44 protein-coding genes (1 of these 44 running past the window's edge) are annotated in these 57,671 nt (G+C 57.1%); 32 read left to right on the top strand and 12 right to left on the bottom strand.

Going from position 1 to position 57,671, the window contains the following annotated elements:
* From ACQ4N8_RS08680 to ACQ4N8_RS08655, 6 genes are all read left to right on the top strand, one after another.
* Positions 1 to 381 carry the final stretch of a carbohydrate ABC transporter permease gene (locus ACQ4N8_RS08680; RefSeq protein WP_430703951.1) on the top strand. The gene continues 525 nt to the left of window position 1, outside the view, so 381 of the gene's 906 nt are visible here — the last part of the coding sequence; its start codon lies off the left edge, out of view; it ends in the stop codon at positions 379 to 381.
* A gap of 42 nt (positions 382 to 423) precedes the next feature.
* Positions 424 to 2,070: an extracellular solute-binding protein gene (locus tag ACQ4N8_RS08675; protein ID WP_430703950.1), complete on the top strand. Its 1,647-nt coding sequence runs from the start codon at positions 424 to 426 to the stop codon at positions 2,068 to 2,070.
* Between the two features lie 771 nt (positions 2,071 to 2,841).
* The gene (locus ACQ4N8_RS08670; RefSeq protein WP_430703949.1) at positions 2,842 to 4,284 is read left to right on the top strand and encodes an alpha-L-fucosidase; all 1,443 of its coding nucleotides are present in this window, start codon (positions 2,842 to 2,844) and stop codon (positions 4,282 to 4,284) included.
* 254 nt (positions 4,285 to 4,538) lie between these two features.
* A complete protein-coding gene (locus ACQ4N8_RS08665; RefSeq protein ID WP_430703948.1) occupies positions 4,539 to 5,588 on the top strand; it encodes a carbohydrate-binding family 9-like protein in 1,050 nt (349 codons plus the stop codon).
* Positions 5,589 to 8,228 (top strand): transglutaminase domain-containing protein, encoded by a 2,640-nt coding sequence (locus ACQ4N8_RS08660; RefSeq protein ID WP_430703947.1) that lies wholly within the window; start codon positions 5,589 to 5,591, stop codon positions 8,226 to 8,228.
* Positions 8,229 to 8,499: 271 nt separating this feature from the next.
* On the top strand, positions 8,500 to 9,537 hold the full coding sequence (locus tag ACQ4N8_RS08655; RefSeq protein WP_430703946.1) for a glycoside hydrolase family 18 protein: 1,038 nt from the start codon (positions 8,500 to 8,502) through the stop codon (positions 9,535 to 9,537).
* Between the two features lie 341 nt (positions 9,538 to 9,878).
* Here ACQ4N8_RS08655 and ACQ4N8_RS08650 read toward each other — a convergent pair whose 3' ends face one another.
* Entirely contained in the window at positions 9,879 to 10,088 is a 210-nt protein-coding gene (locus tag ACQ4N8_RS08650) for a hypothetical protein (RefSeq protein ID WP_430703945.1), read from the bottom strand.
* Between the two features lie 181 nt (positions 10,089 to 10,269).
* On the opposite strand from ACQ4N8_RS08650, the gene ACQ4N8_RS08645 reads away from it, so the two are divergent.
* Together ACQ4N8_RS08645 and ACQ4N8_RS08640 are read left to right on the top strand one after the other, a co-directional pair.
* Positions 10,270 to 10,614, top strand: coding sequence for a sigma-70 family RNA polymerase sigma factor (locus ACQ4N8_RS08645; protein WP_430703944.1), 345 nt, complete (start codon positions 10,270 to 10,272; stop codon positions 10,612 to 10,614).
* A gap of 5 nt (positions 10,615 to 10,619) precedes the next feature.
* Complete coding sequence (locus tag ACQ4N8_RS08640) at positions 10,620 to 10,784, top strand: hypothetical protein (RefSeq protein ID WP_430703943.1); 165 nt, start codon at positions 10,620 to 10,622, stop codon at positions 10,782 to 10,784.
* A gap of 167 nt (positions 10,785 to 10,951) precedes the next feature.
* Here ACQ4N8_RS08640 and ACQ4N8_RS08635 read toward each other — a convergent pair whose 3' ends face one another.
* From ACQ4N8_RS08635 to ACQ4N8_RS08625, 3 genes are read right to left on the bottom strand one after another with little or no spacing between them, the layout of a single operon-like run.
* Positions 10,952 to 11,542 (bottom strand): DUF4825 domain-containing protein, encoded by a 591-nt coding sequence (locus ACQ4N8_RS08635; protein ID WP_430703942.1) that lies wholly within the window; start codon positions 11,540 to 11,542, stop codon positions 10,952 to 10,954.
* Entirely contained in the window at positions 11,539 to 12,213 is a 675-nt protein-coding gene (locus ACQ4N8_RS08630) for a permease prefix domain 1-containing protein (protein WP_430703941.1), read from the bottom strand. Before ACQ4N8_RS08630 ends, ACQ4N8_RS08635 begins: the two co-directional genes overlap by 4 nt.
* A 2-nt stretch (positions 12,214 to 12,215) precedes the next feature.
* Positions 12,216 to 12,560: a PadR family transcriptional regulator gene (locus ACQ4N8_RS08625; protein ID WP_430703940.1), complete on the bottom strand. Its 345-nt coding sequence runs from the start codon at positions 12,558 to 12,560 to the stop codon at positions 12,216 to 12,218.
* Positions 12,561 to 12,752: 192 nt separating this feature from the next.
* Here ACQ4N8_RS08625 and ACQ4N8_RS08620 point away from each other — a divergent pair, with 192 nt between their 5' ends.
* From ACQ4N8_RS08620 to ACQ4N8_RS08610, 3 genes are all read left to right on the top strand, one after another.
* Complete coding sequence (locus tag ACQ4N8_RS08620) at positions 12,753 to 14,324, top strand: MDR family MFS transporter (protein WP_430703939.1); 1,572 nt, start codon at positions 12,753 to 12,755, stop codon at positions 14,322 to 14,324.
* Between the two features lie 108 nt (positions 14,325 to 14,432).
* Positions 14,433 to 15,422: a helix-turn-helix transcriptional regulator gene (locus tag ACQ4N8_RS08615; protein ID WP_430703938.1), complete on the top strand. Its 990-nt coding sequence runs from the start codon at positions 14,433 to 14,435 to the stop codon at positions 15,420 to 15,422.
* Positions 15,423 to 15,468: 46 nt separating this feature from the next.
* Positions 15,469 to 16,218, top strand: coding sequence for an SDR family NAD(P)-dependent oxidoreductase (locus ACQ4N8_RS08610; RefSeq protein ID WP_430703937.1), 750 nt, complete (start codon positions 15,469 to 15,471; stop codon positions 16,216 to 16,218).
* A gap of 52 nt (positions 16,219 to 16,270) precedes the next feature.
* Here the strand turns inward: ACQ4N8_RS08610 and ACQ4N8_RS08605 are convergent, their stop codons facing one another.
* Positions 16,271 to 16,606, bottom strand: a complete 336-nt coding sequence (locus ACQ4N8_RS08605; protein ID WP_430703936.1) for a type II toxin-antitoxin system PemK/MazF family toxin — start codon at positions 16,604 to 16,606, stop codon at positions 16,271 to 16,273.
* Positions 16,607 to 16,751: 145 nt separating this feature from the next.
* On the opposite strand from ACQ4N8_RS08605, the gene ACQ4N8_RS08600 reads away from it, so the two are divergent.
* From ACQ4N8_RS08600 to ACQ4N8_RS08570, 7 genes are all read left to right on the top strand, one after another.
* Entirely contained in the window at positions 16,752 to 17,777 is a 1,026-nt protein-coding gene (locus ACQ4N8_RS08600) for a LacI family DNA-binding transcriptional regulator (protein ID WP_430703935.1), read from the top strand.
* A 337-nt stretch (positions 17,778 to 18,114) separates the two neighbouring features.
* The gene (locus tag ACQ4N8_RS08595) at positions 18,115 to 19,536 is read left to right on the top strand and encodes an ABC transporter substrate-binding protein (protein ID WP_430703934.1); all 1,422 of its coding nucleotides are present in this window, start codon (positions 18,115 to 18,117) and stop codon (positions 19,534 to 19,536) included.
* Between the two features lie 320 nt (positions 19,537 to 19,856).
* The gene (locus ACQ4N8_RS08590; protein WP_430703933.1) at positions 19,857 to 20,939 is read left to right on the top strand and encodes a carbohydrate ABC transporter permease; all 1,083 of its coding nucleotides are present in this window, start codon (positions 19,857 to 19,859) and stop codon (positions 20,937 to 20,939) included.
* On the top strand, positions 20,939 to 22,048 hold the full coding sequence (locus ACQ4N8_RS08585) for a carbohydrate ABC transporter permease (RefSeq protein WP_430703932.1): 1,110 nt from the start codon (positions 20,939 to 20,941) through the stop codon (positions 22,046 to 22,048). The genes ACQ4N8_RS08590 and ACQ4N8_RS08585 overlap by 1 nt, the downstream gene beginning before the upstream one ends.
* Entirely contained in the window at positions 22,045 to 24,438 is a 2,394-nt protein-coding gene (locus ACQ4N8_RS08580; protein WP_430703931.1) for a glycoside hydrolase family 65 protein, read from the top strand. Before ACQ4N8_RS08585 ends, ACQ4N8_RS08580 begins: the two co-directional genes overlap by 4 nt.
* A gap of 174 nt (positions 24,439 to 24,612) precedes the next feature.
* On the top strand, positions 24,613 to 25,590 hold the full coding sequence (locus tag ACQ4N8_RS08575) for an aldo/keto reductase (RefSeq protein WP_430703930.1): 978 nt from the start codon (positions 24,613 to 24,615) through the stop codon (positions 25,588 to 25,590).
* A gap of 235 nt (positions 25,591 to 25,825) precedes the next feature.
* A complete protein-coding gene (locus ACQ4N8_RS08570) occupies positions 25,826 to 26,020 on the top strand; it encodes a hypothetical protein (RefSeq protein WP_430703929.1) in 195 nt (64 codons plus the stop codon).
* Between the two features lie 264 nt (positions 26,021 to 26,284).
* Here the strand turns inward: ACQ4N8_RS08570 and ACQ4N8_RS08565 are convergent, their stop codons facing one another.
* The 4 genes from ACQ4N8_RS08565 to ACQ4N8_RS08550 form a co-directional block, all read right to left on the bottom strand.
* Entirely contained in the window at positions 26,285 to 27,310 is a 1,026-nt protein-coding gene (locus tag ACQ4N8_RS08565; RefSeq protein WP_430703928.1) for a Gfo/Idh/MocA family protein, read from the bottom strand.
* 18 nt (positions 27,311 to 27,328) lie between these two features.
* The gene (locus tag ACQ4N8_RS08560) at positions 27,329 to 28,459 is read right to left on the bottom strand and encodes a Gfo/Idh/MocA family protein (protein ID WP_430703927.1); all 1,131 of its coding nucleotides are present in this window, start codon (positions 28,457 to 28,459) and stop codon (positions 27,329 to 27,331) included.
* Positions 28,460 to 28,470: 11 nt separating this feature from the next.
* Positions 28,471 to 29,319 (bottom strand): sugar phosphate isomerase/epimerase family protein, encoded by an 849-nt coding sequence (locus ACQ4N8_RS08555; RefSeq protein WP_430703926.1) that lies wholly within the window; start codon positions 29,317 to 29,319, stop codon positions 28,471 to 28,473.
* Positions 29,320 to 29,784: 465 nt separating this feature from the next.
* Positions 29,785 to 30,975 carry a Gfo/Idh/MocA family protein gene (locus ACQ4N8_RS08550; RefSeq protein ID WP_430703925.1) on the bottom strand — a complete coding sequence of 397 codons (1,191 nt, stop codon included), beginning with the start codon at positions 30,973 to 30,975 and terminating at the stop codon, positions 29,785 to 29,787.
* A 289-nt stretch (positions 30,976 to 31,264) separates the two neighbouring features.
* On the opposite strand from ACQ4N8_RS08550, the gene ACQ4N8_RS08545 reads away from it, so the two are divergent.
* The 4 genes from ACQ4N8_RS08545 (at position 31,265) to ACQ4N8_RS08530 (ending at position 37,536) form a co-directional block, all read left to right on the top strand.
* Positions 31,265 to 32,092 (top strand): AraC family transcriptional regulator, encoded by an 828-nt coding sequence (locus tag ACQ4N8_RS08545; RefSeq protein ID WP_430703924.1) that lies wholly within the window; start codon positions 31,265 to 31,267, stop codon positions 32,090 to 32,092.
* A 273-nt stretch (positions 32,093 to 32,365) separates the two neighbouring features.
* Complete coding sequence (locus tag ACQ4N8_RS08540) at positions 32,366 to 35,587, top strand: discoidin domain-containing protein (RefSeq protein ID WP_430703923.1); 3,222 nt, start codon at positions 32,366 to 32,368, stop codon at positions 35,585 to 35,587.
* A 510-nt stretch (positions 35,588 to 36,097) separates the two neighbouring features.
* Positions 36,098 to 36,973, top strand: coding sequence for an AraC family transcriptional regulator (locus ACQ4N8_RS08535; protein WP_430703922.1), 876 nt, complete (start codon positions 36,098 to 36,100; stop codon positions 36,971 to 36,973).
* 83 nt (positions 36,974 to 37,056) lie between these two features.
* Positions 37,057 to 37,536, top strand: coding sequence for a low molecular weight protein-tyrosine-phosphatase (locus tag ACQ4N8_RS08530; protein WP_430703921.1), 480 nt, complete (start codon positions 37,057 to 37,059; stop codon positions 37,534 to 37,536).
* A gap of 330 nt (positions 37,537 to 37,866) precedes the next feature.
* Here ACQ4N8_RS08530 and ACQ4N8_RS08525 read toward each other — a convergent pair whose 3' ends face one another.
* Both ACQ4N8_RS08525 and ACQ4N8_RS08520 read right to left on the bottom strand, forming a co-directional pair.
* A complete protein-coding gene (locus ACQ4N8_RS08525) occupies positions 37,867 to 38,757 on the bottom strand; it encodes a carbohydrate ABC transporter permease (RefSeq protein WP_430703920.1) in 891 nt (296 codons plus the stop codon).
* A 34-nt stretch (positions 38,758 to 38,791) separates the two neighbouring features.
* Positions 38,792 to 39,763, bottom strand: a complete 972-nt coding sequence (locus tag ACQ4N8_RS08520; protein ID WP_430703919.1) for an ABC transporter permease — start codon at positions 39,761 to 39,763, stop codon at positions 38,792 to 38,794.
* Between the two features lie 194 nt (positions 39,764 to 39,957).
* Here ACQ4N8_RS08520 and ACQ4N8_RS08515 point away from each other — a divergent pair, with 194 nt between their 5' ends.
* From ACQ4N8_RS08515 to ACQ4N8_RS08470, 10 genes are all read left to right on the top strand, one after another.
* Positions 39,958 to 41,526: a response regulator gene (locus ACQ4N8_RS08515; RefSeq protein WP_430703918.1), complete on the top strand. Its 1,569-nt coding sequence runs from the start codon at positions 39,958 to 39,960 to the stop codon at positions 41,524 to 41,526.
* A complete protein-coding gene (locus tag ACQ4N8_RS08510; RefSeq protein ID WP_430703917.1) occupies positions 41,504 to 43,309 on the top strand; it encodes a sensor histidine kinase in 1,806 nt (601 codons plus the stop codon). Before ACQ4N8_RS08515 ends, ACQ4N8_RS08510 begins: the two co-directional genes overlap by 23 nt.
* A 136-nt stretch (positions 43,310 to 43,445) precedes the next feature.
* Positions 43,446 to 45,086 carry an ABC transporter substrate-binding protein gene (locus tag ACQ4N8_RS08505; RefSeq protein WP_430703916.1) on the top strand — a complete coding sequence of 547 codons (1,641 nt, stop codon included), beginning with the start codon at positions 43,446 to 43,448 and terminating at the stop codon, positions 45,084 to 45,086.
* Between the two features lie 523 nt (positions 45,087 to 45,609).
* Complete coding sequence (locus tag ACQ4N8_RS08500) at positions 45,610 to 46,506, top strand: ABC transporter permease (RefSeq protein WP_430703915.1); 897 nt, start codon at positions 45,610 to 45,612, stop codon at positions 46,504 to 46,506.
* Between the two features lies 1 nt (position 46,507).
* On the top strand, positions 46,508 to 47,404 hold the full coding sequence (locus tag ACQ4N8_RS08495) for a carbohydrate ABC transporter permease (RefSeq protein WP_430703914.1): 897 nt from the start codon (positions 46,508 to 46,510) through the stop codon (positions 47,402 to 47,404).
* Between the two features lie 74 nt (positions 47,405 to 47,478).
* Positions 47,479 to 49,176 (top strand): hypothetical protein, encoded by a 1,698-nt coding sequence (locus ACQ4N8_RS08490; protein ID WP_430703913.1) that lies wholly within the window; start codon positions 47,479 to 47,481, stop codon positions 49,174 to 49,176.
* Positions 49,177 to 49,346: 170 nt separating this feature from the next.
* Complete coding sequence (locus tag ACQ4N8_RS08485; RefSeq protein WP_430703912.1) at positions 49,347 to 51,188, top strand: cache domain-containing sensor histidine kinase; 1,842 nt, start codon at positions 49,347 to 49,349, stop codon at positions 51,186 to 51,188.
* Between the two features lies 1 nt (position 51,189).
* A complete protein-coding gene (locus ACQ4N8_RS08480) occupies positions 51,190 to 52,776 on the top strand; it encodes a response regulator transcription factor (protein ID WP_430703911.1) in 1,587 nt (528 codons plus the stop codon).
* 117 nt (positions 52,777 to 52,893) lie between these two features.
* Positions 52,894 to 54,981 carry an alpha-galactosidase gene (locus ACQ4N8_RS08475; protein ID WP_430703910.1) on the top strand — a complete coding sequence of 696 codons (2,088 nt, stop codon included), beginning with the start codon at positions 52,894 to 52,896 and terminating at the stop codon, positions 54,979 to 54,981.
* A 17-nt stretch (positions 54,982 to 54,998) separates the two neighbouring features.
* Positions 54,999 to 57,107, top strand: a complete 2,109-nt coding sequence (locus ACQ4N8_RS08470; protein WP_430703909.1) for an alpha-galactosidase — start codon at positions 54,999 to 55,001, stop codon at positions 57,105 to 57,107.
* A gap of 71 nt (positions 57,108 to 57,178) precedes the next feature.
* Here ACQ4N8_RS08470 and ACQ4N8_RS08465 read toward each other — a convergent pair whose 3' ends face one another.
* The gene (locus ACQ4N8_RS08465; protein WP_430703908.1) at positions 57,179 to 57,337 is read right to left on the bottom strand and encodes a hypothetical protein; all 159 of its coding nucleotides are present in this window, start codon (positions 57,335 to 57,337) and stop codon (positions 57,179 to 57,181) included.
* Between the last annotated feature and the right edge of the window lie 334 nt (positions 57,338 to 57,671).

Raw genomic sequence — 57,671 nt, 5'->3', positions numbered from 1 at the left:
GCGGAAATCGACGGATGCAGCAATTTCCGGCTGTTCTTCCGCATCGTGCTGCCTTTGTCGACCTCGATTCTCGCGGTCATGGCCTTGTTCTTCGGGGTCGGTCATTGGAACAACTATTTTTCGGCGATGATTTATTTGAACGACGACGCGAAGTATCCGCTGCAGCTCGTGCTCCGGCAGATTCTCGTCCTGCAGGAAATGTCGTCGCAAACGGGCACGTTCGACGCCGCCACGGCGACGGCCCTGAACAACCGGGCGGAGGTGGCCGCCTTGGTCAAGTATGCGGTCATCATCGTCTCGACGCTGCCGGTCATCATCGTATATCCGTTCTTGCAGCGTTATTTTGTCCAAGGTGTCATGATCGGTTCCGTCAAGGGATGATCTTGCCATACATCAAATCATATTCAAAGGGAGGATTCACTCATGCAGAAGCTGAAAAAACGCGGAGTTCTAGCTTTATGCTTGCTCCTGCTCGCCTCGACGCTGGCGGCCTGCGGTTCGTCCGGCAATTCGGCGGACGGCGATACGACAGGGAATACGGGAGGTTCGGGGAACTCGGGCGCGAACGTTTCCGAGAACGCCGGCGGCGTGAATAAAGAAGGTTTTCCGATCGTGGATGAGCCGCTGACGTTGAAGATGATGGCGCCGGACGCAGGAATGGCGGATTGGAACACGATGCCCGTCGTGCAGGAAATGGAGAAGCTGTCCGGAATCAAGGTCGAATTCCAGACGTCCCCGATCGATAGCTTCAGCACGAAGAAAAACCTGGTTTTCGCCAGCGGCGACCTGCCGGACATGCTGTACGCGGCCGACATTACCTCCGCGGAACAAGTAACCTACGGCAGCCAGGGGTTTCTGATTCCCCTGGAGGATCTGATCGACAACTACGCGCCGAACCTGAAAAAAATCCTCGACGAAAATCCGGACGTGCGGAAGAATATCACGACGACCGACGGACATATTTACGCGTTGCCGTTCGTCGACACCGCGGCCGTTTGGTACCGCGGCCCGATGTGGTATAACGGCAAGTTCCTGAAAGCGCTGAACGCGAGCGAGCCGAAAACGGCGGAGGAGCTGTACGCGTACTTGAAGCGCGTGAAGGAAGAAGATCCGAACGGCAACGGCAAACCGGACGAAATTCCGCTGACCTCCGTCAAGCTGGACGATCTGCGGATGTTCTTCTTCGGGTTCTGGGGCATGTATGACACGGTCATTTACGCCGACAAGGACGGCAAAGTGCACTATTCGCCGCAAGAGGAAGGATACAAAGGGTATCTGACGTTCATGAACCGCCTCTGGAAAGAGGAACTGCTGGACCATGAGACGTTCTCGCAAACCGACGACCAGAAGAAAGCGAAAGGGAAAAACAACCAGGTGGCTTTGTTCAGCGATTATCATCCTTACTTCACGCTCGGCGGAGAACCTAGCATGGAGCATCCGCTGATGACGCCGGTCGCCAGCGAAATTGCCGGCACGCCGGTTTACGGCAAGCACCCGGGGATGTCGGCCAACGGCACCTTCGCGATCACGAAGGGCAATCCGAACCCGGAAGCGACGATGCGTTGGATCGACTACCAATACGGGTATGAAGGCGCCACGTTGTGGACGCAAGGCCCGGAAGGGCTGCTGTGGCAATACAAGGACGAAGCGAACAAGGTGAAGGAATGGCTGCCGGTGCCGGGCGGCAAGGATCGCGAGGAATATCGCGGAACGATTACGCCGAACTACGGCATTCTGACCCCGGGCGTCAACCTGAAGGAAATGACGAACGGCTTGAAAAGCAAATTCGACGAATGGATCGACCGGCAAACCCAAGAGAAGCTGGCGCCGATCGGCAAGCCGCCGTTCCCGAACGCTTTTCTGACGACCGACGAGCAGTCCGAGATTTCCGCGCTGCTGTCCGACCTCGATACGTACGTGACGCAAATGGAAGCGAAGTTCGTGACCGGCCAGGAGCCGCTGTCCAACTGGGACAAATACGCCGGCCAGCTGAAGAAGATGGGCAGCGACCGCATCGCCGAAGTGTACCAGGCCGCTTACGACCGCTGGAATCAGGAGAGCGCCAACTGAACGGCGGATTGATGATAAAAGTGCGTGTTCGAATAGTCGGCTTTTCAGCACTGAGGCTTATTCTTCCGATGTGCGTTAGATCAAAACGCTTGAGGTTTGATGAGGCCGGCAAGACGACCGGCAAATCAGGTGCGGCGGCATGAGTGACGGCATGAATGGTGGCGGTGCAACCACGCGAATAATCATGCGAGTAACCTGTGTGCACCAAGGCGAGTAACCAGGCGGCGTGCAACTGTGTAAAGGGGTAAAACGAGCTAACGGACACCAGCGCCGCTATTTCGGTGAAATCGACCATTTTCAAAATGTAACGGATACCACAGACCTTATTCGGCATTAATGTGCACATTGGCGGTCTTTTTCGGGCAAATAGCGGCTTTACGGTCCGTTAGAAATGGAAACGGCGGCTTTTCAGGCAAATAAGGTCGCTCCGGTTCGCTAGCCATCATGCGGTCGATCCTCGGGCGAGCCCCCCAAAAAATAGGGGCGCTTTATGGCCTTATTTTCCGGATTGGAGTCTGTTCATCAACAATAGGGGAACTTTTTGCTCCTATGTTCCAGTGAAGGATGCGAAATACGGGCTTTTCTCTGAAATTCGGGAGAATAGGGGCACAAATGTCCTCTATTTCAAGCCGAATGGGGGATATCGCCGAAATAGAGCCCATTTTTTCCCTTATGTCGTTGTCCGCATTTTTCGTTAAGCTTCAGGACTCGCTGACTTTTTTGAACAACCGCTATAACTCAAAAATATCGGACCGATAAAGGAGGAACCCCATGAGCGAGAATAAAACCGCTGTACGGGAGACGTCGGCCGAGCCGCAAACCGGGGCGCCCATCGAGGCGCCCTTGGCGGCGGAGCCGGCGGACTGGCAGGGCGTGCACAATTACAGCAGCGAACGAAACTGGGTGAAACCGGACGACTCCGTGCTGCTGGAACGTCTGGAGTGGTTCCAGGATCAGAAGCTCGGCCTGATGATGCATTGGGGGCCCTACTCCCAGCTCGGACTCGTGGAATCCTGGGCGCTCAGCGACGAGGACGGCGATTGGTCCCGGAACGACATCGACTGGACGGATGACATGGAGCGGTTCAAACAAGAATATTTCGATCTGAACCGCACGTTTCATCCGATTCGTTTCCAGCCGGAGCGTTGGGCGGAAGCGGCCGCGGAGGGCGGCTTCAAATATTTGACGTTTACGACGAAGCACCACGACGGTTTTTGCATGTGGGATACGCATACGACCGATTACCGGATTACCGGCAAGGACTGCCCGTTCCATGCGCACCGCTACGCGGATATTTGCCGGGAACTGTTCGACGCCTTCCGCGCCAAGGGGCTGGCGATCTCCGCCTATTTCTCCAAGGCGGATTGGCATACGCCGTATTACTGGGCGCCGGGGATGGAGCGGGGCAGCCGGATGTGGCGGGGGCCTTCGTACGACACGAAACGATATTCCTGGCTATGGGAGCGGTTCGTGCAGTTTACCCATGAGCAAATCATGGAGCTGATGACCCGGTACGGCCGCATCGACGTGCTGTGGCTGGACGCAGGTTGGGTGAACGCCCGCCGCGATCAGGACATCCGGCTCGGCGAGGTGGTGGAGAAGGCACGGCAGATCCAGCCGTGGCTGCTCGCGGCCGACCGTACGGTCGGCGGACCGTACGAGAACCTGATCACGCCGGAGCAAACCGTGCCGGAGGGGCCGCTGACCGTACCGTGGGAAAGCTGCATCACGATGGGGCATTCGTTTTCGTTCAGCTATGGCGACAGCTACAAGTCCGTCCGGGAATTGGTGCATCTGCTTGTCGAAATCGTGGCCAAAGGCGGCAACCTGGCGCTGAACGTAGGCCCGCAGCCGGACGGCCGCCTGCCGAAGGCGGCGCTTGAACGCATGCAAGGGCTGGGGGAGTGGCTGAAGGTGCACGGCGAAGCGATTTACGGGACGAGGATCTGCGAGCCCTATTCGTCGGGGGACGTGCATTTTACCCGCAAGGGAGAGACGAGATACGCTTTGTATTTGATCAAGGAGAACGGCGAGGCGATCGCGGAGGAGGTGCTGTTGCCGCTCCCGGCCGCCGGCATCGGGCGGATCGACCTGATCGGCGGGGCAGAGGGACTGGATTTCCGCCCCGTTCCGGAAGGCGGGGTGGCGGTCCGTATTCCGGATGCTTCGCGGCAAGGGGCGGCGCCGATCGCGCTGGCGTTCCGCATCCGCTGAACTTAGGGGCCGGGGCTAGATATATAAGTTGAACTAAAGAAAAGAAGGGAAAAGGCAAGAGGCTGAAATGATTCTGAAGAAGCGGAGCGTTCGCCTTTGTGAGCGGATTTCTACCTTGTTTGAATTTGCTGAATCAAAGAAATCCGGGAACAACCGCGATCGTAAGAATATTTCACACGGCTTCCCTAATCCGTACAATCAGTAGGTCAACTTATATGGTCTTTGATCAATCCAGGAAGGGAGAGGAACCGACGGTGAATTACAGTGAAGTACCTGAACCGAAGATCCGGTTTGCCCCAAAGGCTTACGTGTGCAAGCGGGCCGCGGGGCCGCTTGCACTAAACGGGAGGCTCGATAAGCCGTTTTGGGACACCGCGGCATGGACCGACGATTTCGTCGATATCGAAGGCGACTTGCGCCCGGGGCCGTCCAAGCGGACCCGGGTTAAAATGCTATGGGACGACGAGTATTTCTACGTCGGCGCCGAAATGGAGGAAGACCGGATTTGGGCGACGTTGACGGAGCGGGACTCGGTTATTTTCTACGACAACGATTTTGAAATTTTCATCGATCCCGACGGCGACAGCCATCTGTATTACGAGTTCGAAATCAATGCGCTGAATACGGTGTGGGATTTGCTGCTCGCCAAGCCTTACCGGGACGGCGGGCCGCCGGTGAACGGCTGGGATATCGCCGGGCTGAAGACCGCGGTGTACATCGACGGGGAATTGAACAATCCCGCCGCGGCGAACCGACTGTGGAGCGTGGAGGCAGCGCTGCCGTGGGCCGCGCTGCGCGAATGCGCGCCGGAAGGGCGGCCGCCGCTCCCGGGCGAGTACTGGCGGGTGAATTTCTCGCGGGTGGAATGGCGCGTCGAAGTGCGGGACGGGCAGTACGTCAAGCAGAACGATCCCGCGACCGGAAAGCCTTATCCCGAAGACAACTGGGTGTGGTCCCCGCAGGGGATCGTCAATATGCACTACCCCGAGCTTTGGGGATACGTCGTGTTTGCGGACGACGAGGGCGACGGATACAGCGGCTCTGCCGGCTTTCCGCTGCCCCAGGACGAAACGATTAAATGGGAGCTGCGCCGTCTCTATTACCGGGAACGCGGCTACTATGCCCGTTTCGGCCGGTTTACGGACGATCCGTCGGAGCTCCTCGGAACGGACGGGGCATGGTTAAGCATCCGGCCCGCCGTGGAAACGACGGGCAAGCTGTTCCAAATTTCCGCGCCGTCCTCCGACGGAAGTGGTATCTTTTATATCAGGGAAGATGGGAAACTGTGGAAGGAGCGATCGTAGATGAGCGTGGGAACTCCGGCGTTTTCGCTGAACGAGCGTGAGCTGCGGGTGATCGAGCGGAAGTTTGAGGAGAAAAAAGAGCTGGGCCGGGGCCGGGACAGGGAGTTGTTCGGCATCTTCGACGGTCCGCTGACGGACGAAGAGACGTGGGCGCTGAAGTTTCTGTATGCGTACATGCCGCTGAGCGATCTGGCCGATTACGGCGGCGCGTTGTTCCTGGCCCATGTCCGCCAGGCGCTGGCGGTCCGGAAGCAGGCGCCTTGGGGCGGGCGGGTGCCGGACCGGCTGTTTTTGCATTTCGTGCTGCCCTACCGCGTGAACACCGAGAACATCGAGGATTTCCGCAATGCGATCTATGCGGAGCTGGGGCCGCGCACAGCCGGGTTGACGATGGAGGAAGCCATTCTCGAAGCCAATTACTGGTGCCATGAAAAAGCGACCTACATCGGCAGCGACTTGCGGACGTTGTCGCCGCTTGGGATGATCCGCAATGCGCGGGGCCGTTGCGGCGAGGAATCGACGCTGGCGGTTGCGGCGCTGCGCAGCATCGGGATTCCCGCGCGCCAGTGCTACACGCCGCGCTGGGCGCACTGCGACGACAACCATGCCTGGGTCGAGGCCTGGGCCGACGGCGCTTGGCATTACATCGGCGCCTGCGAGCCGGAAGCGCGCCTTGACCTGGGCTGGTTCAGCGGCCCGGCGCGGCGGGCGATGCTGGTGCATACCCGCGTGCCGGCGAACTATCCCGGCCCGGAAGAGGTCACCGTGCAGGGCAAACTTCAGGCGGAGCTGAATCTGCTGGGTAATTACGCGCCGACCCGTACGGTCGTGGTCCGGGTGCTCGACCAAAGCGGTGCGCCGGCCGTCGGGGCCGAGGTGCAGTTCCAGCTGTACAACTACGCCGAGTTGTTCCCGCTTGCCGCGATAGTGGCGGACGGTCGGGGCGAAGCCCGTTTCACCACAGGCTACGGCGATCTGGTGATCCGCGCCGTTCGGCGCGGGGGTGGAGGCTGGGGCCAAACGAGCATCCGGGCAGCCGAAAGCGGCCGGGCCGAGATCGTGTTGGAGCCTTCTGCTTTCGATCAGCCGGAGGCGGCCGAGGACTTCGAGATGGTGCCGCCTCCGGAGCTTGAGGGTCCGGCGCTGGAGCCGCTGCCCGCGGAGCAAATGCGCCGGCATGAGGAACGGGTTGCCGAAGGGGCCGCTCTCCGCCGGGCTTACGAGAACACCTTCCTGGACGAAGCCGCCGCGGAGGAACTTGCCGCCGAGCTCAGACTGCCGGCGGAGCGCGTGTGGAAGGTACTGGAGACCGCCCGCGGCAATAGCCGGGAAATCGCCGCCTTCCTGACGGCGCGCGCGCCGGAGCATGGAGATTGGACGCTGGTGCTGCTGGAAAGCCTGCGGGAGAAAGATTTGACCGATACGAAGCGGGCGACGCTGGACGATCATTTGGACGGATCGCTGAAGTGGAAGGATACGTTTGGGGAGGACCTGTTCGTGCCCTATATTTTGTGTCCGCGCGTGTTGTACGAGATGATCGGGCCCTACAAGCAGGCCTTGCAGTCCTGCTTCACCGAAGCGGAGACGGCGATCTATCGGGCGGATCCGGCGGAGCTCGCCAAGCTGCTGAACGAGGAGTGGGACGTTCGCGAGGAGCCGGGGCACCTCCGGGGGAAAGCGGGACCGCTTGGCACTTTCCGGCTGCGGGCCGGCGACCGGGCATCGCTGGCGATCTTGTTCGTCGCGTTGTGCCGCAGCTTCGGCATCCCGGCACGGCTGCATCCCAGCGAACATAAGCCGCAGTATTATGCGGACGGAGCATGGCGGGACGCGCGAATCGGTACGCGGGAAGCGGCGGCGGATTCCCGGAGAACGGGCACACTGCGCCTGCTGCGGGAAAGCGGCAACCGGACGGACGCGCCGTCCGCCTCGTACGGGGAGAACTTCACGATCGCCAGGCTGGAGGACGGCCTTTACCATACGCTGCAGTACCCGCACGGCCAAACGGACGTTTACGACGCGGCGTTCGAACTGGAGCCGGGGGCTTACCGGATCACCTCGGGCGTGCGGCTGAAGGACGGAACGGTGCTTGGCCGCTGGACGTATTGCCGCGTCGGCGAGGGCGCGGAGACGGCGGCGGAGCTGACGTTTCCGGCGCCGTCGCAGCATATCCCGGTCTACGGGGCAGCCGATCCGCAAACGCCGTTCCTGCTGGCGGACGGAGCGGAGGCCGCCCTGGGCGCGCTTTGCTCCGGGGAGCGGGGAACGCTGATCGCTTGGCTGGAGCCGGATCGGGAACCCTCGAAGCATTTGCTGCGCGAAACGGGAGCACTCGCGGAAACGTTCGATGCCCTGGGGATCCCGGTGATCTTTGCGGTCGGCGGCGAGTTGGGGACGGCGGAAGCCGCGGGTAGGACGGGCTTAGGCGCTGCCGGCGGCTTGCCGGCAAACACCGTGTTCGTGCGCGACCCCAGGCACCAAGCGCTCGAGCGCTTTGCCGCGGCGGCCGGAGGTCCGCTCGGCAGCGGCGGCTTTCCGCATTTGTTTGCGTTGGACGGCGCCGGACGCATCCGCTACAAGCAATCGGGCTACAAGCCGGGCAGCGGCAAAGAAGCGCTGCAGGCGTTAAGCGAGCTATAACCGCTTGCTTCCCCCTTGCACCGAATCAACGAGCTGCAAAGATTTGGCGGGGAGGGGGGGACATTTTTTAAAGTGCGAGTTCAAAAAGTCGGGTTTTCAGGACCGAGAAGGTTGGATGAAGCTAGGGACTGAGTAGCGGAGCGTAGGTGAGCCTATGTGAGCAACGGAAGGCCCGGATGAATTCAAGATTCGACGTCGAATCCGCTTCATGAATAGCTTCGTCATGGAAAGACGATTTTTTGAACATCTTCTTGAAGGGAGGAGTTTTAAGGTGAGCCGAAAATACGTGGTGGCGGGCTATATCAGCGACCGGCACCTTCCCGAACTGACGAAGGAAGACTTGATGAAGCTGACGCACTTGAATATCGCTTTCGGGCATGTGAAGCAAGACCGGATCGAGACGGGGCACCTGCAAAATATGAAGCTCTTGGCCGGCCTGAAAAAGGAGCATCCCGGGTTAACGGTCCTGCTGTCGGTCGGCGGCTGGAGCGCCGGCGGCTTCTCGGAAGCCGCCTTCACGGAAGAAGGCCGGCAGGCGATGGCTGAGTCGGCGGTTCGGGCGGTCGGGGAATATGCGATCGACGGAATCGACCTGGACTGGGAATATCCCTGCTATGCGGAGGCGGGAATTGCCGCAGGCCCGGACGATAAGACGAATTTCACGCGGCTGCTGCGGACGATGCGGGAGGCGCTGGACCGCCAAGGCGAACGCGATGGCCGCCGTTACGGCCTGACGATCGCGGCCGGCGCCGATCAATATTACATCGACGGAACGGAGATGGCGGAGGTCCAGCGGTATCTCGATTTCGTCCAGCTGATGACGTACGACATGCGAGGCGGCTTCCAGACGCTAACCGGGCACCATACGAATCTGTACACGGGGACGGGCGATTTGTTCCGGATCAGCGTAGACGCTTCGGTGGGACTGTTCGTCCGCTCCGGGGTGCCGAAGGAGAAAATCGTCATCGGGGCGGCGTTTTACTCGCGGATATGGCGGGACGTGCCGGACGCGAACCGGGGCCTTTACCAGATGGCGCCCGGCGCGGGAGGCTACGGTCCGGACTTTACGGCGCTGACCTCCGAATACATCGGGCAAAACGGGTTCACCCGGTATTGGGACGAGGAGGCCAAGGCGCCCTATCTGTTCGACGGCCGCACGTTTATCTCCTTCGACGACGAAGCATCCATTCATTATAAATGCGAATACATCAAAGAGCGGGGGCTGGCCGGGCTGATGTTCTGGGAATACGGCTGCGACAAAACGCATCGGCTGCTGGATGCGATGCACCAGGGGCTGGCCGAACGTTAGGCATAAACAATATAGCGAAACGACGCCTCAAGGGCCGTCATTCATGAAACCGCAGGTTTGATGACGGCTTAGGGGGCGTCTTTTTTTTGCGGTTGATCCTGCGGAGGGGGAAGGCGAGGTTGAAGTTGAAGCTGAACAAAATTGTAGGCCGGAAGGAAAAAGTTGGATTTCATACAACAAATGAAGGCGTTCATCCGTCTAAAACAGTATGATGCCGCCGTTTCTTTTTGGATGTCAAAAAATGTTCTAAATATGCCGGGCCCCGAATAGGTATAAATAGGGGCGGTATTTGGCCACCCCCTCGGTACAACCTTCGTTTGCATTTTCACAGTTTCCTAGATTTATTTATGAGTAGGGCGCGCGGAGGCTTGCCGTTCTTCGTCCAACATGCCGTCCAACCGCTGCACTTCCTCGGAAAGGGCCTCAAGGGAGGCCTCGATCTTGCCCAATTTATCGCCGACGGTTTGCAGCACGTACTTGATCAAGATGAAGCAAAGCGTAACAGGAAACCCTACATTGGCGACCAACGACACGATATCCGTAACCTGCATGCTTATTACCTCCTATGAATTGTTTTGGGCCCTTCACTATGTGGGGTAACGAAATTGATATTTTTACAACCAATAATTTGAAAAAATGTTATAATCATAATTACCTATATAATTATGGTTGTGAAAACCCCCTTTGAATTTCCCTATACATAGAAGATGAAAATGAAAGGGGGAGGTAGTTTTGAAAGAACAACATACCGTGTACGAGCAATATCGGAAAGAAGTGTACCGGATCGCATGGAGGATTCAGTATAAAGCCAAAAGTGTGAGAAAACGGGAATGTTCATTCAATGGAGTCGAGCCGGCCGTAACCTGCTTCACCTCATCTTCTGATAATAAAATCGTTGTGAGACAACTGATCAACGCGCTTCCTTCCACGACGGGGAAAACGATCATCTACAAGATTTACTTGCAAGACAAAACAGAGAGGGAAGTCGCCCGCGAGTTGAATATGAGTCAGCAAGGGGTGAACAAATGGAAACGAAAGATGATCAAAGAATTGTCCCGAATGATGATGAGTTCCTGAGTTTGTTGCGGAAGGCCAGAGAAAACGATCCCGAGTCGACGTTAAAACTGATCGAGCTGTTTAAAGGCGACATTGTGCATATAAGCAAGTTTATTCATATGTCCGAAGAGGACGCCGTTTCCGACATTATTCTCGAGTTTCTGGAGATGATTAAGGAGCGGGAGGAATAAGAAAAATCCCCTGAGGTCAGGGGATTTTTCTTCTGATTTGCGGCTTCGGCGGGAATAGCTGTAAAAAAATATCCGATCATCCGGTTGTTATTTCCGTTCGCGGATTTCCCTTATAGATGAGCGCGAAAAATGGCTTTATCCACTGAAAGCGATGACGGCCAACAGCGCTAAACCGCCAAAGCCGCCGTTTCATGGAACAGACGCTCGATCGCTTGCCGCACGTACTCCCGGTTCGCGAGCTTGCTTTGCACTTCTTGGTTCCAGACGGAGGAATCTTCGGTTAAATTCGCTAACGCGCCGAATCCATACCATTGCTGCAGCTCTTCCCGGGTAACTTTATAGGCTCTTTGATCATCGTTAAAAATAACCGTCTCCAGATTGCCGATATAAGCGAAGGCTGCGGTGGCGCCGTACAGCATGGCGGAATCGCGGCTGCCGTCGCTTTCCGGCAGGGAAGCCTCCAGGTTGACCTGTACCGTAAAGGTGTCCGGATCGAGCGCAAAGGAGCGAATCGGCCCCAGCGGCAGCGAGCGAAACAATCCGCTTACTTTGGAGGCGTTGCCCATATATTTGGTTTTGAATTTCCCGGTCCGGGCGATGTCATGGGTAAGCGGACTTAGTTGTTCTTGGGCGTACAGCTCTTCACGCTGATCCACTCGCGGAAGAACGACGCCTTCCACCAAAGCGAAGACGAGCAGCCCGGCGATCAGCAATGCGACGATTCCGAGGTTCCGCCTTGCCATCCGTTTGTTCCTCATTCCGTTTCACCTGCCTCGTGCTTGGATATCAGCCGGTAGCCGGCCTGAACGGAGAGCGGAATCAGAATCGTCAGGAAAGGCTTGGCATAGCTGAAGCCCACCACGGCAAGCTGATAGGGGCCGATTATTTTGATCTGATGCCCGAACCAGATATTGCTCCCGAAACGCACGGCCGTCACCGCCAGAACGGAGACAAGGATGAACAAGCCCCAGAGGAGCCAGACCAACCGGGTGCGGCGCCGGGCTTTGTTGAGATTGCAAGGGGCCGTTTCATCCAATGCTCCTTCCCGCCAGGCGGCATTCAGGACAAGGTAGAGAATCCCGAACAGCAGCACCACGGCCAACAGCAAATAACTAAGCATCGAACGTTCCACGAGTCTTAATGGAATGGTAAAAATCCATAGGATTAAGGCGTATAGCAAAATTTTTTGCAGCAGTTCCAGCCGGTAGCGATTGACGTAGATGTCCCGATTCTCGTCGATCAGTCCGTTAATGCTGGTGAGGCTGGACGTGGCGGCCTTGACCGCTTCCTCGTAGCTCATTCCTCCGGCCGCCAAGTCCGCCGCTTTGGCCTCCAGATTGCCGGCGATTTCTTCTTTCATCTCGCGGATTTTCGCCGTTTTGGGGTAACCCGCGAACAAACGGTCCACGTGTTTTTGCAATGCGTTCATGTTCATCCCTCCTGATTCTCGATCAACAGATCGATGAGCTCGCGGGCGGACCTCCACTCCGACAGACTGGCATGGTACACATCGACTCCCGCGGAAGTGATTTTGTAATATTTCCGCCGTCCGCCCTGACTCTCCCCGCCCCAATAGGATTCGATCAGCCGCTGGGTTTCGAGCCGCTTGAGGCTGGTGTAAAGCGACGGTTCCTTTAATTCGTATCGCCCCCGGCTGGTGACGGATATGGATTTCATGATCTCGTACCCGTAGTTGTCTCCCTCCAGCAGCACCCGGAGAATCATCGTATCGATATGGCCACGGATCATATCCCGGCTAATGGCGTTTTCGCTCAATCGCTTCACCTCTTTGAACTACAATGTAAAACATATTACTATGTATGTCAATGTAATATTGTCCTCGGATCTTTTTGCCCAACCGATTCCGTTCCTGCCACATAGTTGTCAACAAGGGTCTTATAAACTGGTCTTAGAAGCGGCTTCGATTGCCGCGAAATAGACTTGATCCAGGGAAGGTAGGGATTTGACGTGAATCCAGGCAAGGCAAGCAACAAAATCGGGGTCGTGATTACGGGACTCCTGCTGGCCATTTTGATGGCCTCGATGGACAATACGATCGTGTCGACGGCAATGGGAACCATCGTCGGCGAAATCGGAGGGCTCGACAAATTCGTATGGGCCACTTCGGCTTATATGGTGGCGGAGATGGCGGGCATGCCGATCTTCGGCAAGTTGTCGGATATGTACGGACGCAAACGGTTCTTCGTGTTCGGGATCATCGTGTTCATGGTCGGGTCCGCCCTGTGCGGGACCGCGGAATCGATCGTCCAGCTCAGTTTGTACCGGGCGGTGCAAGGAATCGGGGCGGGCGCGATGGTGTCGATCGCTTTCACCATCATGTTTGATGTCGTTCCTCCGGAGAACCGGGGCAAAATGACCGGCATGTTCGGCGCCTTATTCGGCTTTGCGAGCATAGCGGCTCCGCTGCTTGGCGGATATATCACGGAACAGCTGCATTGGGCGTGGATTTTCTATATCAATTTGCCGCTCGGGTTGATCGCGTTTTTCCTGGTGGCGTTGTTCTACAAGGAATCCACGGAGCATGCCAAGCAGAAAATCGATTATGGGGGCGCAGCCCTGCTGGTCGGTGCCGTCGTGTGCCTCATGTTTGCGCTCGAGTTGGGCGGCAAGCAGTACGCCTGGAGCTCACCGCAAATTATCGGAATGTTAGCCGGGTTTGCCGTGCTGACGTTGCTGCTGGTCCTCGTGGAAAAACGCGCCGCCGAGCCGATGATTTCCTTCCGCATGTTTCGAAACCGGCTGTACACGACCAGCAATTTGGTCGCGATGCTTAGCGGCGCGGCCTTTATGACGGCCTCTGCGTTTATCCCGATTTACATTCAGGGCGTGTTAGGCGGCTCGGCTTCGAGTTCCGGGCTGGTGCTGCTGCCGATGATGGTCGGCTCGGTGGTAACGGCGACCGTCGGCGGTTTTGCCATCGCCAAACTGCCGTACCGCACCGTGCTCCTTCCGACGCTGCTGCTTTTGATCGTCGGCCTGGCGCTGTTGACCACGCTCAACGCCGAAACGCCCCGGCTGTTCATTACGCTATACATGATTTTGGCCGGTCTTGGCATCGGTTCGACCTTCTCGGTGCTTAGCAGCGCGGCGATCCATCCCTTCTCCGCAGCGCAGCGGGGCGCGGCGACGTCGACGCTGAATTTCAACCGCTCGCTGGGGATGACGCTGGGGATTACCATCTTCGGCATCCTGCAAAGCCATGCGCTGACCAGCCGGCTTACGGAGGCTTTTGCCGCCCATGGAGCGGGGGCGACGGCCGCTTCCGGGATCGATTTCGGCGATCCGTACGTGCTGTTGAATCCGGAGCTGCGCGGGGCGCTGGATGCGGCCGCGTTAGGTACCATCACGGAAGGGTTGGCTTCGTCCATCTCCGGCACCTTTGCCTGGAGTCTGATTCCGGCCGTACTGGCCCTGGTCGCGGCGCTGGTCATGACGAAGGAGAAGCTCGATCCGAATGCCGAGGCGGAAGCGGCGTTGGCGGCTAAAGAGCAGGGCGAAAGCTACGCTCCCTCTCATTGATTTTGATGGTGGCCGGCGGGAAGGGGGATCAAGTTAATTTAGTAGGGAAGGGCGCCGCTATCGTTTATGATGGAAGTAGCGATATACGGATGAGAGGAGGAAGTCGGGATGAAGCTGGAACGCTTGATGGCGATCACGATGATTCTATTAAACCGCCGGCGGGTGCAGGCGCAGGAGCTGGCCGACAAGCTGGAGGTATCCCTGCGGACGATTTATCGCGACCTGGAGTCTTTGAGCCTGGCGGGCATCCCCATCGTCTCGTACACCGGGACCGAAGGCGGCTATGAGATCATGGAAAGCTATCGTCTGGATCGGCAAATGTTGTCGTTCGACGAACTGATGGCGTTGTCCATGGCGCTGCGCGGCCTGCAATCGACGCAGGCCATGGATCCGGCCCAAATCGACCGCTTGCTGGAGAAGGTAGGGACTCTGGTTACGCAAGCGGAACAGGAGCACTTAACGGTCAGCCAACCGATACAGATCGATTTTACCCCGTGGAAAAAAAGCGAAGCCGAGCGCCAGAAGTACGAATCCCTTCATCATGCGGTACAAGGCCATAAACGGGTGCATTTTCATTACTTGAATGCCCAGGGAGAAGACTCGGAGCGCCTGATCGAGCCGATCGGCCTTGCGCTTAGGGGTTATGCCTGGTATTTGTACGGCTACTGCCTGACCCGCGAAGATTACCGGACGTTCAAGTTGTCGCGGATTCGCAGCCTTGAGGTGCTGGAAGATCACTTTACGCGCAGGGAAGCTGCCCCGATTCGTTCCCAAGATCGGGGACAATGGCGGCGGGAGAGTCCTATGATCCGCGTGGTCCTCAAAATTTCCGGCGATGCCAAGGTGTACGCGGCGGATCGTTTTGACGAACACGAAATCGAGAGATTGGCGGACGGGACCTTTCTCGTACGAACAACGATGCCGGACAACAAATGGGTGGGCTTCTTTCTGCAGTTCGGAACGGATCTGCTGATTCTCGAGCCTGCGGACCTGGCGGCGAAGGTAAGGAAAGCGGCGCTGGAAATCGCCGGGCTTTATGACGAGCAGGGTCATCCGCGGCAAGCGCCTGAGTCAGGCGGAGCGAAGCCTGGGCCGTGACCGCGAGCGAAACCGAACGATGCTAAATTGAAGGGAGGCTATATGGATGGATTTAACCGACAAAGTGGCCGTCGTTACCGGAGGATCCCGGGGGATCGGCCGCGCTACGGCAATAATGCTGGCGAAGCGGGGAGCCAAGGTGGTCGTCCATGACATGACCGATGCGGCATGCGCCGAAGAGGTGGCGGCTTATATACGAGAAGAGGGCGGCGAAGCGTTGGCCGTACAAGGCGATATGTGCGACGCGGACGAAATGGGGCGCATCATCGATAATGCAGCAAAGAAGTTTGGGAGCGTCGACATCCTGGTTATGAGCGCAAATCTGCCTTTTGCCCGCAAGCCGTTTGCCGAAATGGCCTGGGCGGAGTTTGCGCAGAAGCTGAACGATGAGATGCGCGCGGCTTTCGTAACGACTCAGGCAGTGATCCCGGGAATGATCAAGCGGCGTTCCGGCCGGCTGATCTATGTGTCCAGCACCCTCGGCAAAGATCCTTCCCCGCATATGATTGCGCTCGGAACCGCCAAAGGGAGCTTGGATACGTTCGCCGCCTATATCGCTCAGGAATTCGGTACTTACGGCATCACGGCAAACGTGGTTGCCCCAGGTCTGGTTCAGGCCGATGAGGCAGCCGAATTGACCGAGCAGGAAATGTCGGTCATCGGCAGCTTTACCCCGCTGGGCCGGGTTGCCGTACCCGAGGACGTCGCGGGAGTCATCTCTTTCCTGGCCGGCGGCGATGCCGGCTTCGTGACGGGAACGTATACGCCGGTGACCGGCGGGTTGGTGATGGAGTAGGGAAAGGACTGAAACCCGCTGATGCTGCTGCATCAGCGGGTTTTTGAGGATATCAAACCCAAATTGATCTCGTGTTGCGCAAGATTTGCTTCATCGTAGAGGAATCCGCTGAAACGTGCTCGATTATTTTGAGTTTGCGTTTGTTCACATCGAGGCTTTTGAGCTGGTCGGTGAGAACAACGCCGCCAATCTGCAACCCTTCGGGCAACGGGACCTCAAAGGCATAGTTCATAGACTGATTCGTAATGGGACACACAAAGGCGAAGCCGGTTATTTCATTGAATTCGGGTTCAGACAAAACGATGGCTGGACGACGACCAGCCTGCTCACTCCCGGCTTGAGGGTCGAAATCCAGCCATACCAAATCACCGCGTGAAGGAACCATCAAATCAATTCGCCTCCTTCTGTACCAAGATCAACTTCTTCATGCCGCGGGGAATCCGGTTTGTAAACGCTTCAAAAAAACTATTGAACTCCCACAATCCTCCTGTTATAATCGCATTGAAAAGCTTTTCAAAAGAGGACTTGAACACATGACCAATACCAAATCTACGATCCGAGACGTCGCGAAAAGGGCGGGCGTATCCATAAGCACGGTATCGCGCGTGATGAACGCGCCGGCTACCGTGGTGGAGAGCAAGCGGCAACGGGTGCTGGAAGCGATTCAGGAGCTCAGGTACCAGCCGAACGCTTTTGCCCGCGGGCTGATCTATAAGAAGTCTTTTACCCTGGGACTGCTGATTCCCGATATCGAAAACATGTATTACGCGGGAATGATTCGAGGCGTGCAGGATGCCTGCATCAAGTTCGGCTACAGTCTGATGATTTGCAACACGGACCGCGACAAGGAACGGCTGCTGTCGTACATCGATACGTTTCACGAGAAGCAGGTGGATGGCATCGTGTTCGCCAGCGACAAAATGTTCCCGGAGTATTACGAGAAGCTGGTCGGCTGCCGGATCCCGTTTGTCATGGTCTCATCCCATTCGGACGATTTCGATATTCCTTGCGTCGAAGTGGACGACGAGGCGGCGGCCTATGACGCGGCCCGTTACCTGATTGAGCTGGGGCACCGGCAGATCGGCATGATCGGCTTCAATCACAACCACTCGATATCCGGCCCGCCGCGGTATGCGGGTTTTGTTCGGGCCATGACGGAATGCGGGCTTACGTCCAATATCGCCAACGTCAAATATGCCAGCCATTATTTTGAACATGCTTATCAGGCAGCGCATGAGCTGTTTACCGAGCACCCCGATTTGACCGCCGTGTTCTGCGTCGCCGACGAATTCGCCATGGGCACGATCTCTTATCTTAAGGACCGGAATATCCTCGTTCCGGGTCAGGTGTCCGTCATTGGCTTCGACAATCACCGCATGGCCGGCATGTACATTCCGAAACTGACTACAATCTCTCAACCCATCTATGATCTAGGCTTCCGTGCCGCGGAGAAGCTGCATGAGCTGCTGACGACCGGCAGCGTGGAAGTACCCAGAGAAATCCTCCGGCATAAACTCATCGTCCGCGAATCTTCGCGGGAAAGAACAACGACCGATTGATTAGGCGGTTGCTCGCGCGGGAAACGGCCGCCGTATTTTCCAATTGCCGCCAAACGATGGACGAACTGCAAATAAAATCTGAAAAGCTTTTCAAAAAAACGGAACATTCCGCTGGGGAAGCTCATAAACATATACCGAAATGTAAACGCATTCATCCTTTCCCGTTGATGGAAGCTGCTTATCGATCTAAGCCAACACCTTAAATTTTGCCATATAAGCAAGATTCGTACGACCGCTGCTGAAAAGCTTTGCAAGGAGGTGATCCGTCCGAAAGCAACGTATCAGCCAGACCTTCAGAAGGCATGATCATTAAAAATATCGAAGGGGATGTAGGTCAATGAAAAGAAGATCCAAACTCGCTTCGCTGCTGCTCGTCAGCTGCCTGTCATTCACGATGCTCCTCAGCGCCTGCGGCGGGGGAAACAATGCCGCCAACAATGAGCCGGCTGCTCCGGCCAATAACGGCGGTACGGCGGAACAGGGCACCGACGAGGGAACCGCAACCAACGAAGGGGCGGCTGCCGGTTCGCCGCTGGAGCTGGCGCTGAAAGGCGAATACAAAGGGACCAAGGTGACGATGTTCGGTCCGTTCGTGGACGCCGACCAGGTCAAATTCGAGAGCAGCATCAAGGATTTCGAGGAAAAAACGGGGATCGACATTCAATACGAGGGCTCCAAGGAGTTCGAAGCGACGATCAACGTCCGCGTGGACGGCGGGAATGCGCCCGACATCGCCGACTTCCCCCAACCGGGCCTGCTCGCCGCAGTAGCCAAGACCGGCAAGGTCATGGACCTCAACGGCATTCTCGATCAGGAAAAAATGAAGGCAAACTACAACCAAAGCTGGCTCGATATGGCGACGATGGACGGCAAAGACGGCAAAATCATGGCCGGCGTATGGAACCGCAGCAACGTAAAAAGCTTGGTTTGGTACCCGAAGAAACAATTCGAAGAGGCCGGCTATGCGATCCCGCAAACCTGGGATGAGCTGATGGCATTGACGGAACAGATCGCCAAAGACGGCGACGCGGCTTGGGGCATCGGCATCGAAAGCGGCGCGGCGACCGGTTGGCCGGCCACGGACTGGGTGGAGGACATCATGCTCCGCACGACCTCGCCGGAGAATTACGATAAATGGGTATCGGGCGAGCTGCCGTTCACTTCCCCGGAAGTGAAGCACGCCATTGAAGTGATGTCGGAAATTTGGATGAACCCGGATTATGTGTACGGGGGAACCAAATCGATCGTAACGACGGCCTTTGGCGACTCGCCGACGCCGATGTTCGATAACCCGCCGAAAATTTGGCTGCACCGCCAAGCCAACTTTATTACGAGCTTCTTCCCGGAAACGGCGAAAATCGACGAAGACTACGACTGGTTCTACCTGCCGCCGATCGATGAGCAATACGGCAAACCGGTGCTCGTCGCAGGCGATATCTACGCGATGTTTAACGACCGTCCCGAAGTTCGGGCCGTGATGGAATTCTTTACGACCGGCGAATCCATCAAAACTTGGGTGCAATCCGGCGGCGTCATCGCGCCGATGAACGACGCGTCGCTCGACTGGTATACCTCGGAAGCCGACCGCCGCATGGCGCAGCTCGTGCAGGACGCTTCCACGCTGCGGTTTGACGGTTCCGACTTGATGCCGGGGAAAGTGGGCGCCGGAACGTTCTGGAAAGGCATGACCGACTATGTGAGCGGAACGGCCACGCTGGACGAGGCGCTTGCGCAAATCCAGGAGGGCTGGAAGAACTAACCCGGTTCGACAGTAAGACGCATCAACATCGTTCAGAGGGGCGCGTGGGCCGAAACCAGGTTCCGGCTAACCGCCCCTCTTGATTATTTAAACGGTGAGGCGAACCTGCTTCGCCTCACGTTGAGTGAAGGTTCAAAAAGTCAGGTTTGGAGCACCGAGAAGATTGGATGAAGCTAGGGACTGAGTAGCGGAGCGTAGACAGATCTACGTGAGTAACGGAAGGCCCGGGTGAATTCAAGATTCGACGTCGAATCCGCCTCTGTGCATAAGCTTCGTGATCGAAAGATGACTTTTTGAACTACCTATAAGGAGGGGTCACGATGAGTACCGAGGCCAAGCGAACCATCAGCCTCAAGGCCGTGCTCTTATCCCTGGCCGTACTGGTTGCCAACATTGCCGGACACGGCCTGATCTTCCGCTTTTTCCGCGACTCGACGCTGAATCCGCTGCTTACGGCGGTATTTGCCGTCCTTTGGGGCGTGGTTGGCGTGTATTTACTTTATTACACCTTTACCTGGGCGGTGGAGCAGTACCCGGATCGGGTACGGAGGAAGGTGCTGCCGTACGTGTTCATCGGACCTGCGGTGGTGCTGCTGGGCTGGCTGCTCGTGCTCCCGGCGGTGCGGACGCTGTATTTGAGTTTTTTTAACGCCTCGTCGGAGAAATTCGTCGGGCTGGCCAATTACGCGGCAATTTTCACCGACAAGCTTATGGCCACGGCGCTGCGGAACAACCTGCTGTGGGTGTTCGTCGGCACGCTGGCCTGCGTCGCGCTGGGCTTGTTGATCGCCATCCTCGCCGACCGCAGCAGCTACGAGAGAATCGCCAAATCGATCATTTTCATGCCGATGGCGATTTCGTTCGTGGCGGCGGGCGTCATCTGGAAATTCGTCTACTATTACCAGCCGGGCGATCAGCAAATCGGCTTGCTGAACGCCGTCGTCACCGCCTTGGGCGGGGAGGCGCAGGCCTGGACCAGCATGCTGCAGCCCTGGAACAACTTTTTTCTCATCCTGATTCTGATCTGGATGCAAACGGGGTTCGCCATGGTCATTTTCTCGGCGGCGATCAAGGGCGTGCCGGACGATATTCTGGAAGCGGCGCGGGTGGACGGGGCCGGGGAGATCAAAATCTTCTTCCGCATCATCATCCCGTTCATCTCCAGCACGATTTTGACGGTGACCACCACGATCATCGTGTTTACGCTGAAAATCTTCGACGTCGTCATGGTCATGACCGGCGGGCAATACGGGACGGAAGTGGTGGCGACCCAGTTCTACCGGCAGTTTTTCATGTACCGCAATTTCGGTTACGGCTCTACGCTGGCGATCGTCCTGTTGATTGCCGTATTGCCGGTGATCATCATTAATTTGCGGCAGTTCCACAAGCAGGGGGGATTCTAATGACCGGTACGCACGCGCATAAGAGAGGCAAACCCCGCAAACGCGGTAAAACGGTCGTCAATATCGTGCTGGGTTTCATTTGTTTGTTATGGCTGATTCCCACGATTGGTTTGTTCATCTCCTCCTTCCGCCCGGCGGCGGATATTCTGCAGACCGGCTGGTGGAACGTGTTCCCCCACCGGGAATGGACGAACGGGGAAACGATGCAGCTGTCCAAGGACATCGATTTGCGCGAGCCGATCGAGGTGGACGGCCAAACGTACAGCGACGACGAGCTGAAAGCCGGGGTTACGGAGGGGGGGCAGCGGCTGATCTGGGAAAACCGCCGGGCCCGTACGCTGAACGTGCAGGAGCAGGGCTGGGAGGTTGCGCCCGACCTGACGCTCGATAACTACAATAACGTGCTGACCGGCAAGGAATACAAGCTGAAGCTGGCGGACGGCAGCGAATCGGTGCAAAAAGGCACGGGCTTGTCCCAGGCGTTCTGGAACACGCTGACGATCGCCGTACCGGCGACGGTCATCCCGGTGCTGATCGCCTCCTTCGCCGCCTATGCGTTTGCCTGGCTGCGGTTCCCGGGACGTAAGACGTTGTTCGTCGTCATCATCGCCATGCTGGTCATTCCGCTGCAGGTGGCGCTGATCCCGGTGCTGAAGGATTATACCGCGCTGGGGCTGAACGGAAGCTACCTGGGCATCTGGCTGGCGCATACCGCCTTCGGCCTGCCGCTCGTCACGTATTTCATGTACAACTTTATCAGCCAGCTGCCGAAGGATTTGTTCGAATCGGCCTTCATCGACGGGGCCAGCCATTTCACGATCTTTTCCCGGCTGATCCTTCCGTTGTCCGTGCCGGCCTTGGCTTCCATCGGGATCTTCCAGTTCCTGTGGGTATGGAACGATTACCTGGTATCGCTGATCTTTATCGGCAACCAGCCAAGCGTGCAGGTCATGTCGATGAAAATCGCCGACCTCGTCGGATCCAGAGGCAACGATTGGCATTTGCTGACGTCGGCGGCTTTCATTTCCATGCTGATGCCGCTGGCGATCTTTTTCCTCCTGCAAAAATATTTCGTCAGAGGGCTGATGGGAGGCTCGGTAAAAGGATGAAGATGCAGCCATACGAGCATCCGGCGGCGCTGTACTCCCACCGCGAGTGGAGTTTGGTGGAGGATGCCTACGACGATAAGGACAATCAACGCAGCGAAAGCCTGTTTTCGCTCGGCAACGGGTACATCGGGATGCGCGGCCAGTTCGAGGAAGGCTACCACGGCGTAGAGGGGACGTCAGTGCGGGGCTGTTACCTGAACGGGTTCTACGATTCCGCGCCGATTCACTACCCCGAAGGGGCATACGGCTACCCGGCGAAGGGCCAGTCGATGCTGAACGTGACTGACGCCGGAATCATCAAGCTGGCCGTCGAAGGCGAGACCTTCCATCTCAACCGGGGCCACGTGCGTTTCTACAAAAGAGTGCTGCATATGCAAAGCGGCCTGCTGCACCGGCTGGTCGAATGGGAATCGCCTGCCGGGCACCGGGTGCTGATCCACATCCGCCGCCTCGTGTCGCTGCCGCACAAGCATTTGGCGGCGATCCATTACGAGGTGACGGCGCTGAACTTCGACGGCATCGTGTCGATGACCTCGGCGATGAACGGGGATATCGCCGAGCAGGCCGACCCGGGCGGCGATCCGCGCCTGGGGGCGCGCCGTCCGGAGCCCAGCCTCCTGTTCGAGGAGGCTGGAAGCGACGGGCGCGGCTGCGTCTGGCTGAAGCAGCGCACGCGGCACAGCCGCTTCGCCCTGCTGACGGCGATGAGCCACCGGTTGGACCTGCCGCCGTCGGCAGCCTATAGCCTGTCGGAGAAACACGACGGGCCGCGGCTTTCGGTGCAGTACGACGTGACGCTGCACCGGGGGGAAACCGCTTCGCTGAGCAAATACGTCAGCTACCACACGTCCCGGGACTACCGGGAAGAGGAGCTGCCCTCGCGAAGCGAAGAGGTGCTGCGCCTGGCCGAAAGCCGCGGCTTCGACCGGCTGGCCAAAGAGCAGCACGCCTGGCTCGATGCGTTCTGGAGCCGCGCCGACGTGGAAATCAAAGGCGATCCCGTGCTGCAGCAGGGGTTGCGCTTCAACGCGTTTGGCCTGCTGCAATCGGCCGGGCGCGACGGGGTGACCAGCATGGCGGCCAAAGGGCTCACCGGCGAAGGGTATGAAGGGCATTATTTCTGGGATACGGAAATGTACGTGCTGCCCTTCTTCACCTTTACGCAGCCGGAGATCGGCCGGGCCTTGCTGGAGTTCCGCTACCGCACGCTGGAACAGGCGCGGCGGCGCGCGAAGGTGATGTCGCAGAAAGGGGCGCTGTACCCTTGGCGTACGATAGGCGGCGAAGAGAACTCCGCCTTCTTCCCGGCCGGGACCGCGCAGGCGCACATCAACGCCGATATCGCTTACGGCATCCGGCAGTACGTCCAGGCGACGGGGGATCTGGATTTCCTTGTGCGGCAAGGCGCGGAAATCCTGTTCGAGACCTCGCGCTTCTGGGCCGATCTGGGCCATTACAATCCGGCCAAAGGCGGCGCGTTTTGCATCGATGCCGTCACCGGTCCGGACGAATATACGGCGATCGTCAACAACAACGCCTATACGAACCTGATGGCCCGGGAGCAGCTGAGGTACGCCTACGAGACGGCTTACCTGCTGCGCGAACGGTATCCGGAGGATTACGCCCGGCTGCGGCGGACGATCGGGCTTTCCGAGGAGGAACCCCGGGAATGGCTGCGGGCGGCGGACAAGATGTATATCCCGTTCGACGAGAAGCTGGGCATTTATGCGCAGGACGATACGTTCCTGTCCAAGCGAAAATGGGATTTCGCCGGCACGCCGCCGGAGAACTACCCGCTGCTGCTTCATTATCATCCGCTCGTTATTTACCGGCATCAGGTGCTGAAGCAGGCCGATCTGGTGATGGCCTTGTTTCTGCTCGGGGAGCAGTTCTCGCCGGAAGAGAAAATCCGCAACTACCGTTATTACGAACCGCTGACCACGCATGATTCCTCGCTCTCGCCGTGCATCCACAGCATCGTCGCCGCCGAGATCGGGGAACTGGACGCCGCCTACGACTATTTCAGCCGGACGGTGCGGATGGATCTCGACGACGTCAACGGCAACGCCAAGGACGGGCTGCATACCGCGGCGATGGCGGGTTCGTGGATGGCGGTCGTGAACGGCTTTGCCGGCATGCGGCTGGAGGGCGGAACGCCGTGCTTCCGGCCGTGCGTACCGCCGCAGTGGGAAAGCCTTCGCTTTAAGGTGACGATTCGCGGGCAATTGCTGGACGTCTTCCTCGACCGGGAGCAAGCCGTGTATACGCTGCTCGAAGGGGAAGGGCTGGAACTCCGGCACAACGGGCAGGCTGTGGCTCTTCGGCCGGGGGAACGGGTGCGGAAGCCGCTTGTCCGTTTGGAGGCCGGAGGAGGAAGTCGAACCTCCTGAATCGCGGGCTCCCGCCCTGGCCCGGACGCTCCAACCCTAGTCCAACGCCATCATGACGGTCCTCTTGACCGGAGGGGACCCGACGTCCAACCGCACGGGGCAATCCTTGCATGCCTGTCCGCCAAGCGTATAATAGGAGCGTAGGATTATTATGGAAGCGACAGGAGGATAACCATGAATTACAGAACGTTGGGCAGAACAGGACTGAGCATTTCCGAAATCGGCTATGGCGCTTGGGGCATCGGCAAATCCGGCTGGATCGGCGCGAGCGACGACGAATCGCTGCGGGCGCTTCGCCGTTCCGTCGAGCTGGGCCTCAACTTCATCGATACGGCGCTGGGTTACGGCGACGGACACAGCGAGAGGCTCGTAGGGCAAGTGGTGCGCGAGCAAGCCGCACTCGGCAAGGACATCTACGTCGCTACCAAAATCCCGCCGAAAAACGGGCAGTGGCCCGCCCGCGCCGGCGTGCCGGCCGACGAGACGTTCACCGCCGAGCATGTCATCGCCTGCACGGAGCGCAGTCTCGGCCATCTCGGCCTCGACGCGATCGATGTTCAGCAATTCCATGTCTGGTCGGACGAATGGGTCGGCCAGGGCTCTTGGCTGGAAGGCGTGCAAAAGCTGAAGGAGCAGGGGAAGATCCGCCATTTCGGCGTTTCCATCAACGACCATCAGCCGGACAATGCCGTCAAGCTGATCGAAACCGGGGTCGTGGATACCGTTCAGGTCATTTATAATATGTTCGATCAAAGCCCGGAGGATCGGCTCCTGCCGGCTTGCCGGAAGCATAACGTCGGCGTGATCGTTCGGGTGGCGCTCGATGAGGGCGGCCTGACCGGCAAAGTGACGCCGGATACGACATTTGACGAAGGCGACTTCCGCAACCATTATTTCCGCGATGACCGCAAGCGGGAAGTGTACGAACGCGTGCAGGCGATCGCTGCCGATTTGAACGTTCCGCTGGAGGAGATGCCGGAGGCGGCGCTGCGTTACGTGCTCAGCAATCCTGCCGTATCCACGGTGATTCCGGGGATGCGCTCGGTCCGCAACGTGGAGCGCAACATGCAGGTGGGCGACGGCCGCGGCCTGAGCGCCGAGCAGGTTGCCAAGCTGAAGGCTCATCGCTGGATCCGCAATTTTTATCAATAACATCGCGGCGTTCCGCCGTGAACAAAAGCGACCCCTTTGCATAAAACAAAGGTGGCCGCTTTTTTTGCGTACGGAAGGGAGAAGGGCGGAAAAAAGAATTAAAGGTGTTTTATACCCTTACGCGTCGGCCTTCGCGGCAGTATGATAGGGAAGGATCAAGCCGGCAAAGCATCCACATTTGGGGGACTTTACCTAATGGGGCTTGATGAACGCCAAACGGAAGGAGGTGAAAGTAGTGATGTATACGAACAATCTGGATATTGCCAAACAGCATATCGAGGACCTGCGCAAAGAGTTGGAGAGGTATAGGCTGGTCGAGCAAATCAGGCGTCGGCAAAAAGAAGCCGCGAAGTCCAAACGGACGGCGGCGCCGGTCATGAAACCCTCGGTCATGGATTCTATCCTCGCCAAGATGAGAAGGCTGCTGTAGGCTGCTGCGACGTCTGGCTTCCCCGAAAAGAAAAAATAGACCGTCCCAAGCAGGCACCGGTCTATCCGCTCCGTTTCTCGTCACTTTGTTCCCTTAGACTCTGCGTCTTTAAGTTTCTACGTCTCTAAGTCTCTACATCTTTATGTCTCAATGTCCAAGTTTCCATCTCATTGTCTCTTTGTTGCTGTCCAAGTCGGGCACGGTTCGTTTTGCTGCGGTTGATGCCGGCTCGGCGCCGGTTGCTCGGGTTTGCCAAGGAGCTTGTTACCGCGATTCCCGCGTCCGGGAGGAACGATACAGCTCCGAAATCAGCCGCAGCGATTTGATACCTTCCGTCCCGTTGATCCAAAAAGGCGACCCGGTCCGGATATGATCGTAAAAATCGGCGATCAACAGCCGATGGCTGGAGCCCCAGTACGATTTGCCGCTGACCTGGCCGGATTCATCAAGGGTGGCCGGAGGCTCGCACAATCGGGTTTCCCGGCCATCGCTGCTCAAATATAAGCATTCGCTGCGTTGATAGAGCGTTCCGCGTTCGAACACGAGCTCCAGCTCGACCGGCGAATTGGTTAAATACGCATTGGTGGCGTAAAACAACGCACGGGCTCCGCCTGCAAACTGAAGGCTCGCATGCGCCGTATCCTCCACTTCGATCGTGTCGCCCAGCGCGTCAGCGGTCACGCTGCCCTGGACGGAGACGATTTCGCCGCCGAACCACTGCAGCAGATCGAGCGTGTGGATGGCCTGGTTGATGAGCACGCCGCCGCCTTCGGTGGCCCAGCGCCCCCGCCAAGGGCTGCTTGTATAATACTCCTCGTCCCGCTGCCAGGTGACGATGCCCTTCAAGCACAGCAATCGGCCCAGCGAACTTCCGTCAATCAGTTCCCGGATTTTTTGGGACGAGGCGTTATAGCGGTTTTGGAACACGACGCCTAGCTGCGCCCGACGATGCTGCGCCGCTTGCAGCAGCGCTTCCGCCGTCTGCAGGTTATGCGCCAGCGGTTTTTCCGTCAGCACGTGTTTGCCGGCCTGAAGCAAGCGCGCGGCCATTTCCGCATGCAGGTGATGGGGCGTACATAGATGCACGACCTGGATATCCTCCCGCTCCAGTAAGGCGAGATAATCGCTCGCCGCTTCGCAGCCGTACGCCGCAGCCGCTTGTTCGGCCTTGGACAGGTCGCTGTCGACGACGACCTTCAGGTTAACTCCCTCCAGCTTTCCGACGGCTCCGGCATGCAGCGGAAAAATCGTCCCGCAGCCGATGATGGCCGCGCCAATGGGTTCTTGCATGGTGGATCCCATCCTGTCCTAATGAGATGTAATGATGTCGATGGCTTGCTGCTGCGCCTTCAGGCATAACTCCGCGGCCTTGAAGGCGTGCTCTTGCGTCATGGCGTTCTCCGTCCGGTGCAGGCAATCGAGAATCAGCTCGCCGAAGTACGGAAACCCGACCTGGCCGCGTACGGCGAAATGCTGTTCACCGTCCTGGTTGACCAGGTAGACATGGTCGCCGTCCGCGTCCCGGGCAATGTCGGTGTATTTTCGCAGCTCGATGTACCCTTCGGTGCCCAAAATAAATGTCCGCCCGTCTCCCCAGGTACCGAGGCCGTCCGGCGTAAACCAGTCGACGCGGAAGTACTGCGTCGCCCCGTTGTCCCCGACCAGCGTCGCATCGCCGTAATCCTCCAGCTCGGGATATTCGGGGTGGTGGTAGTTGGCTGTTTTGCTGTGCGTCACCCGGGCGTCCTTGCAGCCGGCGTAGAACAGGAATTGCTCGATTTGATGGCTGCCGATGTCGCAGAGGATGCCGCCGTATTTCTCCTTTTGGAAAAACCACTCCGGCCGGGAGGAAGCATTCAGCCGATGCGGCCCGAATCCGGTCACCTGGATCACGCGGCCGATCGCTCCTTGCTTGATAAGCTGACCGGCGTACACCGCGGATTCCACGTGCAGGCGTTCGCTGTAGTATACGGCGTATTTCCGTCCGGTTTCGCGCACTTTGCGGCGGGCGGCTTCAAGCTGGTCAAGGCTGGTGAACGGCGTCTTATCGGTAAAATAGTCTTTTCCCGCGTCCATGACCCGCAGGCCGAGCGGGCCGCGCTCCGACGGCACCGCCGCCGCGGCGACGAGACGTACCTCCGGGTCGGCGAGCACCTGCTCGAGGCTGTCCGCCTTGGCCGCCTGCGGGTATTTCTCGGCAAAGGCCTGCATTTTGGCCGGATCGGGGTCATAGACCCATTTCAAGATGGCTCCGGCTTCGATCAGGCCGCCGGTCATGCCGTAAATATGCCCGTGATCGAGGGCCACAGCCGCAAAGACGAACTCGCCCGGCCGGACGACCTCGTTGGGCCGCCCCTTCGGCGCATAATTCATTCCGTCCCGGGTTTGAAAAGCTTCCGGCCGTTGGTTGGTTTGGTTGGTTTCTGCTGGATTGGTCATCATGTCGGCTCCTACATCCTTTCGCGAATGAATTCGGCGAACTGCCGCAGCATCGACTTCGAGTCCCATTGGCCGCTGAAATCCTCGATGCCCAGATAGCCGTCGTACCGGGCGGATTTCAGGTCTGCCAGCAGCCGGCCGAAATCGACGATGCCGCTCCGCAGGGGAGCCCAGGCGCAGCGCCATGCCGCGGTGCCGTCCTCGCGCGTCCCGGCTTGCGTCCAGGCGGCGTTTTTGACATGGACATGCGCCAGATAAGGACCGAGCAGCTGCAATCCCATTTGGAACTGCTCGTAGCCTTCGTGCACCATGTTGCCCGGATCGAACAGCACGCCGATATGGTCGGGGTCGCAGTGGCTGACGAGGCGGTGGGCCAGGCCGGCGCTTGGGGCGATCGTCAGGTGGTGCGTTTCCACGACGCCTTTGACGCCGTATTGTTTGGCCAAACGCTCGGCTTCTTTCAAATAGCGGACGGTTTTGTCGTAAAGCTCGGGGTAAGGCGCCGTACCGTCGTAACCGGCTGCGCCGACGCGGATCATTTTCGCTCCGAGCAGGCGGGCGGCGTGGAATACCCGCTCCGTTTCCTCTACGTCCAGCGCGTTCAGATAGGGGGTTACGCTGGTCACCTCCAGCCCCCCGGCTTCAGTGATTTCCTTGAAGCGCAGCAGCTCGTTATCCGGCAGCGACGGATCGATCGAGCACAAATTGTTGCGCCAGAACGAAGGCGTCTCTCCGGCCGCATCGGCGGGAACCTCCTTATAGCGCCACTCTACGCCATGCAGACCGGCTTCGCGCGCCGCTTGCACCAGCTCCTCCGGGGTCAAATCCGGGGTGGCTACGGTAAACACGGATAATTTCATCGTTATCGCTCCTCCTTTTAATTCCTATATGGGATGGGATGCCTTGTTTGCCCGGCTCAATAAAGGTATAAAAGGCATTGACGTTGCAATAAAACTTTCACGGTCAAGCCGGCAACCGGTTTTGGCGTAAGATCTACACTCAGGTCAACACTCGCTGTCCGGACGCTTTGCACGATTATCCCGTTTGATCAGACCATGGAGCAAAGAAAGGAACAAACTCGGAGGAAGAACATATTTGGCGCAAATCTTATTTTTATCCCTAACCCAACCCTAACCCCTGCTCCTTGCTCCCTTAACAAAGGGGATAATCGTGCAAAGGAGCATACAGAGATAACAAGACACGAGATTTTAATTTTGACTCGTTTTTATGCACATAGAGTATCTTGTAGAGGCAAAAAAGTCCTCTATTTGCTGCGACTTTCGCAGCCGCGACGGGGCTAGGCTTGGCCCGGGCCCCAACCCAGCTCAGTGCGTGCCCGATACGTCGAGTACCTTGCCGCTGCCGCCATTGCCTGCCACCGGGCCGCCCCCGGCATCCTTGCGGAACGCCGAGGCGCTGATCTTCTCCTGCAGCTTGGCGTAGTACAGGTCCTCGTCGAGCGGCAGATCGACCCAATCCTCGGTCCAGGCCGATAAATGCATGGCATTGGACAACATCAGGCCGTGAATGCCTTCCTCGCCCGGAGCCAACAGCGGCTCGCCGTGCAGCAGGCCGTTCGTGAAGTTCTGCAAAATCCCCTTGTGCTGCGGACCGTCGCCGCCGCTAACGGGGATTTCGCATTTCCAGCATTCCGGCTGGCCGAAGCCGCCGGTGTACTCCGCGTTGAAACGCGGCTCCGGCACGCGAAGCCGCCAGAAGGTCAGCTTGCCGTCCTCCACGACGATTTTCCCGTTGTCGCCCGTCAGCTCGAAACGGTTCGTTCCCGGCGCCTCGCCGGTCGTGGTGACGAACAGACCCGTAGCGCCGTTTTCGTATTCGACATACGCGGTCACATCGTCTTCGACCTCGATGTTGCGGTATTTTCCAAAGTGGCAAAAAGCCCGGACGCGCTTCGGCATCATCCCGGTCGTCCACTGCCACAAATCCAACTGGTGCGGGTCCTGATTCAGCAGTACGCCGCCGCCTTCCCCGGCCCAGGTCGCGCGCCAGCCGCCCGAATCGTAATAGCTTTGCGAGCGGTACCAGTTCGTGATGATCCAGTTGGTGCGGCGGATCGTCCCAAGTTCGCCGGAGGTTACGAGCTCGCGCAGCTTGGCGTATAGCGGATTGGTCCGCTGGTTGTACATAATGCCGAACTGCTTGCCGGACTTCGTGGCCGCCCGGTTCATTTCCCGAACGGCTTTGGTATACACGCCGGCCGGTTTCTCGATCAGCACATGGTAACCGCTCTCAAAAGCCTGCACCGCCAGCGTCGGGTGATCGTAATGCGGCGTGGCGATCAGCACGGTATCCATCGCCCGCGACGCGAAAAAAGCGTCCGTATTGTCGAAGGTCTGTACCGTTCCGGGCAACCGCTCTTTGGCCCATTTCAGCCGTTCCGGATTCCAGTCGCACACGGCCGTGAGCTCCGCGCCCTTAATCTCGCCGGTCAAGCCGAGCGCATGCGAAGTACCCATATTGCCGATGCCGATGATGCCATACCGTACTTTGTCCATATTGCTCCCTGCCTTTCTTTTTTAGAGGTAGTTCAAAAAGTCATCTTTGGATCACGAAGTAATTGCGAAGAAGCAGGTCCGACATCGAATCTTGAACTCAGCCGGGCCTAAGCTAAGGAACTATGTAGTCTTAACTCTCTTAGCTTAGCTTGAATCGGGGAGAAAGAGAATGGCTAAGACTAAGAGGCTTTTGCGCAAAATTAAGGTGAAATCGATAAATGGCGATGCTACAATAAAAACAGGATTCGCGGAAATGGAAATGCTTACAATAGAGGGAGATGGGATGAAGATGAGCGAGATGGACCCTCTCGCCGGGCGCCTGCCCGAGAGTCTGACCGCCACGGTCACGCATGCCCAATTGAAAAGCGGGTTTCCCGGTTGGAATCGGACGGAGCAAGCCCCCAGTTTTAACCGGCTGTACTTTATTTCCCAGGGTGAAGGGTCGGTCATCCTGAACGGAGAAACGTATTACCCCCGGCCGGGCCAACTGATGATTATGCCGGCGGGGGCGAGCCAGACGACCTTCACCGCGCCGGAGAACCCGTATACCCGGTATTATTGCCATTTCGACGCGCAGGTGGGGGAATGGCCGCTGTTTCATGCGGGAAGCAAGCTGTACATCAGCGACGCCAGGGACCCGGATTACGTCCGTACCACCTTCGACGAGATGATCGGCCAGTTTCAGACCGGCGGCCCGTTTGCGGGGCTGCGGATGCAAGCTTGCCTGCTCAACCTCCTGGCCTGCTGCCTGGAGGAAGGCGGCTACCGCGATTATTTGAAGGATTACATGCAGTTCACGGAGAGGAACAAGCTGGGCGGCGTATTGAGGCACATCCAGGAGCACCTGTACGAACCGCTGGAAATCGAGGCGTTGGCCGACATCGTCCATCTGCACCCGAATTACTTCATTCCTTACTTCAAAAAAATCATGGGCGTCACTCCGATGCATTACGTGCAGCGCAAACGCATGGAGGAGGCCAAACGGCTGCTGACCTATACGGACGACAGCATCGCCGATATCGCCGATCAGCTCGGCATGCAGTTGGCGCATTTTTCCCGCCAGTTCAAAAGCCATGCCGGCATCTCGCCTACTGCTTATCGGACTTGCACCCGGTAGGTTTCGGGGGCGAATTCTTTTATTTATGAGGTGACTGCCAGCACTCGCTTCGCTTCCAATCAAACCGTCCGCTCTCTGCTTGCCAAGAGAGTTGGCGGTTTTTTTGTGCATTTTTCGATGTAAGGCGTTTTCCTTCATAAATAGTAACAATGCGTTATAGATGGGGAGCGAGCCGGTTTTTAGAATGGGAGATAGAAAAAACATCCAGTTCTGGCATCGGCAATGTGATTCGGCGGTTTTACGGCTTCATCCCCATTTAAAGGAGGCGTTAAGGTGAAGAAACGTTTGCGGACAGGGAGTTTGGCAATCGCGCTGATCCTGATGGTTGCCGGTGCGTTTTCCGGCTCCGTAGGATCCACGCAGGCCGCTTCGGCGGAGGAAGAGGGGGGCGTGTACTCCAACCGGCAGAACGTGGTACAAGCGTCCAACGGGAAGGTTTCGCTGGTTTACGATTTGGCTAAAGGCACCGGCAGCTTGTCTTGGCAGGGGCAAACCGTGGTTCAGGAGTTCAGCACGAACTTTCGGAAGAAAGGCAGCGACGCGGAGCTAAGCTCTCGCGATGCCGTAGAGAGCACGGCGGAGTGGACCAAGCTGAAGCAGGACAAGTACGGCAAAAACGGCCGGAAGCTGACGATCCGCAGCCGGCTGGAAACGGGCGAACGAATCGATCTGGGCTTTTATTTTTATCCGAAGGTTTCCTATGTGTTGACCGAAATGCAGGTGCATCAAGAGGATGGGGTGACCGTCACGGAATTGACGCCGATTTCCGCGCAGCGAGTGGACATCGGGAGGGGCAATGAGAAGAAAGTCTTTACGACGCCGTATTCCAACAACTTCGATTTCGGGGTGGCGCCGGTCGACGATTTCGGCAAAAGCCAGAACGGAGCCGACCGTTTTGCCGGGGAGCAGCTGACCTGGGACGATTTTAACGGGATCAGCCACTGGGTGGCGGCGGTATTCGATAACGAAAGCAATCGCGGATTCGTCGGCGGCGCGGCGACCGTGCAGAACTGGAAAAGCAGTCAAAGGCTCAGTGAAGCGGAATCCGCTAACGGGCCGTTAACCGGGTTCGCCTTATACAATTGGGGCGGAAGCAAAAGCGGGACCATGGTCGCCTCGGACCTGTTTTTCCTCGGGTTTTATGACGATTACCGGCAGGGGCTGGAGGAGTACGGCACCGTATACAACACGGGGGAACCGCATTTGGAATGGGAAGGCGACGTGCCGATGGGCTACAATACCTTCTATTCCCACGACCGTTATGCCACGGCCGAAGCGATGTATGCGATGGTCGATTACATGGCGGAGCATCTGCAGCCGCTCGGGTATGAGTATTTTAACCTGGACGGGGGCTTTCAGCCGGAAAGCGGGTTGCCGTTCGACCAGGCGATCCCCAAATTCATCGATTACGTGCATGCCAAAGGGCTGAAGGCGGGCGGATACTCCACGCCGTTTACGATCTATGAGGAGTGGCTCGATCTGCCGGTCGAGGGCACGAATTTGACGCATCGCGATATATGCTTGAAGGACGAACAGGGCAACCTGATCAAAACGTATCTGAACACCTATGCCCTGGATCTTTCCCATCCGGTTTCGCAGCAGATCGTGAAGCGCAACGTGGACGACTACATCCGCTGGGGTTACGACTATATCAAGCTGGACTTTATCGATATGGGCATGTATGAGGGGCAGCATTACGATCCGACGGTGAACGGGATGGAAAATTACCGGATCGGGATGGGCATCATCCGCAATGCCGTGCTGGCGGCGGACCGCCCGATTTACATCAACGAGTCGATCGCGCCGCTGCTGCCGGCCGCCTTCGCCCATGGCAAAAGAGCCGCTTGCGATACGTCGCTCGGCGTAGCCAGCTACTCCGGGATCGAAAGACAAGCGTTCAACAGCGTTGCCTCATGGTGGACGAACGGGACGATCTACGAATACAACGACCCGGATATGATCATTCCGCAATACGTCATTCAAGGATTCTGGTACAAATTCAGCCAGCAGGACGCCAAGCTGCTGAATACGGCCGTGACGCTCGGCGGCGGTCATTATCTGGTCGGCGACAATCTGCCGTTCATCGACGAAGACCGCATGGCCTGGCTGCACAATGATTCGCTGCTTGGCCTCGTGAAGCAAGGAAATGCGGCGAAGCCGGTCCGGATGACGGATTTCTACCACCATGAGGCGCATTCCCCTTCAGTGACGATGCTTACCGATGATGGGGGCAACCGGGTGGTGGGGTTGTCCAACTGGACGGATCAAACGCAGGAAATCAACGTCAGCCTGGCGGACCTGGAGTTGAAGCCGAACAAGAAATACCGGATGACGGAGCTGTACAGCGGACGGTCGTTAGGTACGGCACAGGGAACGTTGACTTACAAGCTGGAGCCTAAGGGAACGGCCATCATCCGAATCGCCGACGGCAAGGAGGACCCCATCGATCCGCTGCCGGCGAATCTCGCCCTCGGCAAACCGGTTAACGTGTCCTCGACCTGGGCGGATGCCGGATACGAAGCCGACAAACTGACGGATGGCGATATTTCCACGCGCTGGAATGCCGCCGACGGACAGCTTAACGATCAATGGGCGGAAATCGATTTTGGCGCGGAAACGAAGATGAACCGGGTCGTCGTGAAGGAGTTCCGGGACCCGAATTTTAAAGTGGCCAATTATGCGCTGCAGTATTGGGACGGCTCGCAGTACAGGGATATTACGAAAGGGTTCACGTTGGGAGACAACCGGGTACTGAGCTTCCCGGAGATCACCGCGTCCAAGCTGCGGCTCTATATGCATACGAACTATGGCGTGCCGTCGATCTATGAGATGGAGGCCTACTACGTGCCCGGGGAGGGCGGCAGCCGCATCGACCAGGATGACAGCCGGTCCGGTTACGACTATTATTCGGACGTGCGGGCGGTCATCCAGCGGATGCAGACCTTCACCTTGAAGCATTCCGATCTGCCTAAACTGGATGTGTACATTTATGAAAGTTACCGGAACGCCGTCCCGAAAGACGCTTATTACTTCGAGCTGGTCGTTCTGGACGATCAGAGCAACCCGGCGGAGAAGCTGTTTACGGCCGCGCTTCCGGCCTATAACATTCCGGGATCGATATCGCCGTATTCGATTTATCCGAAGCTGCAGGGGCTGGATACTTCCAAAACCTATGGCTTGATCCTTAAATCGCCCGGCTCGGATTACACGGAAGGCACGGACAACAACTATGGGTTTGCCTATAGCGACGCCAACCCTTATCCGAATGGAGAAGCGAAGCTGTCGACGGACGGCGGGCAAACCTGGTTCACGGAAAATAACCGCGATCTGATTTTCACATTGTACACCGCGGCGGATTGGGATCCGGCGGCGGGGAATGTGGAGCAAAGCGAGCCGGGCGTGGAGGCGAATCCGCCAGGAACGCCGGGCGGGGACGGAGAGAGCTTGATCCCGGAGGTAGAGCAGGAGGAGCCGGGAGCGGGCGCGCAACTGTAATCCGACTTGAACGCAACTCACCTCGACTGGAATTGCAACCGAAACAGCAACCGAAACTGCAATCGTTGTCGTAACAGCAAGGCTTGTTCGAGACGCGATAGGGCACACTAGTTTACCGTACAAAATGGGGGGGCCGATGGGCCTTCCCCTTTCTTTTTAACGAACTCAGCAAATCTTATTCCTCTCATCATTGGCCATTTCGTGCGCTAACGAACTGGAGGAGCCTTATTGGCTTGTAACAGGATGGAAGCAGGCTTGGATTCACCTATTAAGGACTTTTCGGTTCGTTAGCTAGCACGAGGGTCGCTTCACTCGTCAATAGCGCCTCTACGGTTCGTTAGCCATGGACAGAGGCCTCGCCAGCTTTCGGCGCTGCCCATGTTCCTTTATACTGGATACACAAACGGCCGGACCATCGGGGAACATGGACAATCCTGCAATCCGGTGCACGGAAAGTCGGAAAGGGCCGGTCGGCTCCTGCTATGCTGAGAACAGAGGGAGGTTATTGCGATGGATTTACTGCAAAACATGAATGGCGCGATGAACTACATCGAGCAGCATTTGGCGGACGACATCGATTATGGGGAAGTGGCGAGAATCGCCGTTTGCTCGGAATATCACTTCAAGCGGATGTTTTCTTTCCTGGCCGGGGTGACGCTGTCGGAATACGTCCGCCGGCGGCGGCTGACCCTGGCCGCTTTCGAACTGCAGGAGTCGGAGGCAAGGGTCATCGATGTTGCGGTGAAATACGGCTACAGCTCCGCGGACGCGTTTGCCCGGGCGTTCCAAAGCCTGCACGGAATTATGCCGTCGGAAGCGAAAAGCCATGGCCCGTCGTTAAAAGCGTATCCGCCCATGACCTTCCAACTCACCATTCAAGGAGGAAACGAAATGAACTACCGCATCGTGGATAAAGAACCGTTTCGGATCGTTGGACTTTATAAGCGGGTCCCGATCATTTTTCATGGCGTGAATCCGCATATCGCGGAAATGTGGCAGAGTTTGAACGAGGAGACGATTCGCCGGTTGAAGGGGTTGTCCAATATGGAGCCGGCGGGGATGATCAGCGCGTCGACGAATTTCTCGGAAGGCCGGATGGAGGAACAGGGAGAACTCGACCATTATATCGGCGTAGCCACAACGCTCGAATGCCTGGATCGCTTTGCCTGCTTGGAGGTTCCCGCCTCGACATGGGCGGTATTCACGGCAGTCGGACCTTTCCCGGAGACGCTGCAAAACGTCTGGGGGCGAATCTACGCCGAGTGGTTCCCGTCGGCAAGCTACGAGTTGGCCGAGGGGCCGGAAATCCTGTGGAACGAAAGTCCGGACACGGCCTTGCCCGATTACAAAAGCGAAATCTGGATTCCGGTCGCGCGGAAAAAATAGCGGCAGGTTGTTCTCCGCCGAAACCTATAGTAGTATCTGCTAAGAGATATTTAGCAGATTTGCTTTGGCAAGGAGGGAGAACGATGGAGAATAAAGTGGGAGTCCTGTTTGTGTGTCTCGGGAACATTTGCCGGTCGCCGATGGCGGAAGCCGTTTTCCGGCATCTGGTGGACGAAGCGGGGTTGAGCCGGCGGTTTCTGATCGATTCCGCGGGCACTGGGAACTGGCATACGGGAAATCCGCCGCATCAAGGCACCTGTCGCATTTTGGACCAATACGGCATTTCCTATGAGGGGCTTCAAGCGAGACAGGTTGCGCAAGAAGACTTTTCCCGGTTCGACTATATCGTCGCGATGGATAACCAAAATGAACGAGATTTGCGCTCGTTAGCCCGGCAGATCGACGCCAGAATCCTGAAGCTGTTGGATTTGGTGCCGGAAGCGAAGGTCAAGGAGGTTCCCGACCCTTATTACACGGGGAACTTCGAAGAGGTTTACGGTTTAGTGCAGGAGGGTTGCCGCGCTTTGCTGGATTTGATTCGGCGGGAAGCACTCGGCGAATAGGGCGTTAGTTGGGGGAGCTCAGCCTATCGGAACAGGCGTCAGCCGGCCGGTTTGGAGCCGGTCCGTATGCGCTATGCCAACTAATGGCAGGCCATATATTCCTGCGGTGTGACCGTTCTTGCAACTTCATCTGTTAAGGGACGGAGGGAGGGGCAGTGAGCGAAAATGTTGTAAATCAAAAATGCAGCATTCATATTGAACGCCAGAAACCTACGTGAAACGCCGGCAATCCGCAAGGCAACAGCCAAACCCGCACAACCCGCCAAACCCGCATTAATATGAAAACCCGTCCGGCTTCCGCCGCGACGGGTTTTCATATTCCAAGCCAATTTAGCTTTTGATCGCGCCCATCATGATCCCTTTGACGAAATACTTCTGCACGAACGGATACACCATGATGATCGGCAGCGTAGCGACCATCGTCACCGCCATGCGGATGCTTTCGCTCGACACGGGAATGCGTTTGGCGCTTTGCGCCAACTGCTGGGCATCCGACATCATCCCCCCAGTCTGGAACTGGTTGAGGATCTTCACCAGCACGGCCTGCAGCGTCTTCAGCTCCGGTTTGTAAGTGTAGATATAGGAATCGTACCAGGAGTTCCAGTGGCCGATGGCAAGGAACAGGCCGATCGTGGCCAGCACCGGCACGCACAGCGGCATGACGATGCGGGCGAAGACTTGCAGGTCGTTGGCGCCGTCGATCTTGGCCGATTCCTCGATTTCGCCGGGCAACTGCTCGATGAAGGTGCGGACGAGGATCATCAGGAACACCCCGATCAATCCCGGGAAGATAAATACCCAAAACGAGTCGATCAAGCCCAGCGATTTGATAATCATGTACGTCGGGATCAGCCCGCCCCCGAAATACATCGTAAATACGAAGAAGAACGAAAAGTATTTCCAGCCCAGCAAATAACGTTTGCTAAGCGTATAGGCCAGCATCGAGATGCAGAAGATGGAGAGCGCCGTGCCGACGATCGTCCGCAGCACGGTGACCTGCAGCGCGCTCCAGATTTCCGGGTTGCGGAAAATCGTGACGTAGCTGGCAAAGGTGAACTCCCTCGGCCAGAAATACAGGTTGCCGCGTATCGAGTCCGTGGCGTCGTTCAGCGAAATGATCAGAATGTTCCAGAACGGATAAAAGGTAACTAGGAAGATGCACGTCAGGAACAGGTACAGCATAGCATCGAACAGATGCTCGGGAATCGTTTTGTTTTTCATGCGGGTTCCTCCATGGGCAGACTAATGAATTAAGCTAGAATAAGGATTGGCCGTTGATTTTTTTCGCCGTGTAGTTGACGATGACGACGATGACAAAAGCCACGACGGAACTGAACATCCCGACGGCGGACGCATAGGAGAACATGCCGTTCTGAATCCCGTAGCGGAAGGAGTAGGTCGACAGCACGTCGGAGTAATCCTTCGTCAGGTCGTTGCCGAGCAGGAAATGCTGGTCGAACCCGGCGTTCAAGATGCCGCCCAGCGCCAGGATCAGCAGAATAACGATCGTCGGTTTGAGATGGGGCAGCGTAATATACCGGATTTGCTTGAACCGGTTAGCCCCGTCGACCTTGGCAGCCTCGTACAATTCCGGGTTGATCGAGGAGATGGCCGCCAAATACATGATCGAGCTGTAGCCCATGTCCTTCCACGTATTCCCCAAAGCGACGATCCACCAGAAGTACTTGCCGTTCTGCAGGAACAGGATGCTTTCGTCGGTGAGGTGGAATAACTTCAAGAGCGCATTCACCGCACCGTCCGAGGACAGCAGCGTGACGATGATGTTCGCCGCGATGACCCAGGAGATGAAATAAGGCAAATAAGAGGACGTTTGTACGATTTTTTTGAAATTGACGTTTTTGATTTCATTGATGGCAATCGCGATCAGGATCGGCATCGGAAACGAGAAGAGGATCGTAATCAAGGTCGACGCCAGCGTGTTGCGCATGATAATCAGAAAGTCGCCGTTGTTGAAAAAGTAGCGGAACCATTCAAAACCGACGAACTCGCTCTGAAACAGGGTTTGCCAGAACCGCCCCAGCGTCGGCTGATAGTTGACGAACGACATATACAATCCGGCCATCGGGGTATAGGCGAACAGGATCGCCCAGATCAGGGCCGGCAGCATCATGAGAAACAAGAACCTCTGCTGTTTGAAAACGGGCCATAGCTTTCTTCGAGAAAGCTTCACCTCGGGTCCTTTGTGCAATTTCAGGTCGGTTTGCATAGTGGCACCTCGCAATTTCTTAGTAGTTCGATTTCTATGATCCAAATTATAAGTCTCCGTAAAAATCGCTGTCGATAAAGCAAAGTATCGAATCATGCTTGAAAATAACTTTCATTCGAAAGGAGGATTTAGCAACCTGTATTGTAAGCGCTATACTTATACTGGGAGCTTGCGAACGAAGGGGGAACTCGGGCATGTACAGTATTTTTCTGGTGGATGACGAAGAGTTGGAGTTGGAGATGATGCGGGACTTCATCCGTTGGGAAGACATGGGGATTTACGTCGCCGGGGTCGGCATCAACGGAAAGGACGCCCAGGAAAAAATACGTGTCATCCAGCCCGATATCGTTCTGACCGACGTGCAAATGCCGTTGATGGACGGACTGGAGCTGGCGAAATGGGTCAGCGAGCAGTACGAATGGATGCAAATCGTGTTCCTGACGGGGCACGATGAGTTTAATTACGTGAAGTCTGCGCTGCACGTCGGCGCAGTCGGTTATTTATTGAAACCGCTGGACCTGGAGGAAATCGCCGGGGTGATGCAGCGGGTGAAACGGAAATGCGAAGAAGTACGCTTGAAGAATAAAACGATCCGGGTGACCAAGGCGAATCTGTTGAAGGAGCTGCTGTATGAGCAGGAGCCTGCCCGGCGGGAATCCCTCTCCGAAAGCCTAAATAAATTGGAGCGGCGTGACGCCGCCGTCTCCTATAAGCTTTCCCTCTGCAGCATAGACTGCGATTGCGGGGAAGAAGCCGGCGGGGGCCAAGGGAACCCGGGAGATGAAGCATCGTCCCGTCTGCTGGACGTGACGGACGACTATTTTCGCGCCATTCGGAAGGAGGTCGTCCTTACCCCGCATAAAGAGGGAGAACTGGCGATCTTCATCGAAGCCGGCCCGTCCGGAATAACCCGGGAGCAGTGGTCCATGCTGCTCCAAACGGTCCGCGGCGTGCTGGGCTTGTCGGTTACGGTCGCAGTCGGGGAAGAAGCGGCCGAGCCGACCGGTATCGCCCGGCTTTACGGACAGGCGCGCCGCATCCGCGACGAGCGATTCTATCTCGGTCCCGGACAGGTGATCGGCGCCGCCGACGTGAAGCCGGGTTACCAATGCGACTCGCTGCCGCCGTTTGCGGAGCAAGCCTGGCTCGAGGCGCTGCAGCAAATGCACGGAGAGGAAGCGGAGCGGGGGATCGGCGAATATTTGGCCAACTTGCGCCAGCTGCGGATCGGAAAGCGGCACGTATTCGAGTGGGCCATCGACCTGCTCGCCCGCCTCGAAGCGCAATTGCACAATCCCGGCTTGCCGACCCAGGCCGAACCGGGCAAACGGGCGCTGCTGTATCAATCCATCTACGATTGCCAGACGCTGCAGGGGGTTGAGGCCGCCATCCGGCGTGCCGGAGAGCATTACATGAACCTCATCAAGGAGCGCTCCGGCGACAAGAACGCTAAGCTGGTGAATCAAGTGTGCCGGATCATCGACCGGACCTATCACGAACCGATCACGATCAACAGCTTGTCCAGCCAGGTGTATTTGTCGCCGAACTATTTGCGGTCGATTTTCCGCGACAAAACCGGCATGACGATTCACGATTACCTGACTCGGATCCGTTTGGAGAAAGCCAAGGAAATGCTCGCAGACCCCGCGCTCAAGGTGCAGGACATCGCGCAAAAGATCGGATACGAAAGCACGTCTTACTTCATTTCCTTATTCCTGAAAAACCAAGGAGTCACGCCCAATGAATATCGAAAAAAGCTATAAATGGCCGAGCGGCCTGTTTCGGGGACTGGCCTATTTCCGGCACCATTGGTTCGCTAACCTGCGGCTGCGGAACAAGTTTTTCCTGATCTTCCTGATCGTGTCCTTCATCCCGTTCTCCGTGCTGATTTATTATTCCTATACGTCCACGAGGGATACGATCACCGAGCAGACGTATTCCTCTTTAAGCGGCACGCTGAACCAGATCAATACGAACCTCGAAAACCGGCTGGGCTATTACAACCAACTGACCAATATTCTCTATATGGACGCGCAGCTGCGGAACTATTTGTCCAACGACTACGAGCAGGCCTATTACTATTTGGATGCGTTCCAGTACATTAACCGCACGATGTCCTCGATGGCGATTTCCAATGCCAACATTCAGGGCATCACCATTTATATCGATAACAAAACGCTGTATTCCGACAAACAGTATATAAAATACACCGAAGAGCTGCCGGAACCGGTCAAACGCCAAGCGCTCGAGGCGGCAGGAAAATCGGTCTACACCTATATCGACGATCCGCAGACCGGGGCGTCCTACGTGACGCTGGCCCGTTCGCTCAGTTATTTCAGCCTCACGCATCCCTACGGGATTCTGACGATCAACATCAATGACGCCGAAATCTATTCGCTGATCGAAAAAGAAAACGTCAATAAAAGCGTCTACATCATCGACGCCGCCGGCCGCGTCATCAGCTCCGGGGATACGGCCATGAAGGCGCACCGGCTGTTTGACGTTTATCCCATTCAAGACAAGCTGGAGCAGGCGGCCGGCAAATTCGACGTGCGGATCGGCGGGCAGGAGCGCTTCTTCACTTACAAAAAGCTGAGCAACGGCTGGACGACCGTGATTACGGTGCCTTATGACGAGCTTCTGGCCAATACGAACCAGGCGACCAAGCGGATCGTCTGGATTTCCGTAGCGGTTATCGCGGTGGCGGCGCTGCTGATTTTCGTTACGGCCAAAGTCATCACGAAACGGATCGAGGTGCTGCTGCAGCAAATCCGCAAAGTGGAGCGAGGCGTCTTCCAGGTCAAGCCGAAGCCGATGGGAAACGATGAAATCGGGCAGCTGTCGTACGCTTTTCAAAAAATGACCTCTCGCATTCAGGAGTTGATCGATGAGGTCTACGTCAAAGAGATCGCCGTGAAGGAATCGGAGCTGACCACGCTGCAGGCGCAAATCAATCCGCATTTTCTGTACAATACGTTGTCCTCGATTTCTTCGCTTGCGGTCAAGGAAGGCAGCATGCAGGTGTACCAAATGGTCAGCCATCTGTCGAAGTATTACCGGATCTCGCTGAACAAGGGGAAAAGGGTCATCCTGCTGGAACAGGAAATCAATTTGGTCAAAAACTACATTTCCATCCAGGGAATCCGCTTCCGCGGCATGCTGCATATGCACTACGATTTGGACGAATCGCTGTTCAATCGTACGGTGATCAAGCTGATCCTGCAGCCGTTCATCGAGAACTGCATTAACCATGCGATCTGGAGCGAGGACGGCATCCATATCATCGTAAAGCTGAAAGCGGAAGGCGAAGAAATCCTGCTTCAGGTGATCGACGACGGGATGGGGATGACGCGGGAGCGCCTCGAGCAAGCTTTCAATAAGGCCAGCAACCAATCCGGCTACGGCATCAAAAACGTCGACGACCGGATCAAGCTGGCTTACGGGGAACGTTACGGCGTGGAGATATTCAGCCGGCTCGGCATCGGCACCGCCGTGACCATCCGCCTTCCCTTAAGCCCTGCCGTACCCGGGCCGATACAGGGATAAACCGCAGCGAAACCGATGAAAGACGTTTTCCACTATGAATAGTAACATTGCGTTATGGATAATCGGCAGAGGGCTTTTTACAATTGAGGTGAGCTTGAGGTCCAAGCGCAATAGCATAAGAGAGGGGTTTACGCACATGAAGAAGAAGTTGCTACTCATGGTTTCCGCAACTCTGGTTTTCACCCTGCTTGCCGGATGCGGTTCCGGCAACGCGCCGGCAGCAAACGGCAATACGCCTGCGGCGAACGGAGGCACGAATGCGGGAGCGCCCGTAGACGATAAGACGCCGATTACCCTGACGTGGTTCGACAAGAATACGGGCGACCCGTTCACGAACCCGGTGGCGAAAGCGATCACGGAGAAAACCGGCGTCACGGTAGAAATTCAGCAGCCGACCGGGAACCCGGCGGAGAAACTGAACCTGATGCTGGCCAGCAACGACTTGCCGGACGTCGTGATGCTTGATCGTGGAAGCGATATCATGAATAAATATATTTCGTCGGGCGCCGTCATTCCGCTGAATGATCTGATCGAGAAGTACGGTCCCAATATTTCCAAAATGTACGGAGACACGCTGAAGAAGACGCGCAGCGCCGACGGGAAAAACTACTACCTGGCCAACTGGTACGGCCTGGAGCAATATCCGGTGTTCGGCTTCCTGATGCGGATGGATCTGATGAAGGAGCTTGGCGTCGGCGACAAGGTCAACAACGGCGAACCGTTTACCGCCGAAGAGTTCGAAAATCTGCTGAAGCAATTCAAGGAGAAATATCCTACCATCGACGGCAAGGAAACGATTCCGATGACGCTGAACGGCGAGAACATGAGCGGCGTAACCGGAACGTTCAAGGGGATGTTCGGCATCATGCCGTTTTACGAAGTGAACGGGGAGCTGCAAAAGGATATTCGCGATCCCCGTTATCTGGACATGATGAAATACATGAACTCGTTGTATCGCCAAGGCTTGCTGGATAAAGAATGGGTCACGATGAAAACAAAGCAATATCAACAGAAGCTGGCCGCCGGCAACATCTTCGCCACGGCGGATGCTTCCTGGAACGCAGGCACCTCCAACGGTTTGCTGAAAGCCGAAGCCAAAGATCCGGCAACCGCGGAGGAAAGACAGTTTTACCAATATAAAGTGCTGGCTCCCGGGGTAGGACCAGACCAAACGTCATACGGCCCGAAGAGCTCGCTCGGCTGGGACGGCGTCGCCATCAGCAAAACGAATAAAGATCCGGTGCGCACGATCAAATTCCTCGATTTTCTGGCCAGCGAGGAAGGGCAATATTTGATGATGTGGGGCGTGGAAGGCGAACACTGGGATATGGTGGACGGCAAACACGTACCGCGTCAGGAAGTGCTGGACGCGTTCAAGAAAAACTGGGATGAAGCCGCCCGGTCGACCGGGATCCGCAAATGGACGTGGGCGATCAAAAACGGTCCGGGCTCGGACGGCACCCCTTATGACCTGATCGGCCGTTATTCCAGCGATCCAACGACCGACCTCGCGATCAAGAACCTCGCCGACACGTCGTTCGACACGGCGCCGTACGATAGCCTGGGACCGGCAGGCGGCACGCCGGAAGCGATCATGGAGACGAAGGTGAACGAAACGATCAACGAGTACTTCCTGAAAATGGCCCTCGCGCCAAGCGAGCAGGACGTCGTAAGCTTGTACGACACGATGATGAAAGAAGTGGAAGCCGCCGGCTTGCCGAAGCTGGAGCAGGTATACAACAAAAACTATCAGGAACGCATGGAATTGTGGAAATAAGGCTGTAGCGCCGAAAGCGCGGGCCGCGGAGGACTATTTAATCCTCCGCCGGCTCGCGTTTTTCCTTACAGGGCGTTGCTGCAGAAGTGGATGTATGAAAAATCGTACAAAGGTGCTAACGGGGCGGCCCAACTGAGGTGGCTGTCTATTGGGTTCATGTCTTGATGCCCCTGCAGGCTGCTTTGTACGATTATCCCTCTCGTTCAGGGAATAGGAAGTGGGGCTAGGATAGGTATTCATCTGTTTCTCTGTTTCTGATCAAACGGGATAATCATGCAAAGTCGTCCGGACTTGCGAGTGTTGATTGATCTGCCGCTCAACCCACCGGTCTGCCAAGCCGTCAAGCACTGATTTCTAGGTTGAGTCAATAATTTTGTACAACAAATTGTGCGTGACCTTAGGTCGCGAGCAAACCGCGCACGCTCCTGCCTATCCACCTTCCAATCAAAACGACAGAAATCCAACCGTTGTTATATGGTTCCGCTTTCATAGCCGCTCTATAATGACACCAAGGGGTGATAGAGTGCTTACAAAAATAACAAAATACCGCTGGCAGTACCTCATGATCTTACCTGCTGTCGTTCTGCTGTTCATGTTCAATTACATTCCGATGATCGGCATTCAGGTCGCGTTCAAAGATTTCCATCTCGGAACGACGATGTGGAACAGTGCGTGGGTGGGAACGGAGAACTTTTCGTTTTTGCAGGACGACCAGTTTTGGCTGGTTGTCAGAAACACGATTTATATCGCTGTCTTGAAGTTCATCTTCGGTTTTCCGGCACCGATTATTTTGGCGCTGTTGATTAACGAGGTGAGACATAACGGGTTCAAAAGGTTCGTGCAATCCGTCAGCTACCTCCCTCACTTTTTCTCATGGATCGTGGTTGCGTATATCCTGCAATCCTTCCTGACCGTCGATGGCGGATTAATCAACCAGCTGATCGTCAAGCTTGGCGGCGGGGACCCGATCTTTTTCCTCGGTTCCACGCATTGGTTCCGCCCTATGATCGTCGTAAGCGGATTGTGGAAGGAAGTCGGGTGGAACACGATCCTGTACCTGGCGGCCATCACCACGATCGATCCGCAGCTGTATGAAGCGGCGAAAGTGGAAGGCGCCGGAAAGTGGGCGCAGATGCGTCATATTACGCTGCCGGGAATGGCGCCTACGATTTCGATCATCCTCATTCTGAGCATGCCAAGCTTGATCGCCGTCGGGATGGATCAGATTTATCCGCTGATGAATCCGGCCAACCAGCCGGTGGCCGACGTGCTCGATACTTATATTTTGCGTAGCGGCCTGCAGCAAGGATACTTCGGAATGGCTACGGCAGTAGGGTTGCTGTCGTCGTTAATCAGCCTCATTCTCGTCGTCTCCACGAATCAATTATCCCGAAAAGTGAATGAGGAGGGGCTTTGGTAGAATGAGCACAATAACGAAAGAACGAATCGGACAGACGATCATTGTGATTCTCTTGCTTCTCCTGTGCGTCTCGGTCATATATCCGTTCATGTATATGCTGTCGATTTCGCTCAATGTGGGCAGCGATGCGGCCAAAGGCGGCGTTTATTTGTGGCCGCGGCAATTTACTTTGGCAAATTACAAGGTCGTGCTCGGCAATGCCGTGATTCGCCACGCTTACCTGATTACGATCGCCCGTACCCTTGTCGGGACGCTGGTCGGCATGACAATCACCTTGCTGGCCGCCTACGGATTGTCCTACAATCGCCTGCCGCTTCGGAGCGCGCTCTTGACCTACGTGTTGATCACGATGCTGTTCAGCGGCGGACTGATTCCGTTTTACATTCAATTGTACCATTTGAATTTGCTGAATTCGTTTTGGGTGTATGTGGTACCGGGGGCTTTTTCGGCCTGGAATATGTTCGTCATGCTGAAGTTTATTCAAGGCATCCCGGGGGCGCTGATCGAATCGGCGGAAATGGACGGAGCGAGTCCGCTGCGGATTTTGCTGATCATTATTCTGCCTCTCTCCAAGCCGATGCTGGCGGCGCTGGCTCTGTTCACCGCGGTGGGGCACTGGAACGACTGGTTTGCCGGGGCCTTTTACGTCACGGACCAAAATTTGATTCCGGTCCAAACCTTTTTGCAGCAGCTGTTGTCGGCACAGAACATGTCGACGGTTCTCGGTTCCAACAATAACATCGAACAACTGGCGCGCGGCAACGCGTTATCCAATGTCACGCTGATGTCGATCAAGATGGCAACCGTCATGGTCAGCGCCATTCCGATCCTTTGCGTTTATCCGTTTCTTCAGAAGTATTTCGTCAAGGGAGTGCTCATCGGCTCCGTGAAGGGGTGAGATGTGAACATTATAAATGATGCAGCAAATTTCAACCGGTTTTGCCAAAATGAAATGGTTAGGGGGAAAAGAATTTGAGTTTACGCCAAGGTATGACGAAAAAGCTTGCGGTTCTGTCGTTAACGATACTGATGGCACTTGTGACGGCTTGCGGAAGCGGTAACAGCGCAAACGGCGGGAACGCGACCCAAAACAATGCAGCCCAAAGCAATGGCGGAAAGAACGCTTCCGCCACCGGCGGTACCGGCTCCTTCAAGCTATGGTTGGGCTGGACGGCAACGATCAACAACGACAGCATGGTGCAAAATTACTGGCGGGAGCACGAACCAAACGTGGATGTCCAGATCGAATCGACTCAAGGCGACGCCATGACGGCGCTGAATTTGAAACTGAATACGGGCGGATTTGACGATGCGGCCATTTTCTATCGCGGCGATATCGTAGACAATGCAATGGTCCGTTCCAATGCCATCCTTCCGCTCGAGCAATATTTCGATATGCCGGATAAATATCCGGGACTTGCCTCCATTCCGAAGGAATATCTGGATGCCATGAAGGATCCGGACGGCCACATCTGGTCCATTCCGAGCTGGTTCGACCAGAATCCGGACGATCCGTGGCCGGGCTGGGCATCGGGCGGATGGTTTGTACGCACCGATGTGCTGGAAAAGGTCGGCATGACCATCGATGATTTGAAAACCATGGACGGTTTGGAACAATATTTAAAGCTGACCTCCGAGCAAAAGGATGCCAACGGCAACAAGTTGATTCCGCTCAGTTTTTCATCCGATGCCAGTGACGAAAGCGTCATTTTAAGCACCTTCGGCGTGACGACCAGTTCGGCCGGCGGCGTCATTCCCGTAGAGAAGAAAGGTGGCGATTACGTCTTTATCTACGATGATCCGCAGTACAAAGCCGCCTATCAGTGGATGAACAAAATGTATCGGGAAGGCCTGCTGGACCATGAGGTCATGACCGACAAGGCGGAACGCTACAAAGAGAAGAACAAGTCCGGACGCGTAGCCATGAACGCCGGCGGCTTCTTCAACATGGACGCCCATATCTGGGAGGTACTGAACGGCCCGACAGAGCCTGCGTGGTATTACGAAACGATTCCCTATCCGCAAGTGGACGGGGTAGATCAACTCGGCTACAACGGGATTATCAACCCGTATCCGCAGTATGATACTTACATCAGCAAAAAGACGAAAAACATCGACGCGATTCTCAAATTTTACGACTATACCCTGCAGCCGAAAGCGGAGCAGCAACAGGTGATCAACGAAGGCCCTGCCGGCGTGTTCTGGGATTGGACGGATCAACCGCTCGGCAAATGGCAATATATCGACAACGATTATCAAACCTTGCATGATTCAGGGGATGCAGCGAAAAAATCCAACACTACTCCCGAACTGTACATGACTTCTTCCTTCAGCAATGGATGGTATCCTTGGTGGAATTATAACGTCACCGAGCCCAAGGGTAGACAGAAAACGATCGATTTTACCGAAAAGATCGCCAAAATGGGTACGATTCGCGTCGCCGAGCCGTATGACCAGGTGAAGGCGAAAGCGGGCGGCGTTTGGGAAAAATATTTGCCGGAGCTGGAAGCGGTCAAGACCGAATACAAAGCGAAGCTGATCATGGCCAAAGACGACAACACGTTCGAATCGGCCTGGAAAGATTTCCAAGCCGCGCTGGAAAAACGCGCTCATTGGAGCGAGTTAAAGACGGAATGGCATGAACAGCTGGACACCGCGCAAGGCAGCTAAACGAAAACGCTAATACCGCTTGAAAAATCAGGTTGCCCCGATCCGTTCCCGGCTCGGGGCTAAGCCTGTTTTCGTTCGCAGGATACTCTCCTCCTCTCGGGTTTTGCGAGGATCCTGCTTCACGGTGCATATGGTACACTTTTTGTACGTGAGGAAGGAGTGCTGCAGCTTTGAGAGTATGGTTGGAAAACAGCGTAATCCGTTTTACCCGGGGGATGAACCTGAATCGGAAAATCTTTATCATGTACGGCCTGATCCTGCTGGTTCCAAGCTTGATCCTTGGCGGCGTAACGATGTATATCGTCGTGCGCAGCTTCCACGAGAACTACGTGACCACCGTCGACGATTCGATCAAGCAAACGGCGATCAACGTGGACTACAGCAAGCAGAGCTACGATTTGCTGGCGATCCGCACGGCGACCGACAGCGAGCTGATTGCCAGGCTCGGGCGGGAATACGCGGACATGGCGCAAATCATCGATACCGTCGATTATTTGGACCGCAATTTTTTGCTGACGAGCAAATATCTGCCCGGTATCGCCGATTTTCGCATTTATCATATCAACGAGGGGCTGGTCGAAGACGGACGGCTGCTGTGGCGGCCGGAACATCGGCTGCTATCCGGTTTGGACGAATGGACCTGGTACGAGAAGACGATGGCCTCCCCCACCCTGCTGCGGTGGAGCAATGCGCCGGATAATCCCGGGCAGATCGTCCTGACCGGCAAAATCCTGAACAGCACGGGCGACCCGCTGGGCATGGTCTACATTTTGCTGGATTATAACGTCGTATTCGGCGATTTGCTGAAATATCCGTTTCAAGGCGGCGGCAGCTTATATATCGTCGATGAATCGAAGCGGATATTGGCGACGTCGGAGAAAGAGAGGATCGGCAGCCGCATCGCGGCCGAAGACTGGCCGGAGGAGGGCGGGGCGGGTGGCGAAGCCGCCGGGCCCTTGAACGCTAAACCGGCCGGGGGAGCCGGCGCCGAAACGGATGCCGTCTACGACCTGACGCAGACCAGGCAACTGGTCATCATCGAGCCGCTCACTTCCGGCTGGTACGTCGTGGCTTTGACGCAAATGAAATACATGGACCCGCAAAGCGTTACGCTGTTGTCGCTGATCGCCGGCACGGCGGTCGCCCTGCTGGCGCTGTCGGTCTTTCTCGTGATGACGATCGTCAACAACATCGTCCGGCGCATCCGCCGGCTCGGCAACCGAATGAACGATTTGTCGCGCGGCGAGTTCGACGTGACGATTCGCAATAAGGTGCAGGATGAACTCGGCGATCTGGAGATCATGTTCAATTTCATGTCGGAGCGGCTTGGCATCCTGGTCGAGGACATCATGAGGACCAGTCTGCTGGAGCGGGAGCAGGCCTTCAAGGCGATGCAGGCCCAGATCAATCCGCATTTCATTTACAATTCGCTGAGCCTGCTGCGCTGGCGGGCGCTCGATGCCCAGGACGACGAGCAAATCCGCATTATCGATGCGTTAACGACGTTCTATCGGCAGACCCTAAACAATCAGGTCAGCGTCATTCCGATCCGCGAGGAGATCGAACACGTCAAGGCCTACCTCGAGGTCCAGCAGCTGCGTTTCCCGGGGCGGGTGAGGATCGAGTGGGAGATCGACGCGGGGACGCTGGATTTCTACACCATCAAGACGCTGCTGCAGCCGGTCGTGGAAAATTGCTATGCCCACGGGGCGATCACGCGCCAACCGGACGCGGTAATCCGCATCGCCGTAGGGCGGTCGGGGGACAGCATACGGATGTCGGTGTTCGACAACGGTCAAGGGATCACGCCGGAGACGCTAACTGCCATAGAAGCGGGAACCTTTCGGGGCAGCGGGAACGGATTCGGGACGGCGAATATCAAGGAGCGGTTAGCGTTGTATTTCGGCGGCGCGGCGGCGTTCAGGCTAGATAGCGAGGCGGGAGAGTGGACGCGGGTCTCCATCGCTCTTCCGGTATGCACCGCGCCGCCGACGATAAGGAGGGGAGGTTAGCATGCTGAAAGTCTTGATCGTGGATGACGAACCTTCCAACATTCAGGGATTGGTACGCTATATCCGGTGGCAGGAGCTCGGTTATGAGCAGCCGGAAACGCGGGAATCGGGCGAGGAAGCCTTGGAGGCGATCGAAGCGGCGGATTTCGATGTGCTGATCTCGGACGTCGCCATGCCCGGCATGAACGGCATCGAGCTGGTTGCGCGGGCCAAGGAGTTGCTTCCCCAGCTCCAGGTGCTGATGATCAGCGGCTATAACGAATTCGAGTTCGTGCAGGATGCCATTCATGTCGGCGCGCAGGGCTACGTGCTGAAGCCGTTGAAGCTGGAGGAAGTCGCGAGCCGGTTGGCAGCGATGCGGGAGACGCTGGTGAAAGCGCGCCGCTTGGCCGAACAGACCGACGCGCTGAAGAAACAAGTGTCCGGCAGCCTGCGCCTCGTCAAGGAGCGGTTCGTCAACGACCTGCTCGCCGGCATCGTTCCGGACGGGGAGCGGCTCGCTTCCTGGAACGGCTTGATGGAGCTGCCCGCCGCCGTTCGCGAGCTGCGGCTGCTGGTTTTCGGCCTCGATCATTTCTTGTCCATGCAGCAAGGCGCGGAGGAAAGGGTGGTCCTCGGGGCGGCTTTTCGCCAAACGGTCGACGTGGCGATGTCCGACATCGGGTCGGTTTGGCTGGCGCAGACGTCCCCCGATGAAATCGTGGCTTTGCAGGTGAATCCCCCGGTCTGGGAAAAAGCGCGGATCGAAAAACAGCTGCCGTTCGTCCAGGACATGATGGGGCGGCAGCACGGCTCGACCGTCACGATCGGCTGCAGCCCGATGGGCGGAGCGTGGGGCGACGTTCCGGAATTGTATAAGGAACTCAAATTCCGGATGGCCCAGGCCCGTTTGATCGAGGATGGGCAAATCGTGCGGGGCGAGACGCCGGATGCCGGGGAGTTCGACGATTTCCGCCTGCGCGAGGAGTTCATCCCGGACGTCATCCGGCGGATGGAGTCGGGGGACGCCGCGGCGGTGCGGGAAGCGATGAACCGGATGTTCGGGCTGCTGACGTCGCAGAAATCTTTTTCCTATGTGCAGGCGTTTGGCATGAGCTTCCTTAGCGAGCTGATCCGGACGCTGCGGCGCGGCGACGAGGCGAATAAGGAGATGAACATCGTGCTGTGGCGGCGGATGCTGGACTGCAGCAATACCGAGCAAACGCTCGAGTTCCTCATGGAATGCGTGGATCGGTACATGACGGTCGAGGTCAAGGAGCAGATCAACCAGCAACGCAACTTGATCCGCAAGGTGGCCGCTTTCATCGCCGACCGGGTGCAGGAGAACTGGACGGTCAAGCAACTCGGCGAACAGTTCAATCTGAACGCCAGCTACCTCAGCGTGCTGTTCAAGAAGGAAATGGGCAAGACGATTTCCGAATACGTCCAGGAGACGCGCATCCAGCAAGCCAAGGAACTGCTGCGGGACCCGAACATTAAGGTTTACGAGGTGGCGGACCGCGTAGGCATACAAACCTCGGCCTATTTTACCTATCTGTTCAAAAAGACGGTCGGTTGTACGCCGCAGGAATACCGGGATTACCGGTAGCCGAAAAAAACGTCGCTTCCCGCTATAGATCGGAACATCGCTGCATTTCATCCCCGTTGGTTCGTCTTTATAATGGGAGGCAGTTAAGCAAAAAGCGTTCATTTTGGAGGGAGATGGATGACAGTGGGCAGCGAAAATACCGTAACGGTCAATGTGGGGACGGATGCAGGCGCGGGAGAATGGGTGCAAGTGGACAGCGGCCTCGCGAGGCTGACGCTCGATTTGGCCAAAGGTGAATTTGCCTGGAACTGCCGCGGCTTGTTCGCCTGGAAGGGAATCCGCAGCGCGTTCCGGTGGCAGGGACGGGAGTACCACACCGGGATGTACGAGCGCCATGAAATGTTAGGGGCGGCGGACGAGATCGAAGATGGCTTCGGCAAAGGCAAGCATGTGGCGATCCTGCACGAAACGCCGGGTTGCCCGGGAATCGAGCAGCATTTTTACGTGTACGAAAATAAGCCTTTCTTTCTGATCCGGGTGGTCGTGGCATGCGACAGCGAGACGAAACTGAACCGGATTGCCGTGCTGCGCTCCGCGGAGGCGGGTTTTGAAAGGGCCTCCGGTGAAGCCGTATCCGGAGAAGGCGAACTGCACGTGCTGCGTATTCCGTACGACAACGACAAATGGGTGCGTTATGCGGCGCGGCCGCTGCCGCTGGAGACGGAGAGCTACGAGGCGGCCGCGTTGTTTTACCCGGGAAGCCGGCGGGGGTTCGTGACGGGCTCCTTGTCTCACGACGTGTGGAAAACGGGCATCCGCATCAAAGGCGAGCAGGCCGGCAAGTTGGATGAACTGGAGCTGTACGCCGGCACGGCGGGCGAAATGACGCGGGATACCCAGCCGCACGGCTACGTCAAAGGCACGCGGATCGCGTCGCCGCTGGTGTTCGCCGGGTATTACGACGATTACCGCGACGGTCTGGAAGCCTACGGCTGGGCCAACGCGCGGGTCGAAGCCCCGCTGAAATGGGAGGGCGGCGTGCCGTTCGGATGGAACAGCTGGTCGGCGGCGATGAGCACGCTGGATTATGACCTCTACACGTCGACCAGCGATTTTCTGAAGCGCGAGGTGCAGCCGCTGGGATTTGAAAGCGAAGGCACGCTTTATATCAACTTCGATGCGTTTTGGAACAGGCTGACGGCGGAGGAAATGGAGGACGCGCTGCGGCGGGTGCGGCAAAACGGGCATAAACCCGGAACGTACTGGACGCCGTTTGCCTTCTGGGGTAGCCCGGCCCAATTCGCCCAAGCGGTTGAAGGAACGGACGGTCAATACACGTATGCCGACATTTTGCTGCGCGATCAGGAAGGGGAAATCGTCGCGGACATCGCCGGCGGACTGGCGATCGATCCGACCCATCCCGGTGCGCTGCAACGAATCGACTGGTTCACGGAGAAGGCGATCCGCGAAGGCTTCGAATACATCAAGCTGGATTTCATGGCGCATGGCGCGCTCGAAGGGAAGCATTACGATCCGAAGATCACGACGGGGATTGCGGCTTACCATTACGGGTTGTCCTATTTGGCCTCGAAGCTGTCGCCGGAGGCGGCGGGCCGGCCCTTCTTCATCAACCTGTCGATCTCCCCGCTATTCCCGTACGCGTTTGCCCATAGCCGCCGCATATCCTGCGACGTGTTCGGACAAATCGGCGATACGGAATACTTGCTGAATTCGCTGACCTACGGCTGGTGGATGAACGATTGCTTATACCGCTTCAACGACCCGGACCATACGGTTTTGTACAAAAGCTTCAATCAGGAGCCGACGGGCCGGCACGAAGGGCGCAGCCGTCTGACGGCCTCCGTGATCGCCGGGACCTTGCTGCTGCTGGGCGACGATTTCCGCAAGGAGGAGGCGGCGTCCCGGGCCAAGGCATGGCTCGGCAACAAGGCGGTGATGGACGTGGCCCGGTTGGGCCAAACGTTCCAGCCGCTGGATGGAGGCTTCGGCGACCGGGCGGCCGATGTGTTCGTGCTGGCGGATCCGGCGAAAGAGCGCGGCGCTTCGATGTATGTTGCCGTGTTTAACTTCGATCCGGCGGGAGCGGTACGGAAGACGGTTTCGTTGACCCGCGCAGGACTGGATAAGGGCGTACGGTACCGGGTGTCCGACCTGTGGGAAGGCACGGAGAGCGAAGCGATCGGGGAACTGGTCGTGGATCTGGAGCCGGCGGAAGCAAAGATATTCAAGGTATTTTTAACTTAACGGGACGGTGAAGACACATGGCTATCAAAGTGGATGAGCAGCGGAGGTTGTTTGCGCTGCAGACGAGCGGGAGCACTTATTTGTTTGGCCTGAACGAGAAAGGCCATTTACAGCATTTGTATTGGGGGCCGACCGTCGATCCGGCGGATGGAGCGTCATTGCTGGGGTCGCGCGGGCACAGCTCGTTTGATGCCGAAATCGACCGCGAGGCGGAGGAGTACAGCTTTTGGGGCGGCGTGGGCTATGTCGAGCCTTCGCTCAAGGTGACCTGGCCGGACGGGGTGCGCGATTTTTGCCCGAAATACGCCGGTTACGCGACCACCCGGGAGAATGGCAAGGAGACGCTGACCCTGACGTTTCAGGATGAGACGTATCCGTTTGAAGCCCGTTTGAGTTATTCGGTCATTGCCGAGCACGATTTGCTGGAGCGCTCCGTGCGCCTCGTGAATTTGGGGGCCGAGCCGGTGCTGCTGGAGACGATCCAATCGGCGGCCTGGACGATGCCGGTATTGCCGGAATACCGCTTGACCCATGTCACGGGCAAATGGGCGGGCGAATTTCAGCTGCGGCGCACGTTCCTCTCGGAGGGGAAAAAGCAGTTGGAATCGCGGCGCGGCTTTACCGACGGCCATGCCAATCCATGGTTTGCCGTCGACGACGGGCTCGCCACCGAGGAGCGGGGCGAAGTCTGGTTCGGGGCGCTGGCGTGGAGCGGCAACTGGAAAATCGTCGCCGAACAGACCGCGTTCCATCGCGTCCGCGTGACCGGCGGCATTCACGATTTCGACAGTACGTGGCTGCTTGGACCCGGCGAGTCGTTTGCCGCGCCGACGTTCGTGGGCGGCTATAGCGCTGACGGATTCGGCGGGATGAGCCGGCAGTTGCACCGTTACCAGCACGAATGCGTGTTGCCGAGCCGGGAGCCGCGCAAGGTGCTGTACAACTCCTGGGAAGCAACCTACTTCGACGTGCAGGTGAAGAACCAGATGGCGTTGGCCGAACGCGCCGCCCGAATGGGCGTCGAGCTGTTCGTCGTCGACGACGGCTGGTTCGGGGCGCGGAATCACGACCGGGCCGGGCTCGGCGATTGGTACGTGAACCGGGAGAAATTCCCGAACGGGCTCGGCGAGCTGATCGATCGGGTGCACGAGCTCGGCATGGAGTTCGGGATCTGGGTGGAGCCCGAGGCGGTGAACCCGGACAGCGATTTGTACCGCAGCCACCCGGACTGGGTGTACCATTTCCCTACGCGGGGACGGACGGAGCTGCGCAATCAGCTGCTGCTGAACATCTCCAAGCCGGAGATCAAGAACTACATCCTGGAGTTCATGACCGAGCTGCTGAGCAAGCATCAAATCAAGTTCATCAAATGGGACATGAACCGGACGGTGACCGAGCCCGGGATGAAGGACCATCCTTTGCGCCGGCAGAAGGAAATCTGGATCCGCCACGTGCAAAGCCTTTATGAGATCTGGGCCGAGCTGCGCCGCCGCTTCCCCCAGGTGGAATTCGAGACTTGCGCCGGCGGGGGCTCGCGGATCGATCTCGGCATCTTCCGTTATGCCGATCAAGCCTGGCCGAGCGACAATACCGACGCATTTGACCGGCTAAGCATCCAGGAAGGTTTCTCCTACGTGTACGCGCCGAAGATGATGACCTGCTGGGTGACGGAATCGCCGACCGGGATGAACCGCCGCGTTCTGTCGCTGCCGTATCGTTTTCACAGCGCCATGATGGGATCGCTTGGCATCGGCGCGAACCTGAACCATTGGAGCGACGCGGAGATCGAGGAGGCCGCGGGGTTCGTCCGGCAATACAAGGAAATCCGCCCGCTGGTGCAGTTCGGCGACCAGTACCGGCTCGATGCGTTGTATCACCTTGGGGTGACGGCGGTGCAGTACGTGGACGCGGACGGCGGCGATTGCGTGCTGTTTAGCTTCCTGCATGCGCAGCAGTTGGGCGACCGGCTGCCCCGCTTGCGACTGCAAGGCCTGGCGCCGGACAAAACCTACGCGATCGAAGGCCTGCCCGGCATCTGGAGTGGCCGCGGCCTGATGCGGATCGGCGTCGAGCTGCCGCTGCGCGGCGATTTCGACAGCGTGCTGTACCGGATTCGCGAGGCGTAAGCGCAAGCGACGCGGCGGTTCCGCCTTGCTGTCCTTGAGAACCCCAGCCTATTTCCGAATAGGCTGGGGTTTTAGCGCTTTTCGGGAAGCTGCCGGCCTGTTGCCAACTCTTCCTCCCGCACCCGCCCTTGGCGTTGCAATAAAGCTTCCAGGAAACCTGTAGAAGGCGAAATTGCACCAAGCGTTTCAAGGAATTCCTGCAAAAATGGCTTTTCTCGGAAATAAGCCAAACTCTCGCGAATTCCTGCACTTTTGCAGTTTCTCGTTTCCGGTACGCTAAGGAGTGGCTTCAATCATTCGCAATCATTGGACTTGGCGTGGAAGGTTTGCGGTATAGCGTGAGGCGGCGCTTCTAACGGACCGCAGGGACCTTAAATGCTTCAAAACCGAGGTTTCCAAAATGTAACGGACCGGAAGGACCTTATTTCCGGGAATTCTGCAAAAAATGCTCCGTATGAAGCTCAATAAGACCACTGAAGCATAGGCGTTGCATTAAACCCAACAAGATACCCGATGTGCATAAAGGCAGGCCAAGGCGTGGCGGTCAATAGGGTTCGAGTCTTG

The organism is Paenibacillus macerans (assembly GCF_050565405.1).
Classification (GTDB): domain Bacteria; phylum Bacillota; class Bacilli; order Paenibacillales; family Paenibacillaceae; genus Fontibacillus; species Fontibacillus macerans_B.
This window is presented reverse-complemented; position numbering and strand designations above follow the sequence as displayed.

What these genes read in the sequence shown, in the direction of transcription:
- ACQ4N8_RS08515 (WP_430703918.1), top strand. Translation starts at nt 39,958, where the DNA reads ATGTACAGTATTTTTCTGGTGGATGACGAAGAGTTGGAGTTGGAGATG.
- ACQ4N8_RS08535 (WP_430703922.1), top strand. Translation starts at nt 36,098, where the DNA reads ATGGATTTACTGCAAAACATGAATGGCGCGATGAACTACATCGAGCAG.
- ACQ4N8_RS08595 (WP_430703934.1), top strand. Translation starts at nt 18,115, where the DNA reads ATGAAAAGAAGATCCAAACTCGCTTCGCTGCTGCTCGTCAGCTGCCTG.
- ACQ4N8_RS08660 (WP_430703947.1), top strand. Translation starts at nt 5,589, where the DNA reads ATGAGCGTGGGAACTCCGGCGTTTTCGCTGAACGAGCGTGAGCTGCGG.
- ACQ4N8_RS08545 (WP_430703924.1), top strand. Translation starts at nt 31,265, where the DNA reads ATGAGCGAGATGGACCCTCTCGCCGGGCGCCTGCCCGAGAGTCTGACC.
- ACQ4N8_RS08475 (WP_430703910.1), top strand. Translation starts at nt 52,894, where the DNA reads ATGACAGTGGGCAGCGAAAATACCGTAACGGTCAATGTGGGGACGGAT.
- ACQ4N8_RS08565 (WP_430703928.1), bottom strand. Translation starts at nt 27,310, where the DNA reads ATGCAAGAACCCATTGGCGCGGCCATCATCGGCTGCGGGACGATTTTT.
- ACQ4N8_RS08615 (WP_430703938.1), top strand. Translation starts at nt 14,433, where the DNA reads ATGAAGCTGGAACGCTTGATGGCGATCACGATGATTCTATTAAACCGC.
- ACQ4N8_RS08505 (WP_430703916.1), top strand. Translation starts at nt 43,446, where the DNA reads ATGAAGAAGAAGTTGCTACTCATGGTTTCCGCAACTCTGGTTTTCACC.
- ACQ4N8_RS08525 (WP_430703920.1), bottom strand. Translation starts at nt 38,757, where the DNA reads ATGAAAAACAAAACGATTCCCGAGCATCTGTTCGATGCTATGCTGTAC.
- ACQ4N8_RS08550 (WP_430703925.1), bottom strand. Translation starts at nt 30,975, where the DNA reads ATGGACAAAGTACGGTATGGCATCATCGGCATCGGCAATATGGGTACT.
- ACQ4N8_RS08480 (WP_430703911.1), top strand. Translation starts at nt 51,190, where the DNA reads ATGCTGAAAGTCTTGATCGTGGATGACGAACCTTCCAACATTCAGGGA.
- ACQ4N8_RS08530 (WP_430703921.1), top strand. Translation starts at nt 37,057, where the DNA reads ATGGAGAATAAAGTGGGAGTCCTGTTTGTGTGTCTCGGGAACATTTGC.
- ACQ4N8_RS08555 (WP_430703926.1), bottom strand. Translation starts at nt 29,319, where the DNA reads ATGAAATTATCCGTGTTTACCGTAGCCACCCCGGATTTGACCCCGGAG.
- ACQ4N8_RS08600 (WP_430703935.1), top strand. Translation starts at nt 16,752, where the DNA reads ATGACCAATACCAAATCTACGATCCGAGACGTCGCGAAAAGGGCGGGC.
- ACQ4N8_RS08575 (WP_430703930.1), top strand. Translation starts at nt 24,613, where the DNA reads ATGAATTACAGAACGTTGGGCAGAACAGGACTGAGCATTTCCGAAATC.
- ACQ4N8_RS08495 (WP_430703914.1), top strand. Translation starts at nt 46,508, where the DNA reads ATGAGCACAATAACGAAAGAACGAATCGGACAGACGATCATTGTGATT.
- ACQ4N8_RS08670 (WP_430703949.1), top strand. Translation starts at nt 2,842, where the DNA reads ATGAGCGAGAATAAAACCGCTGTACGGGAGACGTCGGCCGAGCCGCAA.
- ACQ4N8_RS08510 (WP_430703917.1), top strand. Translation starts at nt 41,504, where the DNA reads ATGAATATCGAAAAAAGCTATAAATGGCCGAGCGGCCTGTTTCGGGGA.
- ACQ4N8_RS08635 (WP_430703942.1), bottom strand. Translation starts at nt 11,542, where the DNA reads ATGAGGAACAAACGGATGGCAAGGCGGAACCTCGGAATCGTCGCATTG.
- ACQ4N8_RS08590 (WP_430703933.1), top strand. Translation starts at nt 19,857, where the DNA reads ATGAGTACCGAGGCCAAGCGAACCATCAGCCTCAAGGCCGTGCTCTTA.
- ACQ4N8_RS08630 (WP_430703941.1), bottom strand. Translation starts at nt 12,213, where the DNA reads ATGAACGCATTGCAAAAACACGTGGACCGTTTGTTCGCGGGTTACCCC.
- ACQ4N8_RS08520 (WP_430703919.1), bottom strand. Translation starts at nt 39,763, where the DNA reads ATGCAAACCGACCTGAAATTGCACAAAGGACCCGAGGTGAAGCTTTCT.
- ACQ4N8_RS08470 (WP_430703909.1), top strand. Translation starts at nt 54,999, where the DNA reads ATGGCTATCAAAGTGGATGAGCAGCGGAGGTTGTTTGCGCTGCAGACG.
- ACQ4N8_RS08675 (WP_430703950.1), top strand. Translation starts at nt 424, where the DNA reads ATGCAGAAGCTGAAAAAACGCGGAGTTCTAGCTTTATGCTTGCTCCTG.
- ACQ4N8_RS08560 (WP_430703927.1), bottom strand. Translation starts at nt 28,459, where the DNA reads ATGACCAATCCAGCAGAAACCAACCAAACCAACCAACGGCCGGAAGCT.
- ACQ4N8_RS08585 (WP_430703932.1), top strand. Translation starts at nt 20,939, where the DNA reads ATGACCGGTACGCACGCGCATAAGAGAGGCAAACCCCGCAAACGCGGT.
- ACQ4N8_RS08650 (WP_430703945.1), bottom strand. Translation starts at nt 10,088, where the DNA reads ATGCAGGTTACGGATATCGTGTCGTTGGTCGCCAATGTAGGGTTTCCT.
- ACQ4N8_RS08610 (WP_430703937.1), top strand. Translation starts at nt 15,469, where the DNA reads ATGGATTTAACCGACAAAGTGGCCGTCGTTACCGGAGGATCCCGGGGG.
- ACQ4N8_RS08580 (WP_430703931.1), top strand. Translation starts at nt 22,045, where the DNA reads ATGAAGATGCAGCCATACGAGCATCCGGCGGCGCTGTACTCCCACCGC.